Source organism: Paenibacillus aquistagni, assembly GCF_900177815.1.
Taxonomy (GTDB): Bacteria; Bacillota; Bacilli; order Paenibacillales; family Paenibacillaceae; genus Paenibacillus_B; species Paenibacillus_B aquistagni.
The window spans coordinates 518,360-576,030 of record NZ_FXAZ01000003.1; the positions used below are offsets into that span (position 1 = coordinate 518,360).

General features: G+C 46.6%; 43 protein-coding genes (2 of these 43 running past the window's edge). 37 read left to right on the top strand and 6 right to left on the bottom strand.

Annotated features, from left to right (window positions below):
* From B9Y93_RS13695 to B9Y93_RS13780, 18 genes are all read left to right on the top strand, one after another.
* Positions 1 to 1,484 carry the 3' portion of a motility associated factor glycosyltransferase family protein gene (locus tag B9Y93_RS13695; RefSeq protein WP_085494973.1) on the top strand. The gene continues 376 nt to the left of window position 1, outside the view, so the window shows 1,484 of its 1,860 coding nt (coding positions 377-1,860); its start codon lies off the left edge, out of view; it ends in the stop codon at positions 1,482 to 1,484.
* 34 nt (positions 1,485 to 1,518) lie between these two features.
* Complete coding sequence (locus B9Y93_RS13700) at positions 1,519 to 2,526, top strand: glycosyltransferase family 2 protein (RefSeq protein ID WP_176228927.1); 1,008 nt, start codon at positions 1,519 to 1,521, stop codon at positions 2,524 to 2,526.
* Between the two features lie 16 nt (positions 2,527 to 2,542).
* A complete protein-coding gene (locus tag B9Y93_RS13705) occupies positions 2,543 to 3,550 on the top strand; it encodes an NAD-dependent 4,6-dehydratase LegB (protein WP_085494975.1) in 1,008 nt (335 codons plus the stop codon).
* A 16-nt stretch (positions 3,551 to 3,566) separates the two neighbouring features.
* Positions 3,567 to 4,739: a LegC family aminotransferase gene (locus B9Y93_RS13710; RefSeq protein ID WP_425320342.1), complete on the top strand. Its 1,173-nt coding sequence runs from the start codon at positions 3,567 to 3,569 to the stop codon at positions 4,737 to 4,739.
* Positions 4,740 to 4,742: 3 nt separating this feature from the next.
* The gene (neuC, locus tag B9Y93_RS13715) at positions 4,743 to 5,906 is read left to right on the top strand and encodes a UDP-N-acetylglucosamine 2-epimerase (RefSeq protein ID WP_085494977.1); all 1,164 of its coding nucleotides are present in this window, start codon (positions 4,743 to 4,745) and stop codon (positions 5,904 to 5,906) included.
* 4 nt (positions 5,907 to 5,910) lie between these two features.
* Positions 5,911 to 6,981 carry an N-acetylneuraminate synthase gene (gene neuB, locus B9Y93_RS13720; protein ID WP_085494978.1) on the top strand — a complete coding sequence of 357 codons (1,071 nt, stop codon included), beginning with the start codon at positions 5,911 to 5,913 and terminating at the stop codon, positions 6,979 to 6,981.
* 27 nt (positions 6,982 to 7,008) lie between these two features.
* On the top strand, positions 7,009 to 7,638 hold the full coding sequence (locus B9Y93_RS13725; RefSeq protein ID WP_085494979.1) for an acetyltransferase: 630 nt from the start codon (positions 7,009 to 7,011) through the stop codon (positions 7,636 to 7,638).
* Positions 7,638 to 8,690, top strand: coding sequence for a nucleotidyltransferase family protein (locus B9Y93_RS13730; RefSeq protein WP_085494980.1), 1,053 nt, complete (start codon positions 7,638 to 7,640; stop codon positions 8,688 to 8,690). Before B9Y93_RS13725 ends, B9Y93_RS13730 begins: the two co-directional genes overlap by 1 nt.
* Before the next feature lie 36 nt (positions 8,691 to 8,726).
* Positions 8,727 to 9,713 (top strand): Gfo/Idh/MocA family protein, encoded by a 987-nt coding sequence (locus B9Y93_RS13735; protein ID WP_085494981.1) that lies wholly within the window; start codon positions 8,727 to 8,729, stop codon positions 9,711 to 9,713.
* A 1-nt stretch (position 9,714) separates the two neighbouring features.
* On the top strand, positions 9,715 to 10,635 hold the full coding sequence (locus tag B9Y93_RS13740; RefSeq protein WP_085494982.1) for a Gfo/Idh/MocA family oxidoreductase: 921 nt from the start codon (positions 9,715 to 9,717) through the stop codon (positions 10,633 to 10,635).
* The gene (locus B9Y93_RS13745; RefSeq protein ID WP_085494983.1) at positions 10,632 to 11,414 is read left to right on the top strand and encodes an acylneuraminate cytidylyltransferase family protein; all 783 of its coding nucleotides are present in this window, start codon (positions 10,632 to 10,634) and stop codon (positions 11,412 to 11,414) included. The genes B9Y93_RS13740 and B9Y93_RS13745 overlap by 4 nt, the downstream gene beginning before the upstream one ends.
* A 282-nt stretch (positions 11,415 to 11,696) precedes the next feature.
* Positions 11,697 to 11,894: a cold shock domain-containing protein gene (locus B9Y93_RS13750; RefSeq protein ID WP_085494984.1), complete on the top strand. Its 198-nt coding sequence runs from the start codon at positions 11,697 to 11,699 to the stop codon at positions 11,892 to 11,894.
* A gap of 94 nt (positions 11,895 to 11,988) precedes the next feature.
* Positions 11,989 to 12,951, top strand: a complete 963-nt coding sequence (locus B9Y93_RS13755; protein ID WP_085494986.1) for a DUF2920 family protein — start codon at positions 11,989 to 11,991, stop codon at positions 12,949 to 12,951.
* A 149-nt stretch (positions 12,952 to 13,100) separates the two neighbouring features.
* Positions 13,101 to 13,643, top strand: a complete 543-nt coding sequence (gene hpf / locus B9Y93_RS13760) for a ribosome hibernation-promoting factor, HPF/YfiA family (protein ID WP_085494987.1) — start codon at positions 13,101 to 13,103, stop codon at positions 13,641 to 13,643.
* 298 nt (positions 13,644 to 13,941) lie between these two features.
* Complete coding sequence (gene secA, locus B9Y93_RS13765; protein ID WP_085494989.1) at positions 13,942 to 16,449, top strand: preprotein translocase subunit SecA; 2,508 nt, start codon at positions 13,942 to 13,944, stop codon at positions 16,447 to 16,449.
* 205 nt (positions 16,450 to 16,654) lie between these two features.
* Positions 16,655 to 17,771 (top strand): peptide chain release factor 2 gene (gene prfB, locus B9Y93_RS13770; RefSeq protein WP_097676115.1). Its coding sequence is split into 2 segments (ribosomal slippage): positions 16,655 to 16,726 and positions 16,728 to 17,771, totalling 1,116 coding nucleotides; the frame shifts between segments, so codons are not numbered across the junction.
* 161 nt (positions 17,772 to 17,932) lie between these two features.
* Positions 17,933 to 18,838 (top strand): YitT family protein, encoded by a 906-nt coding sequence (locus B9Y93_RS13775; RefSeq protein WP_085494993.1) that lies wholly within the window; start codon positions 17,933 to 17,935, stop codon positions 18,836 to 18,838.
* Positions 18,839 to 19,053: 215 nt separating this feature from the next.
* Positions 19,054 to 19,575, top strand: coding sequence for a VanZ family protein (locus B9Y93_RS13780; RefSeq protein ID WP_085494995.1), 522 nt, complete (start codon positions 19,054 to 19,056; stop codon positions 19,573 to 19,575).
* Between the two features lie 588 nt (positions 19,576 to 20,163).
* Here the strand turns inward: B9Y93_RS13780 and B9Y93_RS13785 are convergent.
* Positions 20,164 to 21,141, bottom strand: a complete 978-nt coding sequence (locus B9Y93_RS13785) for a diaminopimelate dehydrogenase (RefSeq protein ID WP_085494997.1) — start codon at positions 21,139 to 21,141, stop codon at positions 20,164 to 20,166.
* Positions 21,142 to 21,594: 453 nt separating this feature from the next.
* Between B9Y93_RS13785 and argC the strand changes: the two genes are divergently transcribed.
* The 7 genes from argC (at position 21,595) to argH (ending at position 30,121) form a co-directional block, all read left to right on the top strand.
* On the top strand, positions 21,595 to 22,647 hold the full coding sequence (argC, locus tag B9Y93_RS13790; RefSeq protein WP_085494999.1) for an N-acetyl-gamma-glutamyl-phosphate reductase: 1,053 nt from the start codon (positions 21,595 to 21,597) through the stop codon (positions 22,645 to 22,647).
* Between the two features lie 83 nt (positions 22,648 to 22,730).
* Positions 22,731 to 23,999: a bifunctional glutamate N-acetyltransferase/amino-acid acetyltransferase ArgJ gene (gene argJ / locus B9Y93_RS13795; protein WP_085495001.1), complete on the top strand. Its 1,269-nt coding sequence runs from the start codon at positions 22,731 to 22,733 to the stop codon at positions 23,997 to 23,999.
* Positions 24,000 to 24,024: 25 nt separating this feature from the next.
* The gene (gene argB, locus B9Y93_RS13800; protein WP_085495003.1) at positions 24,025 to 24,846 is read left to right on the top strand and encodes an acetylglutamate kinase; all 822 of its coding nucleotides are present in this window, start codon (positions 24,025 to 24,027) and stop codon (positions 24,844 to 24,846) included.
* Positions 24,847 to 24,940: 94 nt separating this feature from the next.
* Positions 24,941 to 26,146 (top strand): acetylornithine transaminase, encoded by a 1,206-nt coding sequence (locus tag B9Y93_RS13805; RefSeq protein WP_085495005.1) that lies wholly within the window; start codon positions 24,941 to 24,943, stop codon positions 26,144 to 26,146.
* A 103-nt stretch (positions 26,147 to 26,249) separates the two neighbouring features.
* Positions 26,250 to 27,197, top strand: coding sequence for an ornithine carbamoyltransferase (argF, locus tag B9Y93_RS13810; RefSeq protein WP_085495008.1), 948 nt, complete (start codon positions 26,250 to 26,252; stop codon positions 27,195 to 27,197).
* A gap of 87 nt (positions 27,198 to 27,284) precedes the next feature.
* Entirely contained in the window at positions 27,285 to 28,559 is a 1,275-nt protein-coding gene (locus B9Y93_RS13815) for an argininosuccinate synthase (RefSeq protein WP_085495009.1), read from the top strand.
* 140 nt (positions 28,560 to 28,699) lie between these two features.
* On the top strand, positions 28,700 to 30,121 hold the full coding sequence (gene argH, locus B9Y93_RS13820; protein WP_085495011.1) for an argininosuccinate lyase: 1,422 nt from the start codon (positions 28,700 to 28,702) through the stop codon (positions 30,119 to 30,121).
* Positions 30,122 to 30,670: 549 nt separating this feature from the next.
* Here argH and B9Y93_RS13825 read toward each other — a convergent pair.
* Positions 30,671 to 32,098 carry a VanW family protein gene (locus B9Y93_RS13825; protein ID WP_085495013.1) on the bottom strand — a complete coding sequence of 476 codons (1,428 nt, stop codon included), beginning with the start codon at positions 32,096 to 32,098 and terminating at the stop codon, positions 30,671 to 30,673.
* A 560-nt stretch (positions 32,099 to 32,658) separates the two neighbouring features.
* Between B9Y93_RS13825 and ftsE the strand changes: the two genes are divergently transcribed.
* The 5 genes from ftsE (at position 32,659) to B9Y93_RS13850 (ending at position 38,960) form a co-directional block, all read left to right on the top strand.
* Positions 32,659 to 33,345 (top strand): cell division ATP-binding protein FtsE, encoded by a 687-nt coding sequence (ftsE, locus tag B9Y93_RS13830; RefSeq protein ID WP_085495015.1) that lies wholly within the window; start codon positions 32,659 to 32,661, stop codon positions 33,343 to 33,345.
* On the top strand, positions 33,335 to 34,246 hold the full coding sequence (ftsX, locus tag B9Y93_RS13835) for a permease-like cell division protein FtsX (RefSeq protein ID WP_085495017.1): 912 nt from the start codon (positions 33,335 to 33,337) through the stop codon (positions 34,244 to 34,246). Before ftsE ends, ftsX begins: the two co-directional genes overlap by 11 nt.
* A gap of 23 nt (positions 34,247 to 34,269) precedes the next feature.
* Positions 34,270 to 35,550 (top strand): murein hydrolase activator EnvC family protein, encoded by a 1,281-nt coding sequence (locus B9Y93_RS13840; RefSeq protein WP_085495019.1) that lies wholly within the window; start codon positions 34,270 to 34,272, stop codon positions 35,548 to 35,550.
* A gap of 220 nt (positions 35,551 to 35,770) precedes the next feature.
* Complete coding sequence (locus B9Y93_RS13845; protein ID WP_085495021.1) at positions 35,771 to 37,210, top strand: S41 family peptidase; 1,440 nt, start codon at positions 35,771 to 35,773, stop codon at positions 37,208 to 37,210.
* A 436-nt stretch (positions 37,211 to 37,646) separates the two neighbouring features.
* On the top strand, positions 37,647 to 38,960 hold the full coding sequence (locus B9Y93_RS13850) for a PDZ domain-containing protein (RefSeq protein WP_244903401.1): 1,314 nt from the start codon (positions 37,647 to 37,649) through the stop codon (positions 38,958 to 38,960).
* 685 nt (positions 38,961 to 39,645) lie between these two features.
* On the opposite strand, the gene B9Y93_RS13855 is transcribed toward B9Y93_RS13850, so the two are convergent.
* Both B9Y93_RS13855 and B9Y93_RS13860 read right to left on the bottom strand, forming a co-directional pair.
* Positions 39,646 to 40,569: an OmpA/MotB family protein gene (locus B9Y93_RS13855; protein WP_097676117.1), complete on the bottom strand. Its 924-nt coding sequence runs from the start codon at positions 40,567 to 40,569 to the stop codon at positions 39,646 to 39,648.
* The gene (locus B9Y93_RS13860; RefSeq protein ID WP_085495160.1) at positions 40,553 to 41,365 is read right to left on the bottom strand and encodes a flagellar motor protein; all 813 of its coding nucleotides are present in this window, start codon (positions 41,363 to 41,365) and stop codon (positions 40,553 to 40,555) included. Before B9Y93_RS13860 ends, B9Y93_RS13855 begins: the two co-directional genes overlap by 17 nt.
* A gap of 379 nt (positions 41,366 to 41,744) precedes the next feature.
* Here B9Y93_RS13860 and uvrB point away from each other — a divergent pair, with 379 nt between their 5' ends.
* From uvrB to B9Y93_RS13875, 3 genes are all read left to right on the top strand, one after another.
* Positions 41,745 to 43,742, top strand: coding sequence for an excinuclease ABC subunit UvrB (gene uvrB / locus B9Y93_RS13865; protein WP_085495024.1), 1,998 nt, complete (start codon positions 41,745 to 41,747; stop codon positions 43,740 to 43,742).
* A gap of 69 nt (positions 43,743 to 43,811) precedes the next feature.
* Positions 43,812 to 46,673, top strand: a complete 2,862-nt coding sequence (uvrA, locus tag B9Y93_RS13870) for an excinuclease ABC subunit UvrA (protein ID WP_085495026.1) — start codon at positions 43,812 to 43,814, stop codon at positions 46,671 to 46,673.
* A gap of 591 nt (positions 46,674 to 47,264) precedes the next feature.
* Positions 47,265 to 48,032: an HAD family hydrolase gene (locus B9Y93_RS13875; protein ID WP_085495028.1), complete on the top strand. Its 768-nt coding sequence runs from the start codon at positions 47,265 to 47,267 to the stop codon at positions 48,030 to 48,032.
* A gap of 249 nt (positions 48,033 to 48,281) precedes the next feature.
* On the opposite strand, the gene B9Y93_RS13880 is transcribed toward B9Y93_RS13875, so the two are convergent.
* Positions 48,282 to 49,907 (bottom strand): nitrite/sulfite reductase, encoded by a 1,626-nt coding sequence (locus B9Y93_RS13880; RefSeq protein ID WP_085495030.1) that lies wholly within the window; start codon positions 49,905 to 49,907, stop codon positions 48,282 to 48,284.
* A 340-nt stretch (positions 49,908 to 50,247) separates the two neighbouring features.
* Here B9Y93_RS13880 and B9Y93_RS13885 point away from each other — a divergent pair, with 340 nt between their 5' ends.
* The 4 genes from B9Y93_RS13885 to galU all read left to right on the top strand — a co-directional run bounded on the left by B9Y93_RS13885 (position 50,248) and on the right by galU (position 56,829).
* Entirely contained in the window at positions 50,248 to 50,451 is a 204-nt protein-coding gene (locus B9Y93_RS13885; protein WP_085495032.1) for a DUF2759 family protein, read from the top strand.
* A gap of 314 nt (positions 50,452 to 50,765) precedes the next feature.
* Entirely contained in the window at positions 50,766 to 51,863 is a 1,098-nt protein-coding gene (locus tag B9Y93_RS13890) for a S1C family serine protease (RefSeq protein ID WP_085495034.1), read from the top strand.
* 852 nt (positions 51,864 to 52,715) lie between these two features.
* Positions 52,716 to 55,628 (top strand): U32 family peptidase, encoded by a 2,913-nt coding sequence (locus B9Y93_RS13895; RefSeq protein WP_425320343.1) that lies wholly within the window; start codon positions 52,716 to 52,718, stop codon positions 55,626 to 55,628.
* 331 nt (positions 55,629 to 55,959) lie between these two features.
* Entirely contained in the window at positions 55,960 to 56,829 is an 870-nt protein-coding gene (galU, locus tag B9Y93_RS13900) for a UTP--glucose-1-phosphate uridylyltransferase GalU (protein WP_085495037.1), read from the top strand.
* 75 nt (positions 56,830 to 56,904) lie between these two features.
* On the opposite strand, the gene B9Y93_RS13905 is transcribed toward galU, so the two are convergent.
* A protein-coding gene (locus B9Y93_RS13905; protein ID WP_085495039.1) for an O-antigen ligase family protein crosses the window boundary here: on the bottom strand, positions 56,905 to 57,671 show its end. The gene runs 1,675 nt beyond the window's last position; 767 of the gene's 2,442 nt are visible here — the last part of the coding sequence; its start codon lies off the right edge, out of view — the gene reads right to left on this strand; the stop codon is at positions 56,905 to 56,907.

Consider the following 57,671-nt stretch of genomic DNA (forward strand, 5'->3'; position numbering starts at 1 on the left):
TAGCCATTGAGCACATTGATTTTTCTAATGAATTAGATCACTCGAGTATTATTTCTGTTGCGGTTGGAGAGGAGGAGGACTATAGAGATTTCTTGGAGCAGTTTGCAGAACGGGTTGCTGATTCCTTTGTTCAACTCACGATACCATCGTACAATAACCTCTACCACGGGGAAATTGAACAGTTTACATCAGTAGCTATAGAAATGATTAAGATGAAGAGGAGTAATTTGGCAACTTACAATCACAACTCCGATAATTGGATAAGAAATATTCTGAGAAATACTAAGTATGTTGCTCAATTCCCAAGTGTACATTTTCTGGCTGATCAATGTAAAGATAAGCCAGTAATAATTGTAGGGGCAGGCCCTTCATTACAATATGACCTTGACTTGTTACGTGAATTAAAGCATAAAGTAACTATCATTGCAGCTGGAACAAGCACACAGGCTTTATTAAAGGGTGGAGTTGAACCTGATATTATTGTGTCAATGGACGGTGGTGAGCCTAATCGAAGAGCGTTTGAATCACTTCAAACTAATCACATTCCGATGGTCTTCGGTACCTTTATACAACCGGAAATTCTTAATGAGAAACGTAAAAGACTTGCTTATGCGATTCTGGAGATCGATCAAGTGACTCCTTATTTGCTTCCTAATGATGAGAAATATATAACTTTTAAGTCAAATTATAGTGTGACAGGCTTGTGTATACAACTAGCAGTGTATATGGGGTGCTCTACCATTATTTTTACGGGCCAAGATCTCTCTTTTCCCAATAATAAATATTATGCTGATGGTGTTAATCACTTCGACCCATCTACAATTCAGGATATGACAAGTAATGCACATTTACTTGTGGAGAATGTCTATGGAGAAACTAACAATGCCAATCATAGTATGTTTGTTACATTGAGAGATATCGAGCATCTAATATCAATTTTTGATCATATCAGGTTTATTAACGCTTCAAGATATGGAGCAAAAATTCGTGGTACTACATTTAATGATCTGAATCAAATAAAAGATAAATGGCTAGCATCGGAAAGTAAAATATGTATTCCTGAGTTATTCGATCAAGCAAAACAGCACAGAGAAGAGATACTCACTGGTGTAATAAACCAAATAAAGCGAGATATAACGAATCTAGATAAATTAAACCTTGATTTACTCGAGTTACTTAGACTTTTTGATAAAACTCGAGCAATGAGTACAAAGACAAACGTCTTAAAGAATAGTCTTCTTAAAATAAGTAGGAATTGGTCTGCTATTTCACAAAATGATACATTTAAATCTTACATTCAATTTGGTTTAGTTTCATATTTTAATAGTTACCAACGGTACATATCGGAGGTTACTTATTCGACAGATTCTACTTATCAATTTCAAATTCTAGACAAGTACCTATGTAAGTTAATTAAAATTGTTTTGGATTACACTCCGACGTTGAAGAAACAGTTAGAAAGCACTGTAGAGGAAATGAAATGAATGGAGAATCAAATGTTCAGTAGGGGGTGATGTGTTGGCAAAAGTAAGTGTTATTGTTCCCATCTATAATGTAGAACAATATCTACACAGATGTATTGATTCATTAATTGCCCAAACCATGGTGGATATCGAAATTATATTAGTAAATGATGCATCCCCGGATCGCTCAATGGATATCATGCTAGAATATAAAAAAGCTTATCCGGACCGCATCATAATTATTGATTCAAAGGAGAACATGAAGCAAGGTGGTGCGAGAAACCTTGGTATAAGGGCAGCAACTTCTGAATATATCGGTTTTGTAGATAGTGATGATTGGGTCCATCCAGAAATGTTTAGAATGTTATATGAAACAGCTATTAATAAGAGTGCTGATATTGTTAGCTGCAATGCATATCGTGCGAACAGTGATTCGGAAATAACTCCATATCTACATCGTGATCTTACTAGTTTAACCGGTGAGATGAGTGACATTAAGAAGGAATTATTTCTTATATACGGAGCTTCACCTGGAGTTGTTACAAAAATTTATAAAAAAAGTCTAATTATAGATAATCAGATATGGTTTCCTGAGAAGCTTTTTTATGAGGATAACTTTTGGGGACCTCTTATTTTTTTGCATGCAAGATCCTATCACCATGTAAATGAAAGTTTTTACTACTATTATTTGAATCTGAATTCAACAATTACGAGACAGGAAAGCCATCATCATTTTGATCGATTACTTATTGAGATAATGAAACTTGAGACTTACAAAAAAATAGGGCTTTTTGATAAGTTTAAAGATGCAATAGAGTTTAGTTTTATTAGATTATACTACATCAATTCATTACATTTAGCATTCACCAGATTTAAAAATCCGCCATTCAATAAGATATTTGAAATAAGAAAATATATGAAAGATGAATTCCCATTTTACAGAGAAAATAAGTATTTTCATCTGTTTAGCAAAGTAGAACAAGTGTTGACTGGTCTAAATGATGTTAGTCCTTATAAGGCATATGAATGGTATAAGACTATAATAAATAAAAATGTAAAGTAATATGAGGAGATCGGAAATGACTCATTCGAGAAAAATACTTGTTACAGGTGCAGATGGTTTTATTGGCTCTCATTTAACTGAAGCACTTGTTCGTCAAGGTCATGATGTCAAAGCTTTTGTGCTTTATAATTCCTTTAATACTTGGGGATGGTTGGATCAATGTGCCGCAGATATTAGAGGGCATTTTGAAGTGTTCAGTGGTGATATTCGTGATCCTTATGGTGTCAGGAAAGCAATGGAAGATTGTGACCGTGTACTTCATTTAGCTGCATTGATTGCTATCCCATATTCCTATCATTCACCGGATACTTATGTAGACACGAATATTAAAGGTACATTGAACGTTCTTCAAGCAGCTCGTGATCTTGGCGTTAGTAAATTAGTGCACACTTCTACAAGCGAAGTGTATGGTACCGCTAGATATGTACCAATAGATGAGAAACATCCTTTGCAAGGTCAGTCACCATATTCCGCATCGAAGATTGGTGCAGATCAAATGGCACTCTCATTTTATCGGTCATTTGAAACCCCAGTAAGTATTATTCGTCCGTTTAACACCTATGGTCCACGTCAATCAGCCAGAGCAATTATTCCAACTGTAATTACACAAATTGCTTCTGGTAAAGAATCCATACAATTAGGATCTCTTCATCCCACTCGGGATTTCAACTATATTGAAGATACTGTACGGGGCTTTATTGCGATGTTGGAATCATCCAATTCAATTGGGGAAGAGATTAATATCGGGAGTAATTATGAGATTAATATAGGAGATACAGTAAGTATGATTGCTGAACTAATGAACAGGTCAGTGAATATTGTATCTTCGGATGATAGGAAAAGACCTGAAAAGAGTGAAGTGGAAAGGTTATGGGCAGATCATTCGAAAGCTAAAAATTTGCTCGGATGGGAACCTTTGTATTCAGGAACAGAAGGCTTGCGTAAAGGGTTAGAGAAGACCATTGAGTGGTTTACTAAGCCAGAGAATTTGAGTCGATATAAGGCAGATCTTTATAATATATAGAATTGGGATGACGACTTTGAATCTTACGTCACATCAGATTTTAAAAACAATTAAACGTGTTATCGGTGATCATGAATCTTTTGTACCACTTCATGAACCTACATTTGGTGGAAATGAGTGGATCTACGTAAAAGAATGCATAGATGAAGGCTGGGTTTCATCAGTAGGTTCATATGTAGATCGATTTGAACGTGAATTAGCAGAATATATTGGCGTAAAGCACGCTGTTGCTGTAGTTAATGGAACTGCTGCACTGCATATCAGTCTTTTATTAGCAGGAGTTAAGTCTAAAGAGGAAGTACTGATTCCGTCGATTTCTTTTGTTGCCACTGCTAATGCTGTAACTTATTGTGGGGCTGTTCCCCATTTCATTGAAGTTAGTACAGAGACACTAGGCATTGATCCGAATTTATTAGAGCAATATTTGAATGACATTTCGTATCGCAAAGATGGACAAACTATAAATCGCATTACGGGAAGGATAATAAGGGCGGTTGTTCCGATGCATACCTTCGGACATCCTGTTGACATGGAGCCATTATTGGAAGTATGCCAACGTTATGGGCTAGTCTGTATTGAAGATGCCGCTGAGTCATTAGGGTCTACCTATAAGAACCAACATGCCGGATCAATGGGCTTGCTTGGAGCGATTAGTTTCAATGGAAATAAGGTTACTACCACAGGTGGTGGAGGAGCCATTGTTACAAATAATACTGAGATTGCAAGGAAAGCAAAGCATTTAACAACAACAGCAAAACTGCCTCACAAGTGGGCATTTATTCATGATGAGGTTGGATACAACTATCGAATGCCTAATTTGAATGCGGCGTTAGGCTGTGCACAGTTAGAACAGATTGATACATTTGTTAACAAGAAGAGAGCTTTGTATAAAAAATATGTACAAGAATTTAAATCTGTTGAAGGTGTGCTGCTTTTTGAAGAAAAAACGGGAGTGCGAAGCAATTGTTGGTTAAATGCATTAATTTTAGATCAACCTAATAAGCTACTCCTGGATGAAGTGCTAGAACTAACGAATTCCAATGGTTTAATGACTAGACCTGTATGGACGCCACTTCATCTGCTTCCGATGTATCAAGATATGCCGAGCATGCCTTTGATGCGAACTGAGCAGTTACAATATCAAATTATAAATATTCCAAGTAGTCCTTCCTTAACAGGAGGTCGTTGATAGATGCGCAAGATTGCAGTGGTCACTGGAACAAGAGCAGACTATGGATTGATCTACTGGCTTCTACGAGAAATTCAAGGTGATCCAGAATTAAAACTACAAGTGATTGTTACAGGTATGCATTTGTCACCTGAGTTTGGTAATACGTACAAAGTTATTGAGAAAGACGGTTTTGAGATTGATTGGAGAGTAGATATGTTGCTTTCAAGTGACACAACAAAAGCTATGAGCCAATCTGTAGGATTAGGTGTAATTGGTTTTGCAGAAGCGTTTAATTATTTGGAACCTGATATCGTTGTGCTAACAGGTGATCGATTCGAGACATTAGCTGCTGCTCAGGCAGCGATGTTTGCTAAAATTCCTATTGCTCACTTATACGGAGGAGAAATAACAGAAGGTGCTATTGATGAAGCGATTCGACACAGTATTACCAAAATGGCATATGTTCATTATACTGCTGCTGAAGAGTACAGAAATCGTGTCATTCAATTAGGCGAACACCCTGAAAGAGTGTTTAATTACGGAGCACCCGGCCTGGATCATATCACCAGGACTTCTACTTTATCTAGAAAAGAGTTGGCTGTTCAGCTTGATTTTTCTTTAGATAAGCCGTACTTCCTTGTAACCTACCATCCTGAAACATTAGGAATGAAAGATCCAGTTTTGTCCTTGGATGAATTATTATCTTCATTAGATGAGTTTCCTGATTATAAAGTATTGATTACAAAACCAAATGCCGACCCAGGAGGAAGGGCGCTAATTTCTCAGTTGGAGAAGTATAAGGGCGTAAATACAGAACGGGTATACTTGCATACATCTCTAGGTCAGTTGAGATATTTAAGTGCTATGAAGAATGCCGCTGCTGTTATAGGGAACTCGTCCAGTGGCATTATAGAAGCACCCGCATGTCGGGTTGCAACGGTAAATATCGGGGATCGGCAAAAAGGAAGATTGAGAAGTGACTCCGTGATTGATTGCAAGGAGACTACGGAATCCATTACCAACGCAATAAGAATAGCTATCTCTCCAGAATTTCAGCAAAAGCTAAATTGTGTTGAGTCTGTCTATGGTGTCGGGAATGCGTCCGGTCGTATAAAAGACTCTTTAAAAGCATTAAATCTAAGCCATGGAACAACGAAGACATTTTATGATTTGGGAAAGGTGTAGCTTTATGAGTAAATCAGTATATATTATCGCCGAAGCTGGAGTTAATCATAACGGTTCTATTGACATGGCTAAGGAGCTTGTGTGCCATGCTGCCCAAGCTGGTGTAAATGCAATAAAATTTCAGACATTTAAAGCTGATCAATTAGTAACAAAACAAGCTTCAAAAGCAGCATATCAGATAAAAACATCCGGTGATGATACTCAATATAGCATGTTAAAAAAACTGGAATTGCCCGAAAATGCTCATTATGAATTGATGGAACTATGTGCCGCTGAAGGTATTGAATTTTTATCGACCCCATTTGATCATCAAAGTCTAAATTTCTTAGTAAATGATTGTGGATTAAAGAAATTAAAAATCTCCTCGGGCGATCTTACAAATGCCCCTTTTTTGTATGAAATAGCTCGATTTAAAATACCTGTTATTTTATCGACAGGAATGAGTACATTAGGTGAAATAGAAGAGGCGCTAGGCATATTAGCATATGGCTATATGCATCCTGATGCCCCGTCTTCAGAATCTATCATTAAACAATTTTATAGGTCGCAAGAAGGGCAGGATATCCTGCAACAAAAAGTTTCTTTGCTGCACTGTACAACAGAATATCCTACTCCATTCAATGAAGTGAATTTAAAAGCGATATCGACATTAAAAAACTGCTTTCAATTAAATACTGGTCTCTCAGATCATACTCCAGGTATTGCTGTGTCTGTGGCTTCCATTGCTTTAGGAGCTACCATTATTGAAAAACATTTTACTTTGGATAAAAATCTTCCGGGACCAGATCATCAAGCATCACTGACTCCCTGTGAGCTAAAAGACCTTGTCTTATCTATCCGTCAAGTTGAGCAAGCTCTAGGTAACGGCATGAAGGTACCGTCTAAATCGGAGTACAAGAATATCGATGTGGCAAGAAAAAGCCTTGTTGCATCTAGAAATGTCCAGAAAGGTGATATTTGGACTATAGATAATCTAACAACAAAAAGACCGGGAACGGGCAAATCTCCGCAGTTATATTGGGATCTGTTAGGGACACCAGCCGACCGTAATTATGACAAAGATGAAGTTTTGTAAGACGATCTGCATAAAAAAGGTGATGAGATGAGTAAGCCGGTTATCATGTTAGGAAGTGGCGGGCATGCCAAGGTGCTTTATGATATTTTAAAGCAGCAAAATACTAATCTATTAGGTTATACTGATCAGTTTCATCATGAATCAAAATTAGAAGATCTAAACTATCTTGGTAATGATACGATTATATATTCATATTTGCCAGAAGATATTGATCTTGTTTTAGGTATAGGGAAAATCTCAAATGAGTCTATTAGGGATCGAATATACAAAGAATTCAGCTGTAGGGGTTATACGTTTAGAGCAGTAGTTCATAAAAGTGCTACGATTTCTCCTAGTGCCTCTTATGGAAAAGGCGTTCAAGTGATGGCGGGGGCTATCATTCAATCGGGTACGTTTATATCAGAAAATGTAATTATAAATACGGGAGCCATTGTTGACCACGATTGCATTATAGAAAGTCATACTCATATTGCACCAGGTGTAACCTTGTGTGGTTCGGTACATGTGGGATCATCCTGTCTAATTGGAGCAGGGGCTACAATTATTCAGCAAGTGAGTGTAGGGAGTCAATCTATTGTTGGAGCAGGAGCAGTTGTATTAAAATCTGTCGAGGCATACAAAAAAGTAATAGGGAATCCTGCTAAGGAGGTGGAGTAATGACTGATTGGAAAAGGGTTATGGTCAGTTCTGAATTAACGGTGCTTCAAGTCATTGAAAGGATAGATTCAACAGGGTTACAAATTGCAATCGTCGTGGATTCATCCTCTCAGCTTCTAGGTACCATAACAGATGGTGATATTCGAAGAGGAATATTAAAAGGAATTTCACTGCAAAATCCAGTAACAGATATTATGAATCGGAACCCTGTTACGGCACGTATTGGGGATAGTCGAAAAAGTATTTTTAATAAAATGAAAAAGAAAAGATTGAAGCAGATACCGATTTTAAATGAACACAATCAAGTGATTCGGATGGACCATCTTGATCAATTTTATGAGAAACGAATCTATACGAATCCAGTTGTTTTAATGGCAGGTGGCTTAGGGACAAGATTACGACCGTTGACTGATAATTGCCCAAAACCCCTTTTGAGGCTCGGTGATAAGCCTATCCTGGAAATGATTATTGAGAATTTTATTGAGTTTGGATTCTATAAATTCTTCATTTCTGTAAATTACCATGCTGAAATGATTGAAGATTATTTTGGCGATGGTTCTAAATGGGGAGTTGAGATAGAGTATATACATGAAACACAACGACTCGGTACGGCAGGAGCTTTAAGCTATTTGAAGGAAAAACATCTAACAGAGTCATTTTTCGTTATGAATGGCGATTTGCTCACAAAAGTCAACTTCGAGCAATTGCTTGAATACCATATACAAAACGAATCCATAGGAACGATGTGTGTGAGGGAGCATGAGTATCAAATACCATATGGGGTTGTTACCGTTAACGAGCATAAGCTATTATCCATTGAAGAGAAGCCTAAACAGCGTTTCTTCATTAACGGGGGGTTATACGTTTTACATCCAAATGTACTGGAATACATACCTAAAGATAAATACTATGATATGCCGGAGCTGTTTAATGAGCTTATTATTCGTAAAGAAGAAACCTCGGTATTTCCAATAAGAGAGTATTGGATTGACATAGGTAAGATGGATGATTTCAGAAAGGCAAACGTTGATGTTGAAGCAGGAATTATATAAATACTCAAAATTTTTGTAAACGAGAGGAGGAAGAATGTGAATATAGCAATTGTAGGGTTAGGTTCAATGGGGAAGAGAAGGATAAGGCTATTAAAACAGTATTTTAAAAATGTACATATATTCGGTATAGATTTAAGGGACGATCGAAGAATAGAAGTGGCCAATCAATTTGGAATCAGCACATTCAGTACATTAAACGATTTGTTTGATTACACTATTGCTGATGCTGTGATGGTATGTACATCTCCTATAAGCCATGAAAAAATTATTAAAGAAGCACTGGCTTACTCTTCTCATATATTTACTGAACTTAATTTGTTGCATAACTACTATGCTGAAGCAATTCAAGCAGCCAAGGAAAAAGGGAAAGTATTGTTCTTATCATCCACGATGCTCTACCGTAAAGAAGTACAATTCATAGGACATCAGGTCAATGCAAGCAATAAAAAATTAGCTTATAGGTACCATGTTGGTCAATATCTTAAGGACTGGCATCCATGGGAATCATACAAAGATTTCTTTATCTCTAATAAAAAAACCAACGGATGCAGAGAGATATTTGCTATTGAACTCCCATGGATCATCGATGTTTTTGGAGACATTAAGTGCTTCCATGTTGAGAAAAGCGAGTTGACTAGTCTAGATATCGATTATCCGGACTACTATAGTGTGATACTAAGGCATAGAAATGGGATTGTTGGAAGTATTAATTTTGATGTGGTATCACGAATTGCAAGGAGAGATTTTCAAATTATAGGTGAAGAACTTCAGATTCATTGGGATGGGTCGCCTTCAGGATTAGCTATTTGGAATGACAACAGTAAGCAAATGGAACAAATATGCTTGTACGATCAATACATGAAGGACAATACATACTCGAAATCAATTATCGAAGATGCATATTATGAGGAGATTAAAGAATTTTTGGAGATGATTATGGCCCGATCTGGATCTCCAAGATATTCTTTTGAGAAGGACAAGGAGATCTTGCAAATAATTGATCGAATTGAAGGAGAATTATAGCGTGAAGGTTATTTTTTTCGGGCTGGGTTCAATAGGGAAAAGACACTTGCAAAATCTAATCTCTGTATGTCGCGCAAATAGCACAGATTTGGAAGTTCACGCTTTTCGAACAAAGGGTACAGAGGAGAAAATAGAAGGCATTGATAAATATATTTATCAATACAATCAAATTACCGACCAATATGATGTTACATTTATAACAAATCCAACAGCTATTCACTATGATACACTGAATCTAATGATAAAGAATTCGAATTTTTTCTTTATTGAAAAACCAGTGTTTGATCATCCTAATTACGAAATTAATTTTACTATAGACCCTAGTAAGGTATATGTAGCAGCGCCGTTAAGATATAAACCCATTATGAATTACTTGACGAATTATATAGAAGACAAAAGAATTTACTCTGCTAGAATTATCTGCTCTTCTTTTTTACCTTCTTGGCGCAAAGAAGACTATAGAAAAAGTTACTCAGCCTCCAAAGAACTTGGTGGAGGGGTAGAGTTAGATTGTATTCACGAGCTTGATTATGCAATATGGTTATTCGGCTTTCCAAAGCAAAAAAAACATCTCATTTTGAGAAAATCGGACCTTGAAATTGAAAGCAACGACCTTGCGCTCTATCTTTTAGAATACGAGGATAAAGTTGTCGAGATTCATCTGGATTACTTTGGGGTTTATCCACAGAGAAAAATAGAAATTATAACAAATGATGATTTTATTGTTTGTGATTTACTTAGTGATACTTTGTATTCACAAAAGTATGGTCAAATTGTGGACATGAAGAGGGACAATAATGCAATGTACGTAGAAGAAATAAAATATTTCATTGAACGGGTAATGCATTGTCAAGACAATTGGAATGATCTTAACAATGCAATTGATGTGCTACAGCTGGCAAGAGGGGGGACTATAACATGAACATACTGATTACGGTATGTGGCAGAAGAGGTTCTAAAGGTGTCAAAAATAAAATTGTTAGAACAATGAATGGATACCCATTGGCCTTATATACATTTTCAATTATTGATTTATTAAAAAAGAAAAGCACAGATCATATTGATGTGGCAGTAAATACAGATAGTCATGAGTTAGCTCAATTTTCAAAAGTGATCCAAGAATCTATTATTGTTGAACGTGATGAATCTTTGACAGGGGATTATGTTTCGAAGTTTGATGTTATTAAGGACACCTATGTACGAGTAAAAGAATTGACTGCTATAAACTATGATATGGTTGTTGATTTGGATATTACATCTCCTTTAAGGACTTTGATTGATCTACAGAATGTAATTGAAGCAAAACAAAACGATTCGGAAATGGATGTCATTTTTACAGTTGTAAAATCGAGACGAAGTCCATATTTTAATATGGTTGAGGAAGATGGGGGATCAGTAAGGCTTATAAACAAATCAAGATATACGGCTAGACAACAAACCCCTCAATCTTTTGATATGAATGCTTCAATATATGCGTATTCTCCTTATTTTTTGGAACATACAAACTACCTTTTTGATGGTAAATGTGGAATAGTTGAGATGAAAGACACATTAGTATTAGACATAGATAGCGAAGAAGATTTTGAATGGGTAGAGTATATTCATAAGAAAATTATTGAAGAAGATCAAGGTCATAAAGATATATATAGTAACATAAACGTTATGCTCCATAGAAATATAAGTCTCGAATCCGGCGGATAATATGGAGAAATGTATTAATTCGATATTCTATACGACAGCATTTTTTTAGTTTGTGAAATTTTAATAAAAGAAAGAGTTTTGATTGGAGTAAATTCAATAGTCAAAATAACTATAATTAAAGCTTCGTAAAAGCTAAAAATGTCTAGGGATGTCAGTCTCAATGGGCTTTTGTCGAAAAATAATTTTTTTCCAATATTAACATTGACACCGCTTCCAGCGGGTGATATAGTCGAAATTGTGAGGACCATCCTCACGGATTTGAAGATGAAGGGATGTATTTACATGCAAGGTAAAGTTAAATGGTTCAACGCAGAAAAAGGTTACGGCTTCATCGAAACTGCAGAAGGTAACGACGTATTCGTTCACTTCTCCGCTATCCAATCCGAAGGCTTCAAGACTTTGGAAGAAGGCCAAGCTGTAGAATTTGATATCGTGGAAGGCGCTCGCGGACCACAAGCTGCTAACGTAATCAAATTGTAATTATACCGGCAATCGCCGTATTTTATATGATTTCGATTAGCTAACCCTCAGCTTTCGCTGGGGGTTTTTATTTTTATTTGAAGGAGGCAGGGGAATGGCAGACCATTATGAATTCTCCATTCAGGGTCATCACAACATCTATAACAATAACGCAAGGGAGTTTACTATACATTTTTCAACCCCTTCTAAAGGTGTAGGTAAAGATACCGGAATGCTATTACTAATTCCAGGCTACGGAGGTAATGTGAACTCTAATGTCTATAAAAAAATGCGAGATACCTTTGCAGATCAATATAACTTAATCGTCGTCCAATGTCATTACTTTGGCCAAGAGTTTATGCAGTCAGAACTTATACATGAAGAGTCATACGATAATTTTAATGATATGTCATTTATGCAGGCATTAGATAATATTATGGCTGTTTTAATTGTTATCCAAATAATAAAAAATAAAAACCTTCCTATTAATTATGGGAAAATTATTTTGTATGGGCACTCCCATGGAGCATATATTGGATATTTAAGTAATGCCTTTGCTCCTCAATTATTTAAGCTATTAGTTGATAATTCTTCATACCTCTATCCTATATATAGGATCGCAGATCGGACTCTTCAAAGGGGGGATGGGGAAGTCATTTGTTTTCATTATTTAATATCAGACGAAGCATCGCCTGAAAATGAAATATTATATTTGCCCCTTTTATATAAGAAGTTCCTAAATGAATGTTCAATCATCAGTTTCAACGGCACAAATGACGCTATGGTCCCAGTTGAAGATAAGACATCATTTATTAATGGCATAAATAAAGCAAGGCATATCCTAATCGATGACAATAATGTTGATGGTCAAATATTTACTTCTACGACTCATGGTCTAGGCGCTGATTTTCTACGACTCTTTGATTATGTGATGAATACACATCGGTTTACCACATTAAATGAATTACAACTAGTGCCACATCGTTTACATACCAAACAACACGTATTCTCTATTGACTTTGAAGATGAATTGATTCAGTTATCGATACAGCAGCATGAAAAAATTTCTTCCTATTAAAATGGTTTGAATGCAAATGTTCAGGGTAATGATACTTACACACAAGATGCTACATATAACTCCTCAAGTACACATATCGTACATAAAGGGACTTTGAATTCGATCTTGTGGCTATGATATAATGGAATTAATCAAAGGAGGAGTGCCCTATGAATTACAGCATTCGAGGCCAAAATATTGAAGTTACAGAAGCTCTTCGCGACTACGTGGAGAAGAAACTGGATCGACTTGAACGCTATTTTGAAGCTCCCCCAACCTCTGATGTGAATGTGACATTAAGCGTCGTTAAGGAAAAGCATCGGGTAGAGGTTACGATCCTATTGCCAGGATTAATCCTTCGTGCAGAGGATGGCAGCAGAGACATGTACGCATCCGTGGATGCGGTTCTAGATAAGCTTGAACGCCAGATTCGCAAGCATAAGACGAAGGTTAACCGCAAGTTCCGTTACGACGATGCACGTAAGTTCTTCGCGGAAGAGCCAGTACCTGCTGGTGGAGCTGCCGATGAAGACGAGCTGGAAGTAGTTCGTACGAAGCGCTTTACCTTTAAGCCGATGGATGTAGAGGAAGCGATTCTTCAAATGGACCTGCTGGGTCATGACTTCTACGTATTCAAGGATGCGGATACTCGTGAGGTGAACGTGGTGTATCGTCGCCAGGACGGACGCTACGGCTTGATTGAACAAGAATAAGCTCGAAGCAGTGCTGCAAGCTAGCAGAGACTGCATTGAATTCCATATAATGAACAGAGCCTATCTCCACAACGGAATAGGCTCTTTTAGCGTATAAAATGGTGTATAATATAGATTAGAGTATAGACTCGGTGATAGTCTGCCTGTGATAACACTGGTTGCGACTGTTCCATGAAACTGTTACAATTTATTTCAAAACATGGTCACGGACAAGCACTTCATCTGATGACTGGGAGAAGTAAGATGAGGCTTTAGATAAAAGGTACGAAGTTATTGCGCTGTACGAAAGGGGTTAACTATGCTAGGTCTAGTTAAGAAGATATTTGGTGATGCAAATGAACGCGAGATCAAGCGCTACATGAAGACCGTTGAGGTAATTAACGGCATGGAGCCTGATTTCGTTAAGCTTACAGATGAGCAGCTTAAAGCGAAGACGGAAGAATTCCGTGCTCGTTTGGAAAAAGGAGATACACTGGATCAATTGCTTCCAGAGGTCTTTGCAACGGTTCGCGAAGCATCGAAGCGTGTATTGAATAAGCGTCATTATGATGTTCAGCTGATCGGGGGAATGGTTCTCCACGAAGGCAAGATTGCAGAGATGAAGACAGGTGAAGGGAAGACCTTGGTTGGTACGCTCCCTGTGTATCTTAACGCTCTCAGTGGCAAAGGTGTTCATGTCGTAACCGTCAATGACTACTTGGCATCCCGTGACAGCGCGGAGATGGGACAAATCTATAACTTCCTTGGCATGACGGTTGGTCTTAACTTGAACGGGATGGACCCAGACCTGAAGCAAGAAGCTTATGCTGCTGATATTACTTATGGTACGAACAATGAGTTCGGCTTTGACTATCTGCGCGACAACATGGTGTTGTACAAAGAGCAGATGGTACAGCGTCCGCTGTCTTTTGCCATTATCGATGAGGTGGACTCCATCCTGATCGACGAAGCGCGTACGCCGCTGATCATTTCCGGACAAGCTGCGAAGTCTACAGAAATGTACTTTGCTGCAGATCGCTTTATTAAGCGGTTGACGAAGGATGACTATACAATTGATGTGAAGACGAAGCAGGTTTCCCTCACTGAATCCGGGGTGGAAAAAGCCGAGAAGGCATTCGGAGTAGAGAACTTGTTTGATGTGAATAACGTTACACTTAACCATCACGTACAGCAGGCACTCCGTGCGAACGTGATTATGCGCCGTGACGTGGATTATGTGGTCAATGATGGCGAGGTTGTTATTGTCGACGAGTTCACAGGACGCATGATGGCAGGCCGCCGTTACAGCGATGGCTTGCACCAAGCGATTGAAGCGAAGGAAGAACTCGACGTTCAGAATGAGAGCATGACCTTGGCTACAATCACATTCCAGAACTACTTCCGCATGTACCGCAAGCTGGCGGGTATGACAGGTACGGCGAAGACAGAGGAAGAAGAGTTCAAGAGCATTTACGGCCTTGAAGTTATTCAAGTGCCTACTAATAAACCGAATCAGCGTGTTGACAGCCCAGACGTCGTGTACAAGACGGTTAATGCGAAGTTTAATGCGGTTGTCAATGAAATCGTGGAGCGTCATCAGAAGAAGCAGCCTATACTCGTCGGTACGGTGTCGATCGAGAACTCCGAGCGTCTGTCTGACATGCTTCGCCGCAAGGGCATTCAGCATAAAGTATTGAATGCGAAGTACCATGCAGAGGAAGCGGAGATCATCGCACGCGCAGGGGAGCCGTCTTCTGTAACGATCGCAACGAACATGGCGGGCCGTGGAACGGATATTATCTTGGGCGAAGGCGTAGCGGATGTAGGCGGTCTTCACATTATGGGTACAGAACGCCACGAGAGCCGTCGTATCGATAATCAGCTTCGCGGTCGTGCGGGCCGTCAGGGCGACCCTGGTTCCTCGCAATTCTATTTGTCGCTAGACGATGAATTGATGCGCCGTTTTGGTGCGGACAACGTGCTTGGCATGATGGAGAAGCTTGGCTTCGAAGAAGATCAGCCTATCGAGTCTAAGTTGATTTCGCGTGCTGTGGAATCCGCTCAGAAGCGTGTAGAAGGCAATAACTTTGACCTTCGAAAAGTGGTCCTGCAGTATGATGACGTGATGAACCAGCAGCGTGAGATCATTTATCGCCAGCGTCGTGAGGTGCTGGAGTCTGAAAATATTCGTCAGATCGTTATGGATATGATTCAGCCTTGTATCGATCGCATCGTAGATGCGCATTGTAATGAGGAAGAAATTCCGGAGAACTGGGATTATGATGAGGTTGTCAACTACGTGAACCGTCAGCTGCTTGAAGAAGGCGCAGTCACAAAAGACGATCTGTGGGGCAAAGAGCGCGAGGAGATCAAGGAATATTTGTTCAAGAAAGTGATGGACAAATACATTGCTCGTGAAGAGCTGATGGGCGAAGAGCTGGTACGCGAGTTCGAGAAAGTCATCGTGCTTCGTTCCGTTGACTCCAAGTGGATGGATCATATCGATGCGATGGATCATCTTCGTCAAGGGATTCACCTTCGTGCTTACGGCGGTACAGATCCACTGCGCGAATATCAATTCGAAGGCTACGAGATGTTCAATGCGATGATCGCCACGATTCAAGAGGAAGTATCCACGTATATTATGAGATCTCAAGTGGAGGCGAAGGTGGAGCGCAAGGCTGTCGTTGAAGAGAACAAGATGTCAACGAATGCTGAGCCTGGCGTGAAGCGTCCTGTGAAAAAGGATGAGACTGTAGGCCGCAACGATCCTTGCCCTTGCGGAAGCGGCAAAAAGTACAAGAACTGCCACGGCAGCGATAATTAAGTCACATTAAGCAGGATGCAAGAAAAGTGCATCCATGCTCATAGGATATAGAAGTGAGAACAACGGGCGTCCGGATGGCGCCCGTTGTTCAACGCTCTCTGCCTGCTTCAATAGAGGGGGCTAAGAGGGTAAGGATACCCGTATAGGTCAAGAATAGTGGATCGAGAATGCTTTATTTTTTTTGAATAGTGAGGAGAATGACACAATGATCGAACCTAACGTTCGCCACCAGCTGCGAGATCTTGCAGCGAAATTAATAAATCTTAGGGGGTCTCTTTGACTTAGACCTTAAGCAAGAGCAGATCGCCAACTTCGAAGAGAAAATGGCTGCGCCGGACTTCTGGGATGATAATGAGAAGGCGCAAGCCCTTATCGCTGAGCTTAACGGGGTAAAAAGCATCGTAGACCAATATCAGGCTCTGCTGCAGGAGCAAGAAGACATTGAGATGATGATCGAGCTTGCCGAGGAAGAGCAGGATGAGAGTCTAGCTGCGGAGATCGAGCAAAGCGTAGCAGATCTTCATGGGAAGGTCGGGACGTTCGAGCTGCAATTGATGCTGAGCGAGCCATATGACCGCTATAATGCCATCCTTGAGCTGCATCCAGGAGCTGGCGGGACAGAGTCTCAGGATTGGGGTCAAATGCTGTACCGCATGTATACGCGCTGGGCGGAGAAGCGCGGCTTCAAGGTTGAGGTCCTGGACTTCCTCCCTGGAGACGAAGCAGGCATCAAGAGTGTTACAGTCCTGATTAAGGGCTTCAATGCTTATGGATATCTAAAGGCGGAAAAAGGGGTTCATCGCTTGGTTCGCATCTCGCCATTCGATGCTTCTGGACGCCGACATACGTCATTTGTCTCCTGTGATGTGGTACCTGAGATCACAGAGGATTCGGCAGTAGAGATCCGTACAGAGGATCTCAAGATTGATACGTATCGCGCAAGCGGCGCAGGTGGTCAGCACATCAATACGACGGATTCCGCGGTGCGTATTACGCACATCCCTACCGGTGTCGTCGTCACCTGCCAGACCGAGCGCTCGCAGATCAAGAACCGTGAGCGAGCCATGACCCTGCTCCGTTCGAAGCTCGTCGAGCTGAAGATCCAAGAGCATGAGAAGCAGCTTGCAGAGATCCGCGGTGAGCAGATGGATATCGCATGGGGCAGCCAGATTCGCTCCTATGTCTTCCATCCTTACAGCATGGTAAAAGACCACCGCACGCAGGTGGAAACAGGCAACGTCGGCGCTGTCATGGACGGCGATCTCGATGCATTCATTGAGGCTTACTTACGCAGCCGCATTCAATCTAACTCGGAACAATAAATACGGTGTATCCTTGAATGAACCTGCCTCCCGACGTTGTCGGGGCAGGTTTTTTTGCGTGCTGGATCGCTGTAACTAAACAAAGCGTTTCGAGTATGAGTGCGAATCCCCTCGCACATACTAGGGACGATTCAAGGCAGCCCTTATAAAGGAGAGAAGATATGGTTACTTATTCTGCAACATCCCCTACGAAAAAGCTGCGGCGCGGCCCGCTCGTTCCCCCTAATCATCCGATGCGTTCAGTGCTGGATTATGCAATGATTTTACTAGGCGCTTTTTTGATGTCCTTATCTTTTAATTTGTTTATGCTGCCAAATAAGATTGCTTCTGGGGGGATCTCAGGACTTTCAATCATTCTTCAAGAGACACTAGGCTGGAATCCGGCGATAACACAGTATGCATTCAACATCCCTTTATTTATTCTTGGCGTGACGCTGCTTGGCAAGCAGTACGGCATTCGGACATTTGTTGGCTCTATTGCTTTGCCAACCTTCGTGTATTTGACATCGAAGCTCCCCGCAGCGACAGATAACCATCTGCTTGCCGCAATCTTTGGGGGCATCTTGCTTGGTCTAGGATTAGGAATTGTGTTTCGAGGCCGAGGATCAACAGGAGGCAATGCAATTACCGCACAGCTCGTGCATGTATTTATTGGCATAAGTCTTCCGCTCTCGGTTGCGATTTGTGATGGTGTGATCATCTTGCTGGCGGGAATCTTCCTGTCCTTTGAAGGGGCCATGTATGCTTTAATTGCTTTGTTCGTCATGACCAAGACGATTGATGTCGTACAGATGGGATTCGGCTATACGAAGCTCGCTTATATTATCTCGGATAAGACCGATGAAGTGATGGAGGCAGTGCTGCATGATCTCGACCGTGGACTGACGAAGCTGCATGCTGAAGGTGGATATACCGGAGACAGCCGCACTGTTCTGATGGTCGTGGTCGGACAGACGGAGATTGTAAAGCTGAAGACCTTGGTCAAGACGGTCGACCCTCATGCTTTTATGATCATCAACGAGACGAATGAGGTGCTCGGCGAGGGGTTCAAAATGCATCATTCATAGCTCTATAGCTGGTGCTCCAATGCATTTTAGCTGATGCTCCAATATATGCAACCATGGTGAACCGCATGCTGAATAGAAGGAGAAGTGACGACATTGTTCGTCATATTGTGATGTAGGTGGGCGTTGAAATCATGAACATCTGCTATAATGTTACTTTCAGTACCATTTACAATGACAATATGATGATGTGTTCATCTTAAGAGGAGAGAGTTGAAATGAACCGTTCACCCTGGTGGATACGCGCATTAAAGGCTTGGCTGCCAGTCGTGATCCTATGTGGAATCATCTTTTATTCATCATCACAGCCTGCCAATGAACAGGATGTGAAGCCGACATTAGCCGGAATGATCAGCGAAGAGAGCTTAAACTGGCTACCTTCAATGGAATTCTACTATGGCAGACAGCTAGTCAGCACGGATGACGGGATGTACGCATTCTTGGAATTCTGGTTGCGAAAAGGAGCACATTTTGCAACCTTCGGGGTACTCGGCCTCTTGTTCCTACGGGCTTGGCGCAAACACACCCATCTCGAGATCGCCAGCATTGCCGCCTTGCTGTGCACATTCCTGTATGCTATATCTGATGAATGGCATCAGTCCTTCGTTGTGAATCGAACAGGACGCATTGCTGATGTCGTGCTGGATACGACAGGGGCGCTGTTCTTTATCGTTATCGCCTGTCTTCTTATCCGAAGAAGGGAACGGAAGCGTCAGCCGTATATTTGGAATATCAAATAAGTTCTCGTAATCCGAAGATGTCCTGTAGGGCCCGCGAAGCGAAGTCCAGTACCGGGTCCTGCTCACATCAAGGAGACGGCTTGTAGGAAGTTACATTTCCCTGATTACCTGATCTGCTCAATGTGAAGGAAGTTCTGCTGAAGCTTCGGATTCTAAAATGTTAGTGAACGCCGCAACAGCAGGATCAAGCCATACATAACCAACAGCATGGGAAAAGCTGTATGACAAAGCCTCCAGTGTCGCTCTCAACGAGTGATCTGGAGGCTTTGTGCTGTTGTTCTATCTTAGTAGATGCTATCGGTAATGCTTGAGCTTATATCTTCTATCGAAGTGAACCAACCGCTAGCGCTAGGCAAACTGCGCTGCTCCTATCCAAGTGGATGCGGAGCTTCGTTTCCATAACGTTGCCATGTCGGCAAACGAATATGCATGAGCTCAGCAGAGTCATCCCTGATCCCAATAAGATGGTCGATCTTGCCGCTGCAGACAACTCAGTGCTCTACGTGAAGCTCTAGCCGCGATATGCGTCAATGCCAAGCCAACGAGTCCATGCAAGAAAGCTTGTCCATAGCGCTGTTAATCGCTCCTCTACAGAAGCTTTTTACGAAGTTCAGCCGCTGATTTGGGTGAGAGCAGGCCAAATGGAATATCGAATACCGTGCGTGCGCCCTTCTCGCCTTTTTGCGCCAAGCGGAATGCTGCGCGTGCATAGGCAACCAATACGCTGGATGTGAATTCAGGGTTGCTGCCAAGGTTCAAGCCGAATTCCATGATCTGCTTCGTGCCTTCGCCGGTTACGCCGCTGCGGAATACCAAGCCGCCATGCGGCATCTCGCTGTGCTTCTCACGGAGCTCTTCTTCCGAGATGAAGTGTACGATCGTGTTGTAATCCGCAAAGTAGTTTGGCATCGTCTTGATTTCTTCCTCGATGCGTGCTTGATCGGCTCCTTCCTCTGCGACAACAAAGCATTCACGAAGATGCTTGTCTCTTGTTGTAAGAGTAGGGTTGTCCCCGCGTCGCACTTGAGCGACTGCTTCCTCAGATGGAATCGTGTATTGAACACCGTGCTTCACGCCTTCAATGCGGCGAATAGCATCGGAGTGCCCTTGGCTCACGCCGCGGCCCCAGAATGTATATTCATTGCCTTCTGGTAGAATCGATTGGAACAGCAGGCGATTCAAGGAGAACAAGCCTGGGTCCCATCCGGTTGAGATGACGCCAATATGCCCGCTCGCTTCTGCGACATGATTAACGCTGTCGAAGTATTCTGGAATGCGCGCATGCGTGTCAAAGCTGTCAACGGTATGGAACAGCTCCACCAATTGAGGTCCTTGCTCAGGCAGGTCAGTAGCCGAGCCTCCGCACAAGATCATTACATCGATACGATCGGTGTATGTATGTGCATCGCGAATATCAACTGCAGGCACGCTTGCTTGAATGGTGCTTGGATCGCGACGAGTAAACACCGCAACTAGCTCCATATCTTTATTTTGACGAATAGCGTATTCAACGCCCTTCCCCAGATTGCCATAACCGACAATACCAATTCGAATCGGTGTTTCCATATACGATACACTCCTTTGTCTAATATCCTCTATCAGTATAGGGCACTGATGAAAGATTTTACAGGATTATCTCACATCATAGTGCAAGTTTCCAGTCCTCTATTATGCAAAAAGCAGCGCAATTAGCCAATGCCACTTCAGCTTCAATCCTTACGCTTATTCTACCTGTCGAGCGGCAAGTAGTCGAATTTATGCGCAAGCGCCTCCCCAGAACCAGATACCGATCATGCATGTATAAATGCATAAATGTATAAAGGTGATGAAGAAAACCCCTTGATAGAATAAGGTTTTTAAAAAATACATAGAATTTTTTAGGTTATCTATTGTATTTATATTTACCTAGACGTATAATGATACATATTTGTTGGGCGGGAATCTTATTTCAGCCCACAGTTCGGACATAGAGAGGCACGCCTAAAGGCAAGGGTGTGCAAAGAGAAGGAGAGATCTGTGATGACGGAAGCAAGCTTGAAGGTAGCGATTATAGGATCAACAGGATACGGCGGAGTGGAACTGATTCGAATACTGTTGCAGCATCCTCAGGTAGAAATTGCTTCGGTCATCTCAGCCTCCAGTGTAGGAGAACCGATAGCTGCTGGGTATCCTCATCTGAACGAGATCATGTGCGATACGCTGGACGGAGTGGATCCGAAGGAGATTGCAAGCAAGGCTGAGCTGGTGTTCACAGCAACCCCTACTGGCGTCAGTGCGAAGCTGGTTCCTCAGCTGCTGGCGGAAGGGCTTAAGGTGATTGATCTGTCCGGGGATTTCCGGCTGAAGGATTCCTCTGATTACGTGAAATGGTATAAGCATGATCCTGTGGATGAGGATGCTTTGGAACAAGCGGTGTATGGGCTGTGTGAATGGTATGGCGAGCAGGTGCAAGGACAATCCTTTATTTCGAATCCAGGCTGCTATGCAACGGCCGCGCTGCTTGGCATGGCGCCTATCCTGAAGGCAGGGCTGATTGATCCAGACTCTGTGATCATCGATGCCAAGTCAGGTGTATCCGGAGCGGGACGGGGAGTCAACCTAGGCGTTCATTTCTCAGAGCTCAATGAGAACTTCAAAGCATATAAGGTGAATGCTCACCAGCACACACCGGAGATTGAGCAGGTGCTGAGCGAGCTGCATGGTAAGCCGGTGACAGTAACCTTTACGCCTCATCTTGTTCCGATGACGAGAGGGATTATGTGCACGATGTATGCGAAGTTGAAAGCGCAAGTGTCGAATGAGGATCTGGTGAAGCTGTATCAAGAGCAGTATGCAGGCAGACGATTTGTACGCATACGTCCAGCAGGGACTTATCCGGCGACCAAAGAAGTATACGCTTCGAACTATTGTGATATTGGCTTCTCGGTAGATGAACGTACGAATCGGGTTACCATTCTATCTGTGATCGACAATGTTATGAAGGGAGCCGCAGGGCAGGCGGTTCAGAACTTGAATGTAATGATGGGCTGGGAAGAATCCACGGGTCTTCTTTTCACACCTGTTTATCCATAAATTATGGACTCCAAACGAGTGCTGCGCAGCGAACAGAAGAGTCAGGCGGTTGATATTTAAAGAAGAAAGAAGCGTGATCAGGTATGAGTACGAAAGTAGAAGCGGAACAAGCGTCAGTCGCATCGTCAGCGCAGGACTTATTCACCATTATCGATGGTTCGGTAACGACGCCTAAGGGATATCAGGCCTCAGGGCTGCATTGTGGATTAAAGAAGACAGAGCGCAATGATATTGGCGCTATCGTGAGCGACGTTCCTGCCACAGCGGCAGCTGTATATACGACCAATGCCTTTCAAGCCGCGCCGCTCGGCGTGACGAGAGAGAGTCTAAGCGTATCAAAGCAGCTTCAAGCCGTTATCGTTAATAGCGGCAATGCGAATGCCTGCACAGGGAAGCTGGGCGAACAGAACGCATATCGGATGCGAGAAGCATTTGCACAACAGCTAGATGTTGATGCTCATCTCGTCGCAGTAGCTTCGACAGGAGTTATCGGAGAGCAGCTGAAGATGGACTGTGTGGAAGCAGGCGTAGCAGCACTCCCTGAGAAGCTGTCGGCAGAACGCGAAGGGGCGGAGCAGTTCAGCCAAGCCATTCTAACCACGGATCTCGTCAAAAAGGAAGCTTGCGTCTTGGTTAACGTCAATGGCGTTCAAGTGACGATTGCAGGAGCGGCCAAGGGTTCTGGCATGATTCATCCGAACATGGCCACGATGCTGGCTTTTGTGACGACGGATGCTGCGGTCGAGCCGACAGCGCTTGAGCAGCTGCTTAAGAAGACTACCAATCAGACATTTAATATGATCACGGTGGACGGAGATACAAGCACGAATGACATGCTGCTTGTGATGGCTAACGGTACAGCCCAGCCAGAGGTGCTGCATGAAGGGCATGAAGCGTGGCACGCATTCGAAGCGGGCTTCCGCTACGTATGCGAAGTACTGGCACAAGCAATCGCAAGAGATGGGGAAGGCGCAACGAAGCTGATTGAAGTGCAGGTGCAAGGAGCTTCCAGTCATGAATCTGCAAGCAAGATCGCGAAGTCCGTTGTCGGTTCAAGCCTTGTGAAATCAGCGGTCTTCGGCGCTGACGCCAACTGGGGAAGAGTGATCGCGGCTGTAGGCTACGCAGGAGAAGCGGTGGAGCCGGATAAGGTGGACATTCATTTGGGACCGATCGTTGTGCTGGAGCAGTCCACACCGGTAGCGTTTGATGAAGAAGAGGCATTAGAGTACTTGCGCAATGACAAGATCGTCTTTACGATCCAACTGCATATGGGCGAGGGTGAAGCGGTAGCCTGGGGCTGTGATCTGACTTACGACTATGTGCGCATTAATGCCGCGTATCGAACGTAAGGCGTGAAGGATAGGGGGAGAAGAGATGAGCAATCAAGACAACCAAGGATTTGTGATGAAGTGCGGGGGAAGCACGCTTGCCGATTTGCCTGATTCCTTCTTCGAGCAGCTTCGAGATGTTCAAGCTTCAGGCGTTGTTCCGGTCATCGTCCATGGAGGCGGCCCGGCCATCTCAGACACCTTAAGCAAGCTTGGCATAGAGACGGAATTCGTTCATGGCCTACGCAAAACAAGCGATGAGGTGCTGAATGTCGTAGAGATGGTACTTGCTGGCAGCATGAACAAGCAGATCGTACGGCGCTTGAATCGAGTCGGCGCTTCAGCTCTTGGATTGTCTGGGACAGACGGACAGCTGATCCAGGCACAGCCAGTGCCTCAGGCTGAGGAGATCGGATTTGTAGGCGATGTGACCTCCGTAGAGGCATCGCTTATCAACGGTGTGATGGAGATGGGCTATATTCCAGTCATTGCTCCCATTGGCATCGATGAAGCGGGACAACGCTATAACATCAATGCGGATACCGCTGCTGGCGCAGTAGCTGCCCATCTAGGCGTGAAGCGGCTTGTGGTCATAACGGATGTAGCAGGCATCATGAAGCCGGTGGATGGCGAGTTGACACTGCTGCAGGTCGTGACGACGGAGGACATTGAGAAGATGATTGCCTTGGGCGAGATCTATGGCGGCATGATTCCTAAGGTCCGTGCAGCAATGAAATGCTTGGAAGGTGGCGTAACCGAGGTGGTGATTGCGAAGGGCACAGAACCTGATGTGCTTAAACGGCTTGCGGCTGGCGAAGAACTCGGTACCCGAATTGTCGTTCATCATCCAGAGACAGCAGATGTCTGAGGAAGGCTGCAAAAATAGAACATAAAGAATCCAAATCGCAGTGTACTTGCGATAAATGTATAGATTTGAAATAACAAGGCTTGGGGGGATCGACATGACAAACTCGCAAGGGAATGGACAGCAAGCAGACAGTGCCCTGTTTCCTACGTATGCAAGATATCCAATCGCATTAGTAAAAGGTGAGGGCAGCCGACTGTGGGATGCAGAAGGCAAGACTTATCTGGACTTTATGAGCGGTCTTGCCGTTACGAATCTGGGCCATGCGCCGAAGCAGGTTAGAGATCGGCTGGTGGAACAACTGGATACCCTATGGCATGTATCGAACCTGTTTCATATTCCGCAGCAGGAGGAAGCTGCGCAGCTCTTAGTCAAGCATTCCTGCGCAGATGCTGTATTCTTCTGCAACAGCGGCGCGGAAGCGAATGAAGCAGCAATCAAGCTCGCCCGCCGGTATCAGAATCTAATTGCGAAGACAGGACGGACAGAGATCATTACTTTCCACCAATCATTCCATGGACGTACTTTGGCTACCCTGACTGCAACGGGACAGGACAAAGTCAAGGAAGGCTTCGCACCGCTGCCGACAGGCTTCCGTTATGTTCCCTTTAATGATAAGGAAGCGCTGCTCGCCGCGATTACGGAGCAGACAGGGGCCATCATGCTGGAGATGGTTCAGGCAGAAGGCGGCATCAATATGCTGAACCCTGACTTTGCCGAACAGATTGTACAATGCTGCGAGGAGCATGGCCTCCTGCTCATTGTTGATGAGGTCCAGACGGGCATGGGCCGTACCGGGCGCTGGTTCGCTCACGAGCATTATGGGCTAAGCCCGGATATCATTACCTCAGCCAAAGGCCTTGGCAGCGGCTTTCCGGTAGGCGCGATGCTGGCCAAAGCCAAGCTGCGCGAAGCCTTCGGGCCAGGCAGCCATGGTTCTACCTTCGGTGGCACGCCGCTGGCGATGGCCGCTGTTATAGGAACCCTGCTTGCGCATGAAGAGGAGAAGCTCGCGGAGCGCGCGGATGAGATGGGGCAATACTTGATGCAGGAACTGCAAAGCAAGCTTGGTGCCCTATCTGTAGTCAAGGAGATTCGCGGCATGGGACTGCTTATCGGAATCGAATGCGATATGCCAGTGAGCGGTATGCTGGCTGCGGCTCAAGAGGCAGGTCTTATCTTTGTAACAGCAGGACCCAATGTGATTCGTCTGCTTCCGAACCTCAAAGTAACAAAGGAAGAGATTGATGAGGCGGTTCAAGTGCTTGTGCATGTGCTCCAGCAGGCTGAAGTGACAGCCTAGAAGTGGTGCTTATGAGAGGTAAGAGATTTGCTTAAGAGAACTAATACATGCTGATTGTACGATTGCAGGGAGAGCCTGCTCACAAATAGACGGAGGTGCACGCATGACATTAACTCAAATCGACCTTAGAGGGCGGGACTTTGTTGCCCTTGCGGATTACACCCAAGAAGAGCTGTACACGCTGCTGAAGGTGGCAGGCTCGTTGAAAGAGAAGCAGAAGGCAGGTAATCCAGAGCAGCCGCTTAAGGGCAAGACCCTTGGCATGATCTTCGAAAAGTCCTCTACACGTACGCGAGTATCATTTGAGGTGGGGATGTATCAGCTTGGCGGGCAAGCCTTATTTCTTAGCAAAAACGATATTCAGATCGGCCGCGGCGAAACCATCGAGGATACGGCACAGGTGCTGTCTCGCTACGTGGACGGCATTATGATTCGTACGTATGCTCATCGCACGGTCATTGATCTGGCTCGGGCTGCAACGGTTCCGGTTATTAACGGGCTGTCTGACTTGAATCACCCCTGTCAGGCGCTTGCTGACTATATGACAGTGCTGGAGAAAAAGGGTCGCCTTGAAGGGCTTAAGATCGCTTATATTGGCGACGGCAACAATATGGCTCACTCCCTTATGATGGGCGGCGCGAAATTTGGCATGAACGTAGCAATCGCAACTCCTGAGGGATACGAGGTTGATGCGGATGTGGCGAAGCAGTCGCAGGAATTTGCAGAGCAGCACGGCGCTTCGATTACGCTCACTCATGATCCGAAGGAAGCTGCTGCCGATGCAGATGTGATCTATACGGATGTATGGGCAAGCATGGGCTTTGAAGAGGAGCAGCAGCAGCGTGAGAAGGCATTCCAAAGCTTCCAAGTCAATGAAGAGCTTGCGAAGTATGCGAAGAACGATTACTTGTTCATGCACTGCTTGCCAGCTCATCGCGGAGAAGAAGTTAGCGCAGGCGTCATCGATGGCGAGAACTCCATTATTTTTGACCAAGCGGAGAACCGTCTTCATGCACAAAAAGCGATTATGGCACTGACTATGAGCAGCTAAATCGCAACACGAAGCTTAAAGTAAATGCGAGCAGGCGATACGCCTGAATAGAATTTAGATGAAGCAGGGCAAAGGAGTGGAATGGACATGGCAAAAAATAAAATCGTTCTCGCCTACTCAGGCGGTCTGGATACATCCGTTATTCTCAAATGGTTAAAGGAAACCTACGACGCGGAGATCATTGCCTTCACCGCGGACATTGGTCAACAAGATGAGCTGGACGGCTTGGAGGAAAAAGCGCTCGCGACGGGCGCTTCCAAGGTGTACATCGATGATCTTCGCGATGAGTTCGCGAAGGACTTCATCTATCCGATGTTCCAAGCAGGCGCGCTATATGAAGGGCAATATTTGCTCGGAACGAGCATTGCGCGGCCGCTGATTGCAAAGCGCATGGTTGAGATTGCTCGTGCCGAGGGTGCCAATGCAATCGCACATGGTGCGACAGGCAAAGGCAATGACCAGGTGCGCTTTGAGCTTGCAGCAGCAGCTTTGGCTCCTGAGATAGAAGTGATTGCGCCATGGCGCTCGGAGCAATTCCGCAACGAGTTCCCTGGCCGTGCGGAGATGATTGCTTATGCAGAGAAGCATCAGATCCCGGTGCAGGCGTCTGCAGCGAAGCCATACTCGATGGACCGCAACCTGCTCCATATCAGCTTTGAGAGCGGCATGCTGGAGGATCCATGGTTTGATGCTACAGCTCCTGAGAACAAGAGCATGTATGTGCTCAGCGTAGATCCTGAGGATGCGCCGGATACCGCGGAGTATGTGGAGCTTGCGTTTGAGCAGGGCAATTGTACGGCAATCAACGGCGAAGCCTTAACCCCGCTTCAGGTGATGGAGAAGCTCAATGCGCTTGGCGGCAAGCACGGGATCGGCCGTGTTGATATGGTTGAGAATCGCTTTGTCGGCATGAAGAGCCGCGGCGTCTATGAGACACCAGGCGGCACGATCCTATTTACCGCGCATCGCAAAATGGAATCATTGACGATGGATCGTGATGTGATGCACCTTCGTGATTCCTTAATTTCAAGATACAGCAGCACCGTGTACAATGGCTTCTGGTTTGCTCCAGAACGGCTTGCGATGCAGGCGCTGGTAGCAGAGAGCCAAAAGCATGTGACAGGAACGGTTCGCCTCAAGCTGTACAAAGGCAATGTCATGGGCGCCGGAGTGCAAAGCCCGCTTAGCTTGTACAATCCGGATATTGCGACGATGGAAGCGGACCCGACTCAAGCGTACGACCAAAATGACGCGACAGGCTTTATTCATCTGAACGCGCTGCGCTTGAAGGTTGCTTCAGGCGTGCATGGTTCTGAGGTGCATGGCATTCAGATAAAAAAGGAGCCTGCAGCATCCGTGTAAGGCGTAACAGTAGGATAGAAGGACTATACAGGCCATCCATCGGCGTTGTCAGGATGAATTTGCTCAGTGTGCTCAGAGCAACTGGCAGCTGCAGTTAATTGACTAGAGCACGTGGATGGCAACGCTAAGGAGGTACGCGTGTGAGCAAGCTATGGGGCGGGCGGTTTACGAAGCAGACGGATGAACTTGTGGAGCAGTATACCGCCTCCATTTCATTTGATAAAGCATTGGCGGAAGAGGACATTCAAGGAAGCCTTGCGCATGTAACCATGCTTGGCAAGTGCGGCATTCTGCCAAGCCAGGACGTGGATCAGATCAAGCAGGGGCTCCTGCAGGTGCTGGAGCTGATTCGTACAGGCGAGATGGAGTATTCCGTCTCTGATGAAGATATTCATATGAACATCGAGAAGAAGCTGATCGAGCTGGTTGGACCGGTTGGCGGCAAGCTTCATACAGGCAGAAGCCGCAATGATCAGGTTGCCACGGATATGCATCTGTACTTGCGCAAGCATGTCATTTCCTTTGTGGAGCTGCTTGGCAAGCTGCAAGAAGCATTGATTGAGCAGGCGAAGGCCAACAAGGATACGATCGTGCCGGGCTATACGCATCTGCAGCGGGCACAGCCGATTCTATTTGCTCATCATCTTATGGCCTATGTCTCGATGTTCGAACGAGACATCGAGCGCTTGAAGGACAGCTATAAGCGCATTAATACCTTGCCGCTTGGCGCAGGTGCGCTGGCGGGAACTACCTTCCCGATCGATCGCCACTTTGTTGCTGAGCAGCTTGGCTTTGAACGGGTCTATGAGAACAGCTTGGACGCAGTCAGCGACCGTGACTTTATCGTGGAGTTTCTATCCAACGCGTCCATGATGATGATGCATCTGTCCCGGCTGTGCGAGGAGCTTGTGCTGTGGTCCAGTACGGAATTCCAGTTCGTGGAGCTGGACGACGCCTTCTGCACCGGCTCAAGCATTATGCCGCAGAAGAAAAATCCAGACGTCGCCGAACTGGTCCGCGGCAAGACCGGACGTGTGTACGGCAACCTGGTAGGCATGCTTACCGTACTGAAGTCGCTTCCGCTTGCGTACAACAAGGATATGCAAGAAGACAAGGAAGGGATGCTGGATACAGTAGCGACCCTTGATGGCGCACTTCGCTTGTTCGCGCCAATGATATCGACGATGAAGGTCAATAAGGAGCGCATGCGGCAGGCGGTTCGCCAAGACTTCTCCAATGCAACAGACATTGCGGACTTCCTTGTTAACAAAGGACTGCCATTCCGCCAAGCGCATGAAGTCATTGGGAAGACGGTGCTCTACTGCATTCAGCGCGGTGTTTACTTGCTTGACCTGACATTGGACGAGTTCAAGCAGTTCTCGCCGCTGTTCGATGAGTCCATCTATGACGTCTTGCAGCCAGAGCAAGTGGTGAATGCTCGTAATGTATATGGCGGTACAGCCGCACCTCAAGTTGAAGGAGCGATCCAACGGGCAGCGGGAGCGCTCTCCGATACACAGCTGTGGGTGGAGCAGCATCAGCCGGCGCTAGCAACGATATAGGCGTGCAGTTGGAAGACGGTTAGTGTGCTCGGGCAAGTTCAGTACAGCGGATAGGCATCGGTTAAGGCTTTTGCGCTTGCTATGAGGCGGTACCTTTCATTAGGGAGAAAGCCAGCCGCAATGAAATGGGGGAATCGCTCGCACGGTTCCTTAATTCCTTAAGACAAGTGCTTTGCTGCATGAGGTTCCTGCGAAGCCAGACAGCATGAATCGGCCAGCATGAGATCCGACAGCGGACATTCTGCAAGCTTGTGTGCAGAATGATCCTAGAGGACTGGTTGTAGTGGGGGTTACAACGAGTTGATAGCATGAAGCTAGGTAAAGATATCGTGAAGTAAAGCAGTATAATCGCAGAAGAATGTGCAGATCTCCTCGCGTTAAGAGTGTCCTGAGAGGCCTTACGCGTGCGAGCTGCTACAGCAGAAAGGGGCTGTTCCTTCGTCATGCAGACGTTAGGAGCAGCCCCCATTCGTTTTTGATCGAACGCAAATGACATCATGCAGTGAACGCCAGCGCAGAGGTTCTTCCCCAGATGAGCAGGATGCACAATTAGAAATTTGGCCCCGTAACCCCATCCTCAAGAATAGGCTCTGGATTAGATGGCTTATCGCTGCCTGGCGCAGCAGCACCATTGTTGACCGCGATTAAGGTCGGCTGAGCCTTGTAGGTGTCGACATACATTTTTTCCCGAGAGACTTCTTTTCCATCTACGAGCTTAATGCGATAGGACTCTACCTTGTAGCCCTGCTTTCCTTTTTGGATCGTCTCCCGCGAGCCGACAGGCAGACTTGAATTTTTGACATACTTTACAGTTGGCTGAATGACTTGGACGGTCTTCGTTTCCATCTTATAGGTGACGTTGTCTTCTAGCGTGCCGAACAGCTTGATCGTGAGCTGGTTATTCTCAGAAGAGGTGCGAATAAGCAGATTTTTGCCGGTCGTGTTTTTGAAACGGAAGTTAATGTAGCCCTCAGAGAAGGTCGCATCCAGCCCAATTGGAAGATAGGCCACAGGCAGAGAGTGGTTGCGCCGTTCTACAATCTCAAGGCCGGTGCGAAGCACGGCGTTATAAAGTGTGCTTGAGACTTGGCAAATGCCGCCGCCAATCCCTGGGACGAGCTTGCCATTGAAGATGACAGGCGCTTCCTGAAAGCCATACGCCTTCTCTGTCTCGGCAATGACCTTTTCATAATCAAAAATGTCCCCTGGCTTCAGCACCATATCATTAATCGTCTTGGCAGCTGAAACGACATTATGAATGCGCCCAGCATCTCCTGGCTTGAGAAAGGTCGAGATTTCAATAATTTTGCGGTCAATGCCCTCTGCTTTAAGGCTTTTAACCGTGACAGGAGCGTCCTGTTTGATCAGCGGAACCTCGATCGTAAGCGTATCGCCTTTATGCCATTCAGAGGGGATGGCGACTCGTATAACCTGCTCCATCTGCATTCGGTCAAGTCGAAATACGGCTTGATCAGGTGTGTAGACTACCTTGTCATCCTTCGTAATGGTTCTCGTCGCATTTACAGGCTTGCCGAAGGTCTGGATCTCCCATTGGGAGTGGAAGCGCTGCTTCCATACTTGATTATCCCAGGAGAATTGGAGAGCCCAGTTAGCTTTGAACTGCCGTCTTGCTTCTATGCGTTCCCATAAGCCTCCTTCTTGAAGCTTCTTAAGGGCAGCAATCAGCTGATCGGCTTGATAGTGAACGCCTAGCTTCGCAAGCGTGGTCGACACCGAATTTACTTCCGTACCCGGAAAGGTGAATGTCACAGGAGTTTGCTCCAGCGCTTCGATCCGCTCCTTCAACTGCTGCTCGAATTCGTCTTGCTCCATGCCTCCAATTGCCCAATCGGAGAGTATGACATTATCGGGAATAGCAGTCGAATAAGCATAGCGCTGAGCCCAGCTCCAACATACAGCGGCAGCGATAAGCAGAAGAAGAGCGACGCCTGCCAAACCGATATATCGTTTTTTCACGAGTACAGCCTCCTGTCTTTCACATTAGAAGAGTGCGTAATGAAGGGAAAGAGATAAGCCATGAAAGATGATGAGTGTATAGCCCAAATAACAAAAAGGGATTGTGATGAGCAGCGAAGGTGTTATGTTAATGGTTTTGTGTGGGTGGGGGGCTGGCAGGAGTATCTTAAAGCTTCCATAGAACCATGTTCTCTCCACCCTATGAAGCAATTAATTATAAGGGGTTGATTGCTGCTGCGTATCACGCTTTATGATGCTGATTTGGACATGCTGATGGCGTTAATGGATCTAAGAACGATGCTTTGCAGTCATCTACTCATCTATATGCACATGGCTTGAGAAACTTTCCGATAGGGCCCTGAACAACAACAATCTAGAGCTGCTGTCGAAAAAGATAGCGTACAGCGCAAAGGGGAAAATGCTGGTACTTTCCCGGGAAATAACGAACAAAAGGTTACAAATTGTAAAAAAAAATGTAGAAATTCGGGTTGAAATAAAGGAATCTGATACCCGTTGTCGAATATATAAAGGCTGATTTCTAACTTTAGGAAGTGATTGCTTTGATAGAAATGCAAGACGTGTGGAAGACCTATCAGGACGGTTCCCATGCGATTCGCGGCATTTCGGTGCGTATTGAGAAGGACGATTTTGTCTATCTCGTAGGACCGTCAGGTGCAGGCAAATCGACATTTATGAAGATGATTTATAGAGAAGAAGTGCCAACAAAGGGGCAAATTTTTGTTAATGGATTCAATATTGGCAAGTTGAAACGACGCAAGATTCCTTTTGTAAGACGCAATATTGGCGTTATCTTTCAGGATTTCCGCTTATTGCCGAAGCTGAATGTGTCTGAAAATGTAGCCTTCGCGATGGAGGCGATTGAAGCGCCGAAGAAGATCATCAAGCGGCGGGTGCCAGAGGTGCTGGAACTGGTTGGTTTGAAGCATAAGCTGACAAGCATGCCCTCACAGCTGTCGGGCGGCGAGCAGCAGCGTGTGGCGATCGCCCGTGCAATCGTTAACAATCCCACGGTCATTGTAGCCGATGAGCCGACAGGCAACCTTGATCCGGAGACCTCTTGGGAGATTATGAGACTGCTAGAGGAGATCAACTATCGAGGGACGACCATCTTGATGGCGACTCACAATAAAGACATCGTGAACACGATCCGAAGACGCGTTATTGCGATTGAATCAGGACAGATTGTGCGAGATGTGATTCGGGGGGATTACGGCTATGACGGCTAACACCATGACCCGGCATATTCGCGAGGGCAGCAAGAGCATATACCGCAATGGCTGGATGTCAATCGCATCCATTAGTTCAATTGTGATTTCCTTATTTATACTTGGCGTGTTTATTCTATTGTCTTTCAATCTGAATGTAATGACGAGCGAGCTGGACAGCAAGGTTCAGATTCGTGTTTATTTGCAGCTTGAGGTGACACAAGATGAGGTTGCTCTGCTCCGAACGGATATTGGCAATATGGCAGAAGTGAGCAAGGTAGAGTATGTGACCAAGCAGCAGGGCATGGATCTGCTGGAAGAGAGTCTTGGCGAGGATGGCAAGGACATTCTAAGCGGTTATACCGACGAGACGAATCCTCTTCCGGATTCTTTTACTGTTGAGGTTAAGGACCCGCAGACCGTAGGCATGGTTGCGAAGAAGATCCAGGCCTTGAATGAGACGAATGCGGCACAGCCGATCTGGAAAGTGAAATACGGCCAAGGCAGTGTTGAGAAGTTGTTCCAAATGACAAAGATGATCCGCAACTTTGGACTTATTCTTGTTGCAGGTCTTGCGATAACCGCCATGTTTCTTATTTCAAATACGATTAAGATTACGATTATGGCGCGTCAGCGCGAGATTGGCATTATGAAGCTGGTTGGCGCAACAAACTCCTTTATTCGCTGGCCGTTCTTTGTTGAAGGATTCCTAATCGGCTTGATTGGGGCTGTGGTCACGATTGCTATTCTATTTTTGGGTTATGACCAATTGCTCAGCTATGCGGCTACTAATCTATCATTCATTCAATTAATTCCGTTTGAAGAAGTTTGGCTGATGGTTGGTTCTGTACTATTGGCACTCGGCATTCTTATTGGCGTATGGGGCAGTACCATTTCCATTCGCAAGTTTCTCAAAGTCTAGTCTTGGATTGATAAGGAGGTACCATGTTGAAGAAAAAATGGGTATTGCTCGTGCTCAGTGCGATATTGTTGACTGGAATCCTCGCTCCTTCCACAGGGCAAGCTTCAGAGCTTGGCAAGATCAATGATCAGCTTAAGGATCTGAAGGAGCAGATGCGAGCAGCAGAGAAGAAGCAGCAGCAGGCGGAATCTACCATACAGGAAACCACGGTTAAGAAAGTAAATACCGAGAAGGACCTTGCGCAGATCACAGAGCAGATCGACATCAAGGTGAACGAGATGGCGAAGGTGTCCTCCGATATTGACCAAGCGGAATTTGATCTGGAGGAGAATGGACGTCAGCTTGAAGCGGCTAATAAGCGCATTGCTGAACGCGAGAAGCTCCTGGATGCAAGAGTTCAGCTGATGTACACCGATGGCAGTGTATCCTATCTGGACGTGCTGTTAAGTGCGACGAGCTTCTCCGATTTTTTGGATCGGCTCGATTCGATTGAGCAGATTGCCAATCGCGACAAAGAGCTTGTAGCCGAGCATAAGCGTGATAAGGAGCTTGTGCTGGAGAAGAAGAAGCAGATTGAAGCTGATCTTGTACGTGTGCGCACCTTGTACGTGAAGCTTGAAGATACCAAGCAGGAACTGATGATTCAGGAAAAAGAAAAGGAAGTCATGATCGCTTCCTTTGACAAGCAGATCGAGGAGTCCCACAGCTTAAGTGATGAGCAGGAGGCTTTGCTGGTAGACTTAGTGTCTAAGCGCGCATCGCTTGAGCAGCAGAAGGTAGCAGAGGAAGAAAGACAGCGCCAGCTTGAAGAAGAGCGCCGTCAGCGCGAAAGAGAAAATCAGAAGAGCCAAGGCGGCGGAGGCGGGGGAAGCTCCAGCTCCAATACCGTCTATGGTTATTCAGGCGGACAGCTGTCCGTGCCTTTGAAGAGTTCGTATACCATCACTTCCCTGTATGGCACACGTCGCGATCCAATCACAGGCCAGCAAGGCGCGTACCATAGTGGAATTGATATGGCAGCTCCAGCAGGCACCTCTATCTATGCAGCGGAATCCGGTGTCGTGGTATTGGCCGAGTGGTGGAGCGGATACGGCAACTGTGTTATCATCGATCATGGACAAGGCTTATGGACCTTGTATGGACATATTCGCAGCGGCGGAATAAAGGTTGAGAAAGGCCAGAAGGTCAAAGTAGGAGATAAGATAGCTGAGGTAGGCTCCACAGGCCGTTCTACAGGCAACCACTTGCACTTTGAGGTTCGTCTGAATGGCGAACGTACCGATCCGGAACCTTACTTGCAATAATTGTGTTTTAGAGCCCTTTTGTGAGTAGTCCGATACGCTTTTCTGCGATGGACGTCGTGTTTTACGCGTAAGGGTAAGGATAAGGCTGTAGGAAATTTAATCGTTCCTATAGGGTAAAAACTCTACCATTGGCATATACTACTAAGGTTCTATTGGATTTCTAGCCAAAACGCATACGAATACGTGGAACAGCTAATGGAAACACAAAGGCGGTGATCGCATGAACTTTAAGGGGCGGACAGTCGCTCTTATTGTAGGTATAACGATAACGGTCAGCAGCTTGGTGACGATGGCCATTATGGACCTGCCCATCTTCGCAAGCAGTGCTGGACAACCTTCCAGTGGAAGCTTAACCGTTAAGGAGCAGCAAAAGGTCAATGCGGTGCTGCAGGTCATTCAAAAGCATTACTTTAAGGAAATCGAACGCACAAAGCTGATTGATGGCGCGATCAATGGTATCTTTACGGCATTGGATGATCCGTACTCCACCTACATGCAGCGTGAAGAAGCCGAGAACTTCAATGTTAGTGTTGAAGGAGGCTTCACAGGAATTGGCGCTGAGGTGTCGATGGAAGATGGGAAGGTGACGATCGTCTCTCCTATCAAGGATACGCCGGCAGAGCGTGCGGGCTTGAAGCCTAAGGATGTGCTCTTGACCGTAGATGGCGTCACTCTTGAAGGGTTGAATCTGAATCAAGCTGTAGACAAGATCCGCGGGCCTCGCGGGAGCAAGGTTAAGCTTGAAGTAAAGCGTCCTGGCGTCGAACAGGTGATGACTTTCGAGATTACGCGCGATAAGGTGGATCTCGAGACGGTATTCCCGACGATGCTGAATGACAAGATCGGATATATTGAGATTCGCCAGTTCTCTACGAATACGTACGAACATTTCATCACTGCGCTAGATGGTTTGGAGAAGCAAGGCATGAAGGGTTTAATCCTTGATGTACGGAACAATCCGGGCGGCGTCTTGGACATTGTCGAAAAGATGACATCTCCATTTATTCAAAAAGGCAAGCCGCTGCTTCAAGTAGAGTATCGTGATCAGCCTCGTGAAGTGCACAAGTCGAAAGGCACTGATCAACAGAAGCCTTACCCGATTGCGATTCTCACGAACAAGGGCAGTGCCAGTGCGTCTGAGATTATGGCAAGCGCCTTGCAGGAGTCCGCGGGAGTGAAGATTGTTGGTGAGCACACATTCGGCAAAGGGACGGTGCAAACAAGCTTCCCAGATCAAGAGGACGGAAGCTTGATCAAGATCACTATCGCAAAGTGGCTGACGCCAAATGGCAACTGGATTCATCAGAAGGGCATTGAGCCGGATGTGCCCGTTGCACAGCCGGACTACTTCAATGCAGCGCCTATTGCCAAGGATAAGCTCTTGAAGAAAGATATGAATGCAGCGGATGTGAAGAATCTGCAGGTCATTCTAAGCGGACTTGGCTATAAGCTTGATCGAAAGGATGGGTATTTCTCCGCCAGCACGGAGCAGGCGGTAAAAGCCTTCCAAAAAGAGAAGAAGCTTGCTGTGACTGGTCAGGTAGACAGCAAGACCGCTGAGCAGCTGGAGCTCTCGATTGTCGAGGTCATGCGCGACAAGAAGAATGATGCACAGCTGAATGCGGCGATTAAGACCATCCAGAAGGAAATTCAACCGTAGGTGTCGAAATGATAGAAGGTCAGTAGCCGCTTGGCTTCAGGCCTTCTTTTTCATTGCATTGGTTTATTCTTTTTTAGAATAGGAAAAGAACATACAGGATTGATTAGGCTGTGAGGGAGTTTGAATACGCTGCTCTGGTTCGTTCGAAGTTGTTCGTAGCGCTTGAATCAGAGGATGCACAAGATATTGATTACGTTTAAATCCACTGTTCGAAACTGATGGACAATGCTTTGCTTCATCGCTCCACTCTGTGCGGATCGCGATTGAAATGTTTATAAATAAAGTAGAGATGCAGTTGATTCGATTTGAATGCTGAGGCTTGAATGCTGAGGCTTGAATGCTGAGGCTTGAATGTTAGGAGGCTGTGTTCTTATTAGTCAGGATCTATAACTGACTTGCTTTGCTAGGGATGCTGGCTTGGGAAGGGGAGAAGAATGTGGATGCAGCTGTAGAAGTAATTCTGGAATGGTTATCTCGTGTCGGCTTCGCATGCTTGCAAATGCTGCTGTCGCCATTCTATTGGTTATCGATATTATTGATTGCGATACATTATCGTAGGCAGATGCTGCTTGAGCGACGATTGTTTGCCGTTAAGATGCATAGCTGGATACAGCAAACGTGGAGAGCTTGGCTTGGAGGCCTTGTGGCAGGGGTGCTTGTCTCAGCAGCGGCGATTGGGCTAGGCGTTCATGTGACGCCTTCCATCATGTTTTTGATCTGGGGAATCAGTGTGCTGCTGTTGTTTATACGTGTGCGCATGCTGTGCCTTGCCTACTCTGGCGGCATTGTCGCTTTGCTGCATGTCGCGCTGGGGTGGTTCCCTGCGTTTTCTCCAGAAGGTATGGTGGGAACGGTCGTTCAAGATCTGCGGACGCTTAATCCGGCAGGCCTGTTGATACTTATCGCCCTTCTTCATGCAGCCGAAGCATTTCTGATTCGCAAGCAGGCAGCTGCCTTTGCAACTCCGCTCTTTATGGAGAGCAAGCGTGGAAGTGTCATGGGCGCCTATAGAATGCAGACTATGTGGCCAATACCGCTGCTTGTGTTTATGCCTTCCGCAGCAAATGCTGGGGAATTGCTTCCATGGCAGCCCTTGTTAAGCGGGGATTTGTGGGCGTTAGGCTGGATGCTCATGGCGTTTCCTGTCATGATTGGCTTCTCAGAAGTGACCTATGCGTATCTTCCGCAAGAGAAAGCGAATGTGACCAGCTCAAGATTGTTTATGTATGCTGCGGCTCTGCTGGCCGTGTCGCTACTGGCGAATTGGTGGTCCCCGCTCATCGTGGTCGCAGCGATTGTTGCGATTGGGATGCATGAGTGGATGATCTGGTGGAGCAGACAGCAGGAGTCGAACCATAGTCCCCTGTTTACACATAGCGGATCAGGACTCCGGGTACAAGCGGTTCTGCCTAACAGTCCGGCTGCGGAAATGGGAATCATGGCGGGTGAGCGAATTACGAAGGTAAATGGGTATTCGATTCGAACGAAGGCTGATCTGCATCAAGCGCTCAGCACCAGTGCGATGTATAAGCTTGAGGTATACAACTTAAACGGAGAAGTAAAATTCGTTCAGCGAGCATTGTATGATAAGGAGCATTATCAGCTTGGTGTCCTGCTGGCGCCAGATGATGATGTCACCTATATAGCAGATACGAAGCCTGTGTCCATAATCCGGTGGTTCAAATCACCTTGGAAGCGGCATCGCTCAGAACGTGCATCTTCCGACACTACCCTTAATCAGAGTTCATAGTCGATGGTTAAAGCGCAAGTAAGCGTTCATTCTATAAAAGGAATGGACGCTTTTTTTCATCGGTTGGGAAATGGTGTTTGTTCTCGAAGCGCAGGCAGCTGCACACTGTGAATAGACGTGATCGATTGCATGTAAATAAATGAAAAAAGCAAGGAATTGTGGATAACTATAATTTTTTCTGCCAATATTCGCATAGTTGTCGACAAGTTGTTAACATTCTGGGGATATAAACAAAAATTTTGTGCATAACTTTTTGATGTTTGTGTATAACATGTGCACGATGTTAATTGTCAATGGAAAATAGCGAGTACCAACTTGGATAGAAATTCGGAATGGCAGTTGATTGTGATATTAACGGAAGGAAAAATAAGGAGGGTTTTCGATGGAGGCTAGAAAAGCAGTAAGAGCCATTGTTTGTTTCTTCATGGACAGCAAACACGGTGCAGCCAATGGGTGATCAATAAGCATATCAATAAGAGGCGCAACTATCATGGGAATGAAGCTAGGCAAATTATTGGTGGTGAAAGCATACAAGGATCCTTTGATCTGAGAAAGCAAAAAGGCCTGCCATAAAAGCTTGGCCGACCTTTTCGTATAGCTAGAATCAAAATCATAACGCTTATAGATTGCAATGTGTCTTATCCATTATCGCAAAGCTGCCTGTTGCGCGGTTCAATAAGTCTGGCTAAGCTGATGGCTGAATGGCACGGAGAATGATGATCTCCACTCGACGATTCTTCGTTCGTCCTTCAGATGTGTCGTTGGAAGCAACGGGACGTGTCTCGCCGTAGCCTGAGATTTGGAACTGATCTTGCTTCAGGCTCTCTTCTTCTACAAAATAGCGAAGAACAGATAAGGCGCGCTCTGCTGAAAGCGCCCAGTTGTCCTTGAATCGACTGCCAGGCGACATCGGCACATTGTCGGTATGGCCTTCAATGCTGATCGTCGAATCGAGCGTCTGGAACAGGCTGGCAAGCTTCTTGAGCGTCGGCTCAGCCTTCGTGGTGAGTTCAGACTGGCCCAGTGCGAACAGAAGGCTGTCGCTCAATCGAATCTCAATGCCCTTCTCGCTGTCGATAACCGTGATGGCATTCTCCAGTTGATTCTCATCAATATAGGCTTGAACCATATTTTTGACATGCTGCAGCTGTTCTTCCTGCTTGCGGTAGGCGATGTCCTTTTCCGTAATCTCCCCAATCATGACGGGCTGGTCTTGCGATTCTGGGGAGTCCTTCATGGAGCTATTCCCGTCTGCTGAGTTAGAATCACCGTCCGCTTGTTCGGTTCCTGCCGCGTTGTGCTGATTCTTATCATCGGAATCTCCATCTCCCATAGAAGGATCTGTCTGTCCTCCTTCCTGTACGATGGCTCCACCCTCCAAGAGGCTTGGACCGCCAGACAAGGCTCCTTGCTGCGGGCTGTTCTTAAAGGTTGTGTGAAGCGTCTCGGACAAGGATTGGTACTTGGTTGCATCGACTTGGCTCATGGCATACATGACGACGAAGAAGATCATCAATAGCGTGATAAGGTCTGCATATGTAATCAGCCAGCGGTCATGCTGCTCTGGCGCAGCGTTGCGCTGTCTGGATGCTCTACTTCTGTATCTCAACGTTCATCCCTCGCTTTGGCTCTGAGACTTCACGAAGTGCCTCATAGGCGTCCTCACCCTGCATGAACGTCGACAGCTTGCGGCGGACGATCTTCGGATTGTCAGCAGCTTGAATGGCTAGAATGCCGAGTTGAATAAGCTCCATCTCGCGAATCTGCAGCGCGCTTCGCGTCTTGATCTTGGTCGCAATCGGCAGGTAAATGACATTGGCGCTGACCACGCCATACAAGGTTGCGGTAAAGGCAACTGCGATGGATGGACCGAGCATAGAGGGGTCGCTTAGGTTGCCAAGCACGTGAATAAGTCCCATTACGGTTCCGATAATCCCCATCGTCGGCGCGTAACCGCCGGCTGCTTCGAAGATCTTGGCATAGCCATCATGTTTTTGCTCCACACTGTCCATTTCCATATCCAGCATCTGCTGAATCACTTCTGGCTCTGTGCCATCGACAACCATCATCATGCCGTCTCTCAGGAAGGGGTGGCTGTGCTTCTGAGCACTGGCTTCAAGAGCCAATACGCCTTCGCGTCTTGCTTGGAGGCTCATGGCAACGAGATCATCGACCAAGCGGTTCAAGTCCCGCGGCTGTTCGCGAAAAGCCATTCGCAGCGCCTGTGGAAGGCTTCTCAGCCTGCTCATCGGGAAGCTGATCACAACGGCAGCGATTGTGCCTCCAAATACGATGAGCGCTGCAGTCGCCTCCCATAAGCCGCTGATGTGGCCGCCCTCCCAAATAAAGCCGCCGATGAGCGCGATAAGTCCGATTAGAATGCCGATAAAGGTTGTCTTATCCATCATAAAATATCCTTCTTCCTTGCATGTTCCCATTTGCATCCAACGGTTGTTGCGAGTATAATAAACGGGAACAAACATTCTTATTTATTGGGGATCCTAGCTGCTGAATACCTCTAAAAGTTGAACGACAGGTAAAGATGATTCTGTCCTTTTTATCGGGTAATTTCCTTATAAAGTTTAGCATGTTTCAAAACGGGTAAGCCTTTTGAGTAGGGATGAGCGTTAGGTACGAGACAGCGTAAAGGGCAAGTGAGCACAAGGGCCTATAAGATAGGGAAGAGTAGGGCTCTAGTACTCGCCTGCATAATGATAGATAAGCAAGGTCAAGCAGAGCATGAAGCAACCGAAGTATGAGGAAGGATGAGGTGATGGTCATTTTATGACTGATATTCAGATGTCTTCTAAGCCCTTTGAGCTAGTTAGCGAATTTGATCCGCAAGGGGATCAGCCGCAGGCAATTGAGGAGCTTACAGCCGGCATTCAAGCGAACAAGCGTTACCAGACGCTGCTCGGGGCAACAGGTACGGGCAAGACCTTTACCATTGCACAGACGATTGCTAAGGTCAACAAGCCTACATTGGTTATTGCCCACAATAAGACGCTGGCTGCTCAGCTGTGCAGCGAGTTCAAGGAATTTTTCCCGCACAATGCGGTGGAATACTTCGTCAGCTACTATGATTATTACCAGCCGGAAGCGTACATTCCATCATCAGATACGTATATCGAGAAGGACTCGAGCATTAATGAAGAAATTGATAAGCTGCGTCACTCCGCGACCTCCTCTTTATTTGAACGCAGAGACGTCATTATCGTAGCAAGTGTATCCTGCATCTATGGCTTAGGTTCTCCGCTTGAATACAAGAACTTGGTGCTGTCCCTTCGAACGGGCATGGAGAAGTCTAGAAATGAGATCTTGTCGCGTCTTGTAGACATTCAGTATCAGCGCAACGATATGAACTTTATTCGAGGCACATTCCGAGTGCGCGGTGATGTCGTGGAGATCTTCCCCGCGTCAAATGGCGAGCAAGCGGTGCGCATTGAGCTGTTTGGTGACGAGATTGAGCGCATCACGGAGATCGATGTGCTGACTGGGGAAATCATCGGAGAGCGTGATCATGTGGCCATCTTCCCGGCTTCTCACTTCGTTACCGCAGAAGAAACGATGAAGCGAGCATTAGTTGATATTGAGCGTGAGCTGGAGGAGCGGCTTCAAGAGCTGCGCGCGGATAATAAGCTGCTGGAAGCTCAGCGCCTTGAGCAGCGCACAAGATACGACATTGAGATGATGAGCGAGGTTGGCTTCTGCTCAGGGATCGAGAATTACTCCGGTCCGCTTACATTCCGCGAGAGAGGGGCCACGCCATATACATTGCTGGACTACTTCCCGGATGATTACTTAATCGTGGTTGATGAATCACATGTGACGCTTCCGCAGATCCGCGGGATGTACAACGGTGACCGAGCACGGAAGACAGTGCTTGTCGAGCATGGCTTCCGCCTCCCTTCTGCAATGGATAACCGTCCGCTGCAATTTGAGGAATTCGAGTCCAAGGTCAATCAAGCCATCTTCGTATCGGCTACTCCAGGCCCATATGAGCTGGAGCATACGCCTAAGATGGCCGAGCAGATTATTCGGCCGACAGGCTTGCTGGACCCTGTTGTTGAGGTGCGTCCAACCAAAGGGCAGATTGACGACCTTCTTGGCGAGATTCGCCTTCGCCTAGATCGTGACGAACGCGTATTGGTGACGACCTTGACGAAGAAGATGGCCGAGGATCTAACCGATTACTTGAAGGATATCGGAATCAAGGTTCGCTATCTGCACTCGGACATTAAGACCTTGGAACGGATGATGATTCTTAGGGACCTGCGCCTTGGCGTGTTTGATGTCCTGATTGGTATCAATCTGCTGCGCGAAGGCTTAGACCTGCCTGAGGTATCGCTAGTTGCCATTCTTGATGCGGATAAGGAAGGCTTCCTGCGCGGAGAGCGCTCTCTCATACAGACTATCGGCCGTGCGGCGCGCAATGCAGAAGGCCATGTCATTATGTATGGTGACAAGATCACGGATTCGATGGATAAGGCGCTGAAGGAGACGGCTCGCCGCCGTCAGATTCAGATGGCTTACAATGAGCAGCATGGCATTACGCCTCAAACCATTCGCAAGAAGATTCAAGAGGTGATCGAGGCAACGAAGAGCGTAGACGACAAGTCGAGCGCCTTGGCAGGAGCAGGCATGGAGAAGATGTCGAAGAAGGATCGGCAGTCGGTCATCCAGCGCTTGGAGGAAGAAATGAAAGAAGCAGCGAAGAGTCTCCAGTTCGAGCGTGCGGCCGAGCTGCGTGATGCTTTGCTTGAATTGAAGGCGATGGATTAGGATTGGCATGTATCAACATTTTCGCTTATTCTCAGTTCGCGTGAACGAACAAGCAGGAGGGTCATTCCATTGGCAAGTGAGCATATTGTGATCAAGGGCGCGAGAGCCCATAATCTTAAAAATATTGATGTGACCATACCGCGCGACAAATTTGTCGTGCTGACAGGTCTTAGCGGTTCAGGGAAATCCTCATTGGCGTTTGATACGATCTATGCGGAAGGGCAGCGCAGATACGTGGAATCTTTGTCTGCTTACGCCCGCCAATTCTTAGGGCAAATGGAGAAGCCGGACGTGGATTCCATCGATGGGTTGTCTCCTGCGATCTCGATCGACCAGAAGACGACGAGCCGCAACCCGCGATCGACAGTAGGGACGGTAACAGAGATTTATGACTATTTGCGATTGTTGTTTGCCCGTATCGGTCATCCGCATTGTCCTGAGCATGGAGTAGAGATCAGCTCTCAGACGGTCGAACAGATGGTCGATCGGATCATGGAATATCCGGAGCGTACGAAGCTGCAGCTTCTTGCTCCTGTGATCTCAGGGCGCAAGGGGGAGCATAAGACAGTCTTTGCCGATATTCAGAAGCAGGGCTTCGTTCGCGTCCGTGTAGACGGCGAGCTCCGTGAAGTATCGGAGACGATTGAGCTAGAGAAGAATAAGAAGCACAATATCGAGGTTGTCGTTGACCGTATCGTCGTCAAGGAAGGCGTTGAGTCCCGTCTTGCGGACTCGATTGAGACGGCGCTTAATCTGTCTGACGGCAAGCTGATTGTAGATATTATCGATCAAGAGGAGCTTGTGTTCAGCTCGAAGCTTGCCTGCCCAGTCTGCGGCTTCAGCATCGATGAGCTGTCGCCAAGAATGTTCTCCTTTAACAGCCCGTTCGGTGCTTGTCCGGACTGTGACGGTCTTGGTCAGAAGATGATTGTGGACCCTGAGCTTCTAGTGCCGAACAAGGAGAAGTCAATTGATGAAGGGGCGTTCGAAGCTTGGGCGGGAAGCACGTCCAACTACTATCCGCAGTTTCTGCAGGCCGTGTGCGACCATTATGGCATTCCAACGGATATCCCCGTATCCCAGTTTGAGCCTGATCAGATGAATAAGCTCATGTTCGGAACAGGCGGGGAGAAGGTTCGTTTTAAGTATGAAAACGACTTTGGCCATAAGAAGGAAGCGATGGTTGCGTTCGAGGGCATTGTGCACAACTTGGAGCGCCGCTATCGCGAGACGGCTTCCGAAGGCATTCGTGAGTTCATCGAGGGCTTCATGAGTGCGAAGCCGTGCGGTATCTGCAAAGGGGACCGGCTTCGCAAGGAGAGCCTTGCGGTTACGGTTGGCGAGAAGAATATGGCTTATGTCACGAGCCTGTCCATTGGCGATGCGCAGGAGTTCTTTGCGAACCTGGAGCTGTCTGCGAAGGATATGATGATCGCTCATCTGATCTTGAAGGAGATCAATGCCCGACTCGGCTTCTTGGTCAATGTGGGCTTGAACTACTTGACGATGAGCCGTGCAGCCGGGACGCTGTCAGGGGGCGAGGCTCAGCGGATTCGCCTGGCAACACAGATCGGGTCCAGCCTGATGGGTGTTCTCTATATCCTGGACGAGCCGAGCATCGGACTTCATCAGCGGGACAATGATCGCTTGATTCAGACGCTTGAGCATATGCGCGATCTCGGCAATACCTTGATTGTCGTTGAGCATGATGAAGACACGATGCTGGCTGCTGACCATATCATCGACATCGGACCAGGAGCTGGGATTCATGGCGGGATGGTGATCGCTGAGGGAACCCCTGAGGAGATTATGGCTGATGATCAATCGATCACAGGCCAGTACTTAAGCGGACGGAAGTTCATCCCGATTCCGTTGGAGCGCCGCAAAGGCGACGGACGCTGGCTGGAGATTCGAGGGGCGAAGGAGAACAATCTGCGCAACATTAACGCGAAGTTCCCGCTTGGCGTATTCACGGCGGTAACGGGGGTATCCGGCTCCGGCAAGTCCACGCTCGTGAACGAGATTCTCTATAAGTCGCTAGCCCGTGATCTGAACCGGGCGAAGGTGCGCCCTGGCGCTTATCGTGAGATGAAGGGCTTGGAGCATGTGGATAAGGTGATCGACATTGACCAGTCCCCGATTGGACGGACGCCGCGCTCGAATCCCGCAACCTATACGGGTGTATTCGATGACATTCGCGACCTGTTCTCCACGACCAACGAAGCGAAGATTCGCGGCTATAAGAAAGGCCGCTTCAGCTTCAACGTGAAGGGTGGACGCTGTGAGGCCTGCCGTGGCGATGGAATCATCAAGATCGAGATGCACTTCCTGCCTGATGTCTATGTGCCATGTGAGGTATGTAAGGGCAAACGCTATAACCGCGAGACACTGGAAGTGAAGTACAAGGGCAAAAATATTGCCGATGTGCTGGAGATGACGATTGAAGATGCGCTAGAATTCTTCCAGAACGTGCCTCGTATTCAGCGCAAGATTCAGACCTTGTTCGACGTTGGCCTTGGCTATATGAAGCTGGGACAGCCTGCAACGACGCTGTCGGGCGGCGAAGCCCAGCGCGTGAAGCTTGCAGCCGAGCTGTATCGCCGCAGCACAGGCAAGACGCTGTATATTCTGGATGAGCCCACGACAGGTCTTCATGTGGCGGATATTGACCGCCTGCTGGAAGTGCTGCATCGTTTAGTCGAGTCAGGCGAGAGCGTGCTCGTTATCGAGCACAATCTGGATGTCATCAAGACCGCGGACTATATTCTGGATCTCGGTCCTGAGGGCGGAAACGGCGGCGGCTTGATCGTGGCCCAAGGAACGCCTGAACAGGTCGTGAAGGTGGAGGGCTCATATACAGGCCATTACCTGAAGCCGATCTTAGAGCGTGACCGTGCTCGTACAGAGGAGCAGGAGAAAGTGACGACTTAGTCTAATAAGCCTGAGAAAGCCGCGGATTGATCATTGGAATCGATGATCGATACTGATGAGAAGGCCCGTGAAACGTTAGTATCCAGATAATCGTCAAGTCTAGGCAAGCAGCCAATTGGTAGCATCAATTGACTTCAAAATAAGTGACTGCAATAACTGGCTGCAACAAGTGATAAAGTGATAAGCTCCGTTGGTCTTTATATATAAAGGCTGCGGGCTTCACTTATAGCTCTAAGCTTGAGAAGAAGGTCCATCCTGTAAACAATAATCAGGAGGACTTTCTTTTGTTTTTAGGAATGAAAAGGCATTGTTCAGGAATGGAGGGAATGGAATCACCACAAGAGCACTCCCTTTTGATCTAACATATATAGCAGGGAGATTGGGCGGATTAAGATCGCAATTTGATGACAGGGGTTAGGGGTTTAGTGGTTGAGGGGATAGTCAAGTTCTAAAGACCAGATCATCTTACAGAGATGCGTTTTCGAGTGAAATGGATTCATTTCGGAGTTGGAGCAGGAAGAACCTGCCTTGATGTAGAAGCAGTGAGAAGGAATTGCGATCATTAGAATATGGACATAAAGGGTGGGGAAGATGACAGTCATTAGCGTTGGAGAGAATCGGGTGCCGATTCGCGGTATTTTATTTGATAAAGACGGAACACTGCTTCAGTTCGTCAGCTTATGGGGTAAATGGGCGGAAATGGTGCTGAATGAGCTTGAGCGTGAGCTTAGACAAGAAGATGCCGAGCTGCCAGAAGGGCCGGGCTACTTGTTAGGAGTATTCCTAGATGAGCAGCGGAAGGTTACTGCGCATGATCGTTTTGGTCCATTGGCGATGGGGTCTCCGGCACAGATGATCGGCATAGCAGCTTATTATCTATACCGCGCTGGCGTGCCATGGAATGACGCTTCTCGCCGAGCAACCGAGGTGTTCGAACGCGCCAATGAAATGGTGCTTGAAGAGGCGAATATACTCCCGGTGTCAGGTGTGGCTGAATTCCTGGAGACGTGCCATGCTCGTGGATTGAAGCTGGCTGTCGTTACCGCAGATGATAAACGGCCTTCCGAACAGCATCTTGTCAAAATGGGGCTTCGCCACTACTTCGACAGCGTCGTTGGGGATGACTGCGTGGAGCACGGCAAGCCGTATCCGGATATGGTCGCGCTAGCTTGTCGGGAGCTTGGCCTTGAGCCGCATGAGACGGTCGTTATTGGGGATTCGGTTGGCGATATGGAGATGGGACGCAGCGCAGGCTGCGCGCTGCAGATCTTTATCGACGAGGAAGAGCGCTTCGAGACAGCGCCTGAATCTGCGGATGTAATGATTCGCTCCTATAAGGAGCTTCGTATTGAAGAATAGAAGACGGAGACTAGGCGCGTTAGGTGCCTAAAAAAGAAAGCCGTCTGCCCACGCTGCGAGACCTGTGAGGAAGTAGAGGCAAGCCCATGAACATGCTCTTAGCTTCCGGTCACCTGAAATCGCAGCAGTGCATATGCTTGGCCTGATCGGTTGGAGGGACGAGAAAGTGTCGTCATTGAGATGATCAGGCAGAGCAGTGCACATGGTGGTGCAGACGGCTTTTCTATTTTATTCAAAAGTCATATAGACTTAAGATACAAGCAGCGGTGAAGCAAGAATCTCGGTGAGCTTCTCTTGGAAGGCTTCAGCTCCCACACGAAGGAAGTAATCATGGAATGATTCATCTTCGATCCGATTGTCCTTGTAGAACAGAATCAACTGCTCCAGCACCAAAGGCACATCATCACCCTTCACACGGCCTTTCAGGGTCTTGTTGAAGCGGGCGTTAGGCCCCAAGATACCGCCTACCGCGATATCGAAGGCATCTATCATGCCATTCGGCGTCTTCACAAGCGCTCCTTGCAAGCCAATGTCAGCGATATGCTTCTGACCACAGGCGTTCGGGCAGCCAATAAAATGGATGCGAATCTTCTCATCCAACTGGACATGCTCATCCAGATATTGTGCGACACGGCGAGCACGCTCCTTGGTCTCCACAATAGCAAGATTGCAGAACTCATTGCCTGTGCAGGATACGGAACGGCTCATAAAATGCTTAGGGAATGGCGTAAGGCGCTCTAATACAGGCTGTTCAAGCACTTCATCCACTTTCTCATTTGGAATGCCGCTAAGCAAAATATTTTGCGACATCGTGGTGCGAATTCTGCCATCACCGTAGATCTCTGCGATATCTGCGAGCTGGAGCCATTCATCAGCATTCAACCGGCCCACAGGCACGTTAAGCCCGATATAGTTTAGCCCCTCTTGTGCTTGCGGGTGAACACCATCGAAGTAAGCGGCCTGCCAGCCTTCAGTGCGATCCTCGCCAGAACGCTCCAGCGGTCCAAGAAGCTCCTCAAGCTTCTCCAGGAATTTCTCCACACCCCAGTCGTTGATTAAAAACTTCAAGCGAGCATGGTGGCGCTTCTCCCGATAGCCATGATCGCGGAAGAGAGTCGTTACTCCGACGGCAAGCTTCAATACTTCATCTGGACGAACAAACACATCCAGCTTGCGAGCAAGGAAAGGCTTAGCAGATAGTCCACCGCCAATATGTGCATGGAAGCCAATCACTTCTTGGCCATCGATGACTTTTACAGCAGGAGTAAGCGCTAAATCATTGATTTCGGCGTTGGCATTATTGAACTTGTTGGATGATATGGACATTTTGTATTTGCGCGGGAGGTTGGAGAAGTCACGGTTCATCAGGAAGAAATCATTTACCTCATCAACAAGAGAGGTGGTATCCATCAGTTCATCAGGATCGATACCTGCCAACGGGTTGCCGACGATAGTCCGCGGGCAATCTCCACAAGCCTCATACGAATATAAGCCCACCTCCTCCAAGCGTTTGAAGATATCCGGGAAATCCTCGACGCGCAGCCAATGGTATTGGATGGCTTGGCGTGTGGTGACGTCCATGAGATCGCGCCCATACAGCTTCGCAATCTCACCGAGCGCGCGTGCTTGAGCGACATTCAGGATGCCCGAATTAATGCGGATTCGCATCATAAAGTAGCCGTCCTTCGGCTTCTGCTCGTACACGCCGGCCCACTTGAACAGGGTCTTGTCGTCTTCAGGAATGGAATCATACCCGGTCTTGGAGTAGGTTTCAATAATATCGCGAATGACATCGAGGCCATCCTTTTGCATCTTCACGAATTCAAACTTGTTCAGCTTCTCGCCGCTATTCATCCATATCGGTTCATAAGCCATCCTCAGAGCCTCCCAGCATCCCATTGTTTAATTCCGATTAAACAACTAAGAATTATCTTTTTGGATATAGTAACATATTTCCATTTTGGCGTAAATGATTGGTTTCGCAAAACGGTATTACTTTTTCTAATAGGATGAGATAGATCTGCTTATGAGTAAAAAAGTGTGGCAAAAATAGAACGGCAACAAAGTGCTTCACAATAAGAAAGGGAATTCGTTAACAATTCTTGAATATTTGGTGACAAACGTGACAAATCGGAAACATTTTCCTTGCAACGTTCGCTGGATAAATATAACATAGATGCAGGTAGATAAAATGCGCGTGTAAGGGAGGTCCACCATGTTTTTAGCAGAAGCGGCAGCGGAAAGCACAAGTAATTTTACGTTATTTGATCCATTTATGATTGTGTTTACGATTCTTCTCATATGGGCCGTTATTCGCCAAGTCAAGCAGCGTCCTCGCAACCGATTCGCTCTTGGTTTTGCTGCGGTTAGCTTAGTTGTTTTTCTCGTTATGGATGGCATTATGATTAGTGGATGGTAACAGCTTAGACGATTGCAATATAGATGCGTACATAGAACGAAGTGGAATCCGCTCTGCTAGTGGAGCGATCACGGAAGGAATGACTCTTTGATCAAGATCAGGGAGTCTTTTTGTTTTGAAGCGGCCCTCGTCTCGTATGATAGATGGAATTGTCACGAATCTGCAATACTCTTCTGCAATTGCCGTTATATAGTAGAAGGGAATCTATCAGGCGCCTAGCGAATTAGTAATAGCGCCTATTGCAATTGTCATAGGCACCATGATCGCGACATAGATTATGTTAATAGAAAGATTAGCGTTTGAGGTGCGTGCGAATGAAGAACGGGGGATGGAATGTGAACAATACGGCGAAGAGAAAACGAAAGGCAGCATGGAAGCTGCATCTATCGCGCGGGATGGCCGTCGTACTGCTGTTAGGCATGTGCTATCAAGGACCGATAGCTGAAGCCTCGGCAGCGCCTGCAGCGACAAAGCAAGCTCAAACGGATAAGGCAAAGGTGAAGACGTTATCCTCATCTGCCATTACGAAGATCGTGCGGAATGTTAACCCTGCTGTCGTCACCATTGTGGGACAAGACAAGGCTGCCCTTGCCGAAGGCTACGAGCCAGAGGATGCGGTGTCTTATGGAAGCGGCGTCGTGTACCGTGAGGATGGCTGGATCATTACGAACGCGCATGTCATTGAGGGGCTGAAGAAGCCTTTCGTTGTGTCCTCAGAGGGTAAAAAATATGAAATCGTGAAATTTTTCTACGACGAAATAATCGATATTGCTGCAGTTAAGATCAATGCAAAAGGATTAAAGCCCGCTGCCTTTGCCGCAAGCAGTGTGAAGGCTGAGGTCGGCGAAGAGGTGCTTGCCTTTGGCACACCGCTGTCAATCACGCTGCGCAATTCCGTTAGCCGAGGCATTATTAGCGGAGTGGATCGATCATTGGATGGAGGGTACAAGCTGTTGCAAACGGATGCTTCCATCAACCCAGGCAACAGCGGTGGGCCGCTGGTCAACTTGAAAGGCGAGGTCATTGGCATCAATACGCTAAAGTATTATGGCGAGGATGTAGACAATGTTGGCTTTGCAATTCCCATGGATACTGTTCGATGGGCGGTCAACGATCTGATTCAGCATGGAGAGGTTCGCACGGGTGTTATCGGCATAGAGCTGGAGCAGAACTGGGCTGCGTCTATAGGCCTGCCTACCAAAGATCCACTTAGAATTATAAACATAACATCCAAGTCGGCTGAGCTTGCTGGCATTAAGAAAGGCGATGCTTTGCATACCATTAATGGCAAGACCATCAGTCAGCTTGCAGATGTGCGGGAGGCGCTCAAAGGCAAGATTACCGGTGATCATGTCAAGCTTGTGATCAGCACGAATGGGAAAAAACGTACCGTGACAGTGAAGCTGGGGTAAACGGACTGGAACATCGTAGGCCAGCTGCGGAATGAGGGTATGTGGATTCTGTGAGATTTATTTGTAATGTTCATACAAGTGTGTGCTATCAGAGATGAATGGAGATACTGTTGTTAACACGTGCCGTATGTAAGAAATGGCCTTGCAGCTGGTGTGACCTGTAATACGAGGCAAACTTGATTAGTGGAGAGCCTTTAGCGCAAAAGCGATGCCAGTAGGCACATAGACGCGCAGTTGGATAAGAGGGTTTATGCATAGGAAAATGTAAGGATCAGAATACTTGAGATTGCTAGAGCACAGGAGCTTTACTTCCTGTGCTTTTTTCTTGGCCGTAGGTATTGATACTACGATGGCGATGTAGTTATTGCCGTTTGTATAGTGATATTACTATGTTTGATGATGCAGGAACTCGTATTGGTAGTACCGTGCATTAGAATTTTTGACTTACAGCAGGCTTAACCGGAACTATGCTGCTGGCTGTCTTTGTGTAAGATTAGCACATCATCAACGTGTGTTCTAAACCAGAGCACTCTTTTTTAAAGACCAAGATAATGCTTGGAGCAACCTGATAAAGGGTAAAACTTCACAGAGCGTGTATTCACAGTACTTGAACAAACGCTTAAAGCTGACAATGGAGCTTTTTTTTGCCCATAAGTTTATGTATAGGAACACTTGAATGAGTTGTATCGTATCAGGACTGCCAACATGAGATGGCATCCAAATTGGGAACGAGCAGCTATGTGAGGAATTTCATAGCATCAGTGGATGCAGCCTATGAAATCGGGTAAAATATATAGTTAGAGCTTTTAAGAGGAACCTAGGGTCTCATGCAAGAGATAACGGAGGATGAAGATGACAACGATACGTCGTGAAGATATAGAACTGCTGGCCCCTGCAGGAGATTGGGATTGCATGCGCGCAGCTGTTGCGAATGGCGCAGACGCCATCTTTTTTGGAGTTGAGAAATTCAACGCTCGTGCGAGAGCGAACAACTTCCGCATGGATGAACTGCCGGAAATTATGTCCTTTCTTCATAGCTATGGAGTGAAGGGCTTTTTGACCTTTAATATTCTCGTATTTGAAGATGAGCTTCGCGATGCGAAGGAATTGATCGAGACGTGCATGGATGCGGGTGTGGATGCGGTTATTGTACAGGACCTGGGTCTTGTGAAAATGATTCGCGAGATCTCGCCGGACTTCCCGATTCACGGTTCGACACAGATGACGATTACATCACCGGAGGCGGTGGAATTCACGAAGCCGTTCGATATGGAGCGGGTCGTGCTTGGCCGCGAAAATAACCTGAAGCAGATTCGGAAGATCGGCGAGCAGGTGAAGCTGCCGATGGAGGTCTTCGTCCATGGTGCGATCTGCGTATCCTACTCGGGACAGTGTCTCACGTCCGAGATGTGGGGCGGACGCTCCGCGAACCGCGGCGAGTGCGCTCAGGCGTGCCGACTCCCATACGACATGATGGTCGATGGGGAGCATAAGCCGATGGGCGATGTGACGTATTTGCTATCGCCAAAGGATCTGGCCGCGATCGATATCGTGCCAGAGCTGATTGAAGCAGGCGTGACGTCCTTTAAGATCGAAGGGCGCATGAAGCAGCCAGAGTATGTGGCGAACGTCGTAAGCAAATACCGTAAGGCGATTGATGACTATTTCGATGGACAATGGGCGGGACCGTCCAAAGAAGAGGTACGGGAGCTGGAGCAAAGCTTCTCCCGCGGCTTCACGCATGGTTTCCTGAAGGGCACGAACAATAAGCAGCTCGTCGATGGGACATTTCCGAAGAGCCGCGGCGTGTATGTGGGCCGTGTAGAGCAGGTCCTGCGCGATGGAGTCGTGTGTAAAATTGAAGCACCGCTGAAGCGTGGCGACGGCATCGGCTTCGATGCGGGCGATCCGACGCAGAAGGAAGAAGGCGGACGCATTTACGATCTGCGCCGCAAGGGCGTGAAGCTGGAAGGCGAAGCGCAGGAGGGATGGATCATCGACATCATCCCTGGGCGCAATGACGTTAACCTTCGTCGAGTGAAGGTAGGAGATCGCATATGGAAGACAAGCGATCCTGCGTTGGATAAGCGCATGCGCGCTACTTTTGAGACGGAGAAGCCTTATCGCGTATTCCCGGTTCATGTGAAGGCGGAAGGACGCGTAGGTGAGCCGCTTCGCACATGGTGGACCGATGTGCAGAAGGGTTCTGTGGTCCAGGTGGACTCCGAGCTGCTTCTGGAAGAGGCGAAGAAGCGTCCGATGGATGAGGCGCTGTTGGAGGAGCAATTTGGCCGTCTTGGTGGAACCGTGTATCAGTTGGAGAAGCTGGACGTATCCCTTGAAGGCGACCTGATTGTCCCGATGCGTGAATTGAATGCGATTCGCCGTCAGGCGGTTGAGCAATTGGCTGGCGAGCGTCCGAAGCCGCCAGTATATACGAAGCACGAGGCAGATCTATTTGCCGATGCTTATACCAATCGTAAGGCCATTCCGTATGGCGGCGGCCAGTTAACCGCCCTGTGCCGCTCGCTTGAGCAGGTGAAGGCAGCGGTTAAGACACCGGTAGCGATGATCTACGTGGACTTTGAGTTTATCAAGCAGTTCCCAGAGGCGATTGGCGTTTGCCGCGAAGCAGGCAAGCCTGTAGCACTGGTGACGCCGCGTATTCACATGCCGCTGGAGAATGGCTATCATCGCAACATTCTGAAGCTGAAGCCTGACGCGGTGCTTGTGCGCAATACAGGAGCCCTAAACTTCTACCTCCAGGCGAAGGCGGAATGGGAGCAGCAGCGTGCGGCAATGAGCATGGGTGCTGGCAAAGGTGAAGCTAGCGGGCAAGGATCAAAAGCGGTGACAGGGTTAGATGATTCCACTTCTACTGTGGAAGCTGGAAACGCTAGAGGTTCAACAATGGCTCAGGAAGCGGGTAACGATATAAATGCATCAACACCTATAAGTGCCGATAATGGCGGTTCTAATGGACTAGCAGCTTCTGATAAAGGAACAGGCTCACGGGGAGCTTCCAATACGAGCGCAGAGCATAATCTACATGTGCGAGTGAATGATGAGGGACATAACGCATCTAAAGATCATTCAGATCCTATTGATGGTATTGCAACGACTAGCATCGGCGCTTGGAGAGAGCAGGAGCATGAAGCATCCGGTGGCATCCTAGGAACGAACGATGTGCCAGATGCATTCCCTCTCCTGATTGGTGACTTCTCGCTAAATGTGGCCAATCATAAGGCGGTGGAGCTGTTTGTTGAAGCGGGACTGGACAGCATCACACCTTCCTATGATCTGAACATCCAGCAGATGGTGGATATGCTCGGCTACGCGGATACCTCGAAGCTTGAGATCGTCATCCATCAGCATTTGCCGATGTTCCATACCGAGCATTGTGTATACTGTACATTCTTGAGTGAAGGCACAGATTATACGAACTGCGGCCGTCCTTGTGAGGAGCATCGCGTCTCCTTGCGTGACCGTATCGGCATGTCGCACCCTGTGCGTGTAGACGAAGGCTGCCGCAACACGGTGTACAATGCGATCGAGCAATCCGGCGCGGAGTATTTGAAGCACTTCTTGGATCTGGGTGTGGGTTCTTACCGTGTGGAGTTTTTAGAGGAAACATCCGAGCAGGTGCAAGAGGTCATTGATCTGTATGCTCGCGCGCTTCGCGGTGAGATCAGCGGCACGCAGGTATGGCGTCAGTTGAAGGCGACGAATCAGCTTGGGGTAACACGCGGGCAGTTGGTGAAGTAAAAGGACAGGTGCAGATATCCAGATAAGTTATAGATAGCTTACTGAAGGGTATTATGAATAATGGCGCTTCTAGAACTACCATCCAAGGTAGGCGTAGAGGCGCCTTTTTTCTAGCGGAGCAATTGAGATCAGGAACGAGATTTGTTTATGTTCTTATCTATCAAACAACCATCTAATTTTTCTTAAAAGGATTTGTTAGGGTGAATAGGGATACAGATCAAATACTAGAACTATAATAAGCCAATTTGCCTATTGTTATATCATGGAACAAGTTTCAATAGTATAATGGCTAATATTGCAGAAGTGTAACAGCATGGTGGAGGTGCGACATTTGAAAGTACGGAAGGCGATCATCCCTGCAGCAGGCTTAGGTACTCGATTCCTGCCTGCCACGAAGGCGATGCCTAAAGAAATGCTGCCGATCGTGGACAAACCAACCATTCAATACATCATAGAAGAAGCGGTAGCCTCTGGCATTGAAGATATTATTATTGTGACCGGTAAAGGAAAGCGGGCGATTGAGGATCATTTCGATAATGCCTTTGAGCTGGAGTCACTGCTAGTCGAGAAGGAGAAGCTAGGGCTGCTGGAAGAGGTCCAGAAATCCTCCAATTTGGCTGATATCCATTATATTCGTCAAAAGGAACCAAGAGGTCTTGGACACGCTATCTGGTGCGCACGCAAGTTTATTGGAAACGAACCTTTTGCTGTATTACTCGGGGATGACATTGTAGAAGCAGACAAGCCTTGCTTGCAGCAGATGATTGAAGTGTTTAACCAATATCATTCATCCGTTGTGGGCGTTCAACCTGTCCCATGGGAAGAAGTATGCCGTTACGGTATTGTAGCTGGAGAACAGCTAACAGAGCGTGTGATGCGTACGGATCGATTGGTGGAGAAGCCTGCTGCGGGATCGGCTCCCTCTAACTGGGCGATCATGGGGAGATATATTCTTACTCCGCGTATCTTCGAACTGTTAGAGCACCAAGATGTTGGGGTTAACGGAGAAATCCAGCTTACGGATGCAATTGCAAGCCTCGGGCAAGAAGAGCAGATTCTGGCTTATCATTTTGAAGGCAATCGTCACGACGTAGGCGAGAAGCTTGGGTTTATTGAAACGACGATTCATTATGCACTTCAGCGGGATGAATTGAGGGAATCGTTGTTGAGGTATATGGAAGAGCAATTGAAAAATAAGTAGTATAGTTTAGTAAAACACCCGGCAACTGCATGTGCAGGAACCGGGTATTTGTTTCATATACGCTAGAGATTATTATCAAAACTTCTTAGTTACGATGCGACCGATACTATCCTTGGCATTTTCATCAACCTCAACCAGCTTATTAAAGTGATCTTCATCATTCATACCTAGTTTTTCTGAAGCAGCGAGATACCATGTCATCATTTCTACATTAATAACATTACTAAGATCATCTTGCAAATGTGATTTTATCATGCCATAAGCTTCCTGTGTCTGTCCCTGCATATAATATGCTTGTCCAGCCCTAAGAGCGACGTTCGGGGTAATCTCAAAAGCTTTGCCTTGAAATTGACCCTCGGGCAAGGTTCTAAGATGCTTAATTCCCTTGTTGATATGATCTAGTGAATTAAGTACGGTATCTATATATGTTTTTCTTGTTGCTGAATCTGGAGCATTATAAGCTAATTGAATGCCGATATGCATATATTGTTCATACCAACTAATATCCCAAGGGAATCGGTACGCATTAGCCTCATACACCCTAAAAATGTCTTGATCGAGTTTTTTACTTTGATAGAGACTGTTTAAGGTCATTAAGAGTCTTTTATTTGAAGGGTCTGTTTTTATAGCAGTATGAATTGTTTTTTCAGCTTCTTGATAAAACTCATCACTTTGGGACTGTCTGTAAACTTGCGTTAATAAGGTGGCTTTCTCGATTGCATAATCTGGATGGTTGCCTCGTATTATCAGAGCTTTATTCAATGGTGCTACAAGTTCATTATAGTTATTTGTCACTTCGCGAAGCTCCTGTGCTTCAATAAATGAATTGGTTGCAGAGATAA

Coding starts and splice junctions, on each gene's coding strand:
- B9Y93_RS13705 (WP_085494975.1), top strand. CDS start 2,543: ATGACTCATTCGAGAAAAATACTTGTTACAGGTGCAGATGGTTTTATT.
- neuC (WP_085494977.1), top strand. CDS start 4,743: ATGCGCAAGATTGCAGTGGTCACTGGAACAAGAGCAGACTATGGATTG.
- neuB (WP_085494978.1), top strand. CDS start 5,911: ATGAGTAAATCAGTATATATTATCGCCGAAGCTGGAGTTAATCATAAC.
- B9Y93_RS13725 (WP_085494979.1), top strand. CDS start 7,009: ATGAGTAAGCCGGTTATCATGTTAGGAAGTGGCGGGCATGCCAAGGTG.
- B9Y93_RS13730 (WP_085494980.1), top strand. CDS start 7,638: ATGACTGATTGGAAAAGGGTTATGGTCAGTTCTGAATTAACGGTGCTT.
- B9Y93_RS13745 (WP_085494983.1), top strand. CDS start 10,632: ATGAACATACTGATTACGGTATGTGGCAGAAGAGGTTCTAAAGGTGTC.
- B9Y93_RS13750 (WP_085494984.1), top strand. CDS start 11,697: ATGCAAGGTAAAGTTAAATGGTTCAACGCAGAAAAAGGTTACGGCTTC.
- B9Y93_RS13755 (WP_085494986.1), top strand. CDS start 11,989: ATGGCAGACCATTATGAATTCTCCATTCAGGGTCATCACAACATCTAT.
- hpf (WP_085494987.1), top strand. CDS start 13,101: ATGAATTACAGCATTCGAGGCCAAAATATTGAAGTTACAGAAGCTCTT.
- secA (WP_085494989.1), top strand. CDS start 13,942: ATGCTAGGTCTAGTTAAGAAGATATTTGGTGATGCAAATGAACGCGAG.
- B9Y93_RS13775 (WP_085494993.1), top strand. CDS start 17,933: ATGGTTACTTATTCTGCAACATCCCCTACGAAAAAGCTGCGGCGCGGC.
- B9Y93_RS13780 (WP_085494995.1), top strand. CDS start 19,054: ATGAACCGTTCACCCTGGTGGATACGCGCATTAAAGGCTTGGCTGCCA.
- B9Y93_RS13785 (WP_085494997.1), bottom strand. CDS start 21,141: ATGGAAACACCGATTCGAATTGGTATTGTCGGTTATGGCAATCTGGGG.
- argC (WP_085494999.1), top strand. CDS start 21,595: ATGACGGAAGCAAGCTTGAAGGTAGCGATTATAGGATCAACAGGATAC.
- argJ (WP_085495001.1), top strand. CDS start 22,731: ATGAGTACGAAAGTAGAAGCGGAACAAGCGTCAGTCGCATCGTCAGCG.
- argB (WP_085495003.1), top strand. CDS start 24,025: ATGAGCAATCAAGACAACCAAGGATTTGTGATGAAGTGCGGGGGAAGC.
- B9Y93_RS13805 (WP_085495005.1), top strand. CDS start 24,941: ATGACAAACTCGCAAGGGAATGGACAGCAAGCAGACAGTGCCCTGTTT.
- argF (WP_085495008.1), top strand. CDS start 26,250: ATGACATTAACTCAAATCGACCTTAGAGGGCGGGACTTTGTTGCCCTT.
- B9Y93_RS13815 (WP_085495009.1), top strand. CDS start 27,285: ATGGCAAAAAATAAAATCGTTCTCGCCTACTCAGGCGGTCTGGATACA.
- ftsX (WP_085495017.1), top strand. CDS start 33,335: ATGACGGCTAACACCATGACCCGGCATATTCGCGAGGGCAGCAAGAGC.
- B9Y93_RS13840 (WP_085495019.1), top strand. CDS start 34,270: ATGTTGAAGAAAAAATGGGTATTGCTCGTGCTCAGTGCGATATTGTTG.
- B9Y93_RS13845 (WP_085495021.1), top strand. CDS start 35,771: ATGAACTTTAAGGGGCGGACAGTCGCTCTTATTGTAGGTATAACGATA.
- B9Y93_RS13860 (WP_085495160.1), bottom strand. CDS start 41,365: ATGGATAAGACAACCTTTATCGGCATTCTAATCGGACTTATCGCGCTC.
- uvrB (WP_085495024.1), top strand. CDS start 41,745: ATGACTGATATTCAGATGTCTTCTAAGCCCTTTGAGCTAGTTAGCGAA.
- B9Y93_RS13875 (WP_085495028.1), top strand. CDS start 47,265: ATGACAGTCATTAGCGTTGGAGAGAATCGGGTGCCGATTCGCGGTATT.
- B9Y93_RS13880 (WP_085495030.1), bottom strand. CDS start 49,907: ATGGCTTATGAACCGATATGGATGAATAGCGGCGAGAAGCTGAACAAG.
- B9Y93_RS13885 (WP_085495032.1), top strand. CDS start 50,248: ATGTTTTTAGCAGAAGCGGCAGCGGAAAGCACAAGTAATTTTACGTTA.
- B9Y93_RS13890 (WP_085495034.1), top strand. CDS start 50,766: ATGAAGAACGGGGGATGGAATGTGAACAATACGGCGAAGAGAAAACGA.
- B9Y93_RS13895 (WP_425320343.1), top strand. CDS start 52,716: ATGACAACGATACGTCGTGAAGATATAGAACTGCTGGCCCCTGCAGGA.